At 70.3% G+C, this 57,671-nt stretch carries 47 protein-coding genes (2 of these 47 running past the window's edge); 39 read left to right on the forward strand and 8 right to left on the reverse strand.

The features are described from left to right. The 15 genes from AB0L91_RS16265 to AB0L91_RS16335 form a co-directional block, all read left to right on the forward strand. Window positions 1–11,044, forward strand: the 3' portion of a protein-coding gene (locus AB0L91_RS16265) for a hypothetical protein (RefSeq protein ID WP_365010647.1). It extends 8,834 nt beyond the left edge of the window; the window shows 11,044 of its 19,878 coding nt (coding positions 8,835–19,878); its start codon lies off the left edge, out of view; it ends in the stop codon at window positions 11,042–11,044. A 22-nt stretch (window positions 11,045–11,066) separates the two neighbouring features. Further along, window positions 11,067–11,816: a hypothetical protein gene (locus AB0L91_RS16270; RefSeq protein ID WP_365010649.1), complete on the forward strand. Its 750-nt coding sequence runs from the start codon at window positions 11,067–11,069 to the stop codon at window positions 11,814–11,816. A gap of 12 nt (window positions 11,817–11,828) precedes the next feature. Next, complete coding sequence (locus tag AB0L91_RS16275) at window positions 11,829–13,028, forward strand: hypothetical protein (protein WP_365010651.1); 1,200 nt, start codon at window positions 11,829–11,831, stop codon at window positions 13,026–13,028. Between the two features lie 97 nt (window positions 13,029–13,125). After that, complete coding sequence (locus AB0L91_RS16280) at window positions 13,126–13,602, forward strand: YbaB/EbfC family nucleoid-associated protein (RefSeq protein WP_365010654.1); 477 nt, start codon at window positions 13,126–13,128, stop codon at window positions 13,600–13,602. Between the two features lie 175 nt (window positions 13,603–13,777). Further along, on the forward strand, window positions 13,778–15,529 hold the full coding sequence (locus AB0L91_RS16285; RefSeq protein ID WP_365010657.1) for a hypothetical protein: 1,752 nt from the start codon (window positions 13,778–13,780) through the stop codon (window positions 15,527–15,529). Then, window positions 15,526–16,308: an ESX secretion-associated protein EspG gene (locus AB0L91_RS16290; RefSeq protein WP_365010659.1), complete on the forward strand. Its 783-nt coding sequence runs from the start codon at window positions 15,526–15,528 to the stop codon at window positions 16,306–16,308. The genes AB0L91_RS16285 and AB0L91_RS16290 overlap by 4 nt, the downstream gene beginning before the upstream one ends. 20 nt (window positions 16,309–16,328) lie before the next feature. Next, on the forward strand, window positions 16,329–16,661 hold the full coding sequence (locus AB0L91_RS16295; protein ID WP_355271335.1) for a hypothetical protein: 333 nt from the start codon (window positions 16,329–16,331) through the stop codon (window positions 16,659–16,661). Between the two features lie 25 nt (window positions 16,662–16,686). Next, window positions 16,687–16,983 (forward strand): YbaB/EbfC family nucleoid-associated protein, encoded by a 297-nt coding sequence (locus tag AB0L91_RS16300; RefSeq protein ID WP_365010662.1) that lies wholly within the window; start codon window positions 16,687–16,689, stop codon window positions 16,981–16,983. A gap of 100 nt (window positions 16,984–17,083) precedes the next feature. Then, window positions 17,084–17,395: a type VII secretion target gene (locus AB0L91_RS16305; RefSeq protein ID WP_355271339.1), complete on the forward strand. Its 312-nt coding sequence runs from the start codon at window positions 17,084–17,086 to the stop codon at window positions 17,393–17,395. 35 nt (window positions 17,396–17,430) lie between these two features. Further along, window positions 17,431–18,765 carry a hypothetical protein gene (locus AB0L91_RS16310; protein WP_365010666.1) on the forward strand — a complete coding sequence of 445 codons (1,335 nt, stop codon included), beginning with the start codon at window positions 17,431–17,433 and terminating at the stop codon, window positions 18,763–18,765. A 28-nt stretch (window positions 18,766–18,793) separates the two neighbouring features. Next, window positions 18,794–19,105 (forward strand): PE family protein, encoded by a 312-nt coding sequence (locus tag AB0L91_RS16315; RefSeq protein WP_357346490.1) that lies wholly within the window; start codon window positions 18,794–18,796, stop codon window positions 19,103–19,105. A 15-nt stretch (window positions 19,106–19,120) separates the two neighbouring features. Further along, window positions 19,121–20,107: a PPE domain-containing protein gene (locus AB0L91_RS16320; RefSeq protein WP_365010670.1), complete on the forward strand. Its 987-nt coding sequence runs from the start codon at window positions 19,121–19,123 to the stop codon at window positions 20,105–20,107. Further along, window positions 20,104–20,895 (forward strand): ESX secretion-associated protein EspG, encoded by a 792-nt coding sequence (locus tag AB0L91_RS16325; RefSeq protein WP_365010672.1) that lies wholly within the window; start codon window positions 20,104–20,106, stop codon window positions 20,893–20,895. Before AB0L91_RS16320 ends, AB0L91_RS16325 begins: the two co-directional genes overlap by 4 nt. A gap of 42 nt (window positions 20,896–20,937) precedes the next feature. Continuing rightward, window positions 20,938–21,267: a WXG100 family type VII secretion target gene (locus AB0L91_RS16330; protein WP_218717557.1), complete on the forward strand. Its 330-nt coding sequence runs from the start codon at window positions 20,938–20,940 to the stop codon at window positions 21,265–21,267. Between the two features lie 32 nt (window positions 21,268–21,299). After that, window positions 21,300–21,593 (forward strand): hypothetical protein, encoded by a 294-nt coding sequence (locus AB0L91_RS16335; protein WP_022567327.1) that lies wholly within the window; start codon window positions 21,300–21,302, stop codon window positions 21,591–21,593. A gap of 215 nt (window positions 21,594–21,808) precedes the next feature. Here AB0L91_RS16335 and eccE (AB0L91_RS16340) read toward each other — a convergent pair whose 3' ends face one another. Then, entirely contained in the window at window positions 21,809–23,548 is a 1,740-nt protein-coding gene (eccE, locus tag AB0L91_RS16340; RefSeq protein WP_355271348.1) for a type VII secretion protein EccE, read from the reverse strand. A 117-nt stretch (window positions 23,549–23,665) separates the two neighbouring features. Between eccE (AB0L91_RS16340) and eccB the strand changes: the two genes are divergently transcribed. Continuing rightward, window positions 23,666–25,174 (forward strand): type VII secretion protein EccB, encoded by a 1,509-nt coding sequence (gene eccB, locus AB0L91_RS16345; RefSeq protein WP_365010677.1) that lies wholly within the window; start codon window positions 23,666–23,668, stop codon window positions 25,172–25,174. Between the two features lie 36 nt (window positions 25,175–25,210). Here eccB and eccA read toward each other — a convergent pair whose 3' ends face one another. Further along, window positions 25,211–27,052, reverse strand: coding sequence for a type VII secretion AAA-ATPase EccA (gene eccA / locus AB0L91_RS16350; protein ID WP_365010679.1), 1,842 nt, complete (start codon window positions 27,050–27,052; stop codon window positions 25,211–25,213). Window positions 27,053–27,209: 157 nt separating this feature from the next. Here eccA and eccD point away from each other — a divergent pair, with 157 nt between their 5' ends. The 3 genes from eccD to eccCa are packed head-to-tail and all read left to right on the forward strand — an operon-like array spanning window position 27,210 to window position 34,152. Next, window positions 27,210–28,670: a type VII secretion integral membrane protein EccD gene (gene eccD / locus AB0L91_RS16355; protein ID WP_365010682.1), complete on the forward strand. Its 1,461-nt coding sequence runs from the start codon at window positions 27,210–27,212 to the stop codon at window positions 28,668–28,670. After that, entirely contained in the window at window positions 28,667–30,073 is a 1,407-nt protein-coding gene (mycP, locus tag AB0L91_RS16360) for a type VII secretion-associated serine protease mycosin (protein WP_365010685.1), read from the forward strand. Before eccD ends, mycP begins: the two co-directional genes overlap by 4 nt. Window positions 30,074–30,081: 8 nt before the next feature. Further along, window positions 30,082–34,152 carry a type VII secretion protein EccCa gene (gene eccCa, locus AB0L91_RS16365; protein ID WP_365010687.1) on the forward strand — a complete coding sequence of 1,357 codons (4,071 nt, stop codon included), beginning with the start codon at window positions 30,082–30,084 and terminating at the stop codon, window positions 34,150–34,152. A 3-nt stretch (window positions 34,153–34,155) separates the two neighbouring features. Here the strand turns inward: eccCa and AB0L91_RS16370 are convergent, their stop codons facing one another. Next, window positions 34,156–34,755, reverse strand: coding sequence for a GNAT family N-acetyltransferase (locus AB0L91_RS16370; protein ID WP_357346497.1), 600 nt, complete (start codon window positions 34,753–34,755; stop codon window positions 34,156–34,158). After that, entirely contained in the window at window positions 34,752–35,561 is an 810-nt protein-coding gene (locus AB0L91_RS16375) for a GntR family transcriptional regulator (protein WP_365010690.1), read from the reverse strand. Before AB0L91_RS16375 ends, AB0L91_RS16370 begins: the two co-directional genes overlap by 4 nt. 281 nt (window positions 35,562–35,842) lie before the next feature. Between AB0L91_RS16375 and AB0L91_RS16380 the strand changes: the two genes are divergently transcribed. After that, window positions 35,843–36,235: a DUF4254 domain-containing protein gene (locus tag AB0L91_RS16380; RefSeq protein WP_355271361.1), complete on the forward strand. Its 393-nt coding sequence runs from the start codon at window positions 35,843–35,845 to the stop codon at window positions 36,233–36,235. 21 nt (window positions 36,236–36,256) lie between these two features. Here the strand turns inward: AB0L91_RS16380 and AB0L91_RS16385 are convergent, their stop codons facing one another. After that, window positions 36,257–40,111 (reverse strand): AAA family ATPase, encoded by a 3,855-nt coding sequence (locus AB0L91_RS16385; RefSeq protein WP_365010693.1) that lies wholly within the window; start codon window positions 40,109–40,111, stop codon window positions 36,257–36,259. A gap of 271 nt (window positions 40,112–40,382) precedes the next feature. Here AB0L91_RS16385 and infA point away from each other — a divergent pair, with 271 nt between their 5' ends. The 17 genes from infA to AB0L91_RS16470 all read left to right on the forward strand — a co-directional run bounded on the left by infA (window position 40,383) and on the right by AB0L91_RS16470 (window position 54,329). Next, window positions 40,383–40,604, forward strand: coding sequence for a translation initiation factor IF-1 (gene infA / locus AB0L91_RS16390; RefSeq protein ID WP_003418601.1), 222 nt, complete (start codon window positions 40,383–40,385; stop codon window positions 40,602–40,604). Between the two features lie 148 nt (window positions 40,605–40,752). Continuing rightward, window positions 40,753–40,866, forward strand: coding sequence for a 50S ribosomal protein L36 (gene rpmJ, locus AB0L91_RS16395; RefSeq protein WP_011207363.1), 114 nt, complete (start codon window positions 40,753–40,755; stop codon window positions 40,864–40,866). A 179-nt stretch (window positions 40,867–41,045) separates the two neighbouring features. Then, a complete protein-coding gene (gene rpsM / locus AB0L91_RS16400) occupies window positions 41,046–41,417 on the forward strand; it encodes a 30S ribosomal protein S13 (protein ID WP_355271363.1) in 372 nt (123 codons plus the stop codon). Window positions 41,418–41,426: 9 nt separating this feature from the next. Beyond that, window positions 41,427–41,840 (forward strand): 30S ribosomal protein S11, encoded by a 414-nt coding sequence (gene rpsK, locus AB0L91_RS16405; protein ID WP_019045110.1) that lies wholly within the window; start codon window positions 41,427–41,429, stop codon window positions 41,838–41,840. 24 nt (window positions 41,841–41,864) lie between these two features. Beyond that, entirely contained in the window at window positions 41,865–42,470 is a 606-nt protein-coding gene (rpsD, locus tag AB0L91_RS16410) for a 30S ribosomal protein S4 (protein ID WP_218717566.1), read from the forward strand. Between the two features lie 91 nt (window positions 42,471–42,561). Beyond that, the gene (locus AB0L91_RS16415; RefSeq protein ID WP_022567324.1) at window positions 42,562–43,620 is read left to right on the forward strand and encodes a DNA-directed RNA polymerase subunit alpha; all 1,059 of its coding nucleotides are present in this window, start codon (window positions 42,562–42,564) and stop codon (window positions 43,618–43,620) included. Between the two features lie 46 nt (window positions 43,621–43,666). Next, the gene (gene rplQ / locus AB0L91_RS16420) at window positions 43,667–44,179 is read left to right on the forward strand and encodes a 50S ribosomal protein L17 (RefSeq protein WP_019045113.1); all 513 of its coding nucleotides are present in this window, start codon (window positions 43,667–43,669) and stop codon (window positions 44,177–44,179) included. 84 nt (window positions 44,180–44,263) lie between these two features. Then, window positions 44,264–45,103: a tRNA pseudouridine(38-40) synthase TruA gene (gene truA, locus AB0L91_RS16425; protein ID WP_365010699.1), complete on the forward strand. Its 840-nt coding sequence runs from the start codon at window positions 44,264–44,266 to the stop codon at window positions 45,101–45,103. Between the two features lie 77 nt (window positions 45,104–45,180). Next, window positions 45,181–46,398 carry a hypothetical protein gene (locus tag AB0L91_RS16430; RefSeq protein ID WP_365010704.1) on the forward strand — a complete coding sequence of 406 codons (1,218 nt, stop codon included), beginning with the start codon at window positions 45,181–45,183 and terminating at the stop codon, window positions 46,396–46,398. A 92-nt stretch (window positions 46,399–46,490) separates the two neighbouring features. Further along, the gene (locus AB0L91_RS16435) at window positions 46,491–46,724 is read left to right on the forward strand and encodes a helix-turn-helix domain-containing protein (protein ID WP_365011319.1); all 234 of its coding nucleotides are present in this window, start codon (window positions 46,491–46,493) and stop codon (window positions 46,722–46,724) included. Between the two features lie 62 nt (window positions 46,725–46,786). After that, complete coding sequence (locus tag AB0L91_RS16440; protein WP_365010706.1) at window positions 46,787–47,764, forward strand: helix-turn-helix domain-containing protein; 978 nt, start codon at window positions 46,787–46,789, stop codon at window positions 47,762–47,764. Window positions 47,765–48,014: 250 nt separating this feature from the next. Then, window positions 48,015–49,019, forward strand: a complete 1,005-nt coding sequence (locus tag AB0L91_RS16445; protein ID WP_365010708.1) for a helix-turn-helix domain-containing protein — start codon at window positions 48,015–48,017, stop codon at window positions 49,017–49,019. Window positions 49,020–49,185: 166 nt separating this feature from the next. Then, window positions 49,186–50,070 (forward strand): AraC family transcriptional regulator, encoded by an 885-nt coding sequence (locus AB0L91_RS16450; protein ID WP_365010710.1) that lies wholly within the window; start codon window positions 49,186–49,188, stop codon window positions 50,068–50,070. 135 nt (window positions 50,071–50,205) lie between these two features. Continuing rightward, window positions 50,206–51,213 carry an AraC family transcriptional regulator gene (locus AB0L91_RS16455; protein ID WP_365010713.1) on the forward strand — a complete coding sequence of 336 codons (1,008 nt, stop codon included), beginning with the start codon at window positions 50,206–50,208 and terminating at the stop codon, window positions 51,211–51,213. Window positions 51,214–51,312: 99 nt separating this feature from the next. Next, window positions 51,313–52,227: a nitrilase-related carbon-nitrogen hydrolase gene (locus AB0L91_RS16460; RefSeq protein WP_365010715.1), complete on the forward strand. Its 915-nt coding sequence runs from the start codon at window positions 51,313–51,315 to the stop codon at window positions 52,225–52,227. A gap of 154 nt (window positions 52,228–52,381) precedes the next feature. Then, a complete protein-coding gene (locus tag AB0L91_RS16465; RefSeq protein ID WP_365010718.1) occupies window positions 52,382–53,347 on the forward strand; it encodes a helix-turn-helix domain-containing protein in 966 nt (321 codons plus the stop codon). A 106-nt stretch (window positions 53,348–53,453) separates the two neighbouring features. Beyond that, entirely contained in the window at window positions 53,454–54,329 is an 876-nt protein-coding gene (locus AB0L91_RS16470; RefSeq protein ID WP_365010721.1) for a nitrilase-related carbon-nitrogen hydrolase, read from the forward strand. Window positions 54,330–54,335: 6 nt separating this feature from the next. Here the strand turns inward: AB0L91_RS16470 and AB0L91_RS16475 are convergent, their stop codons facing one another. Next, a complete protein-coding gene (locus AB0L91_RS16475; RefSeq protein ID WP_357346508.1) occupies window positions 54,336–54,671 on the reverse strand; it encodes a metal-sensitive transcriptional regulator in 336 nt (111 codons plus the stop codon). Window positions 54,672–54,815: 144 nt separating this feature from the next. Here AB0L91_RS16475 and AB0L91_RS16480 point away from each other — a divergent pair, with 144 nt between their 5' ends. Further along, window positions 54,816–55,625: an S-methyl-5'-thioadenosine phosphorylase gene (locus AB0L91_RS16480; protein ID WP_355271387.1), complete on the forward strand. Its 810-nt coding sequence runs from the start codon at window positions 54,816–54,818 to the stop codon at window positions 55,623–55,625. Here the strand turns inward: AB0L91_RS16480 and AB0L91_RS16485 are convergent, their stop codons facing one another. Continuing rightward, entirely contained in the window at window positions 55,626–56,606 is a 981-nt protein-coding gene (locus tag AB0L91_RS16485; protein WP_365010724.1) for a GAF domain-containing protein, read from the reverse strand. Between the two features lie 116 nt (window positions 56,607–56,722). Between AB0L91_RS16485 and AB0L91_RS16490 the strand changes: the two genes are divergently transcribed. Further along, entirely contained in the window at window positions 56,723–57,283 is a 561-nt protein-coding gene (locus tag AB0L91_RS16490; RefSeq protein WP_355271390.1) for an NAD(P)H-dependent oxidoreductase, read from the forward strand. A 4-nt stretch (window positions 57,284–57,287) separates the two neighbouring features. Here the strand turns inward: AB0L91_RS16490 and eccE (AB0L91_RS16495) are convergent, their stop codons facing one another. Continuing rightward, a protein-coding gene (gene eccE / locus AB0L91_RS16495; protein WP_365010725.1) for a type VII secretion protein EccE crosses the window boundary here: on the reverse strand, window positions 57,288–57,671 show its 3' portion. It continues 1,260 nt past the right edge of the window; the window shows 384 of its 1,644 coding nt (coding positions 1,261–1,644); its start codon lies off the right edge, out of view; its stop codon occupies window positions 57,288–57,290.

A 57,671-nucleotide genomic window follows, 5' to 3' on the forward strand; every position in this document is an offset into this window, starting at 1 on the left:
GGAGGCGGCGCAGGTCCGGCCGGCGGACCTCGACGCCGAAGCCCTCGCCGACCAGCAGGCGCTGGAGTCCTATCTGCGGGCACAGCAGGAATTCGACGCCGCCCGTGCGGAAATGGCGGCCAGGTTCGCCGCCGCGGTGGAGCGACAGGGTGCGCCGGAGCCGGTGGGCGACGGGGCGGTCGAGGCAGACAGTTCTCCCGGCGACGACGGAATGCGTCGTGGGACTTCCGACGACGACACCCGCTCTCGAAACGACGACGGTGACGGCGACCCGCCCGCACCGTCGCCCGCGCCCGCCGGTCCGCCGTCCAAGCCGCCGTCGCGTCCGCCGACGGCCCCGAGCCCGGAACCCGAGGAGCCGTCGCGTCCGTCGACGCGGAACTCGGAACTCGCAGAGCAGTCGCGTCCGTCCACGCCGAGTCCGGAACCCGGACAGCCGACACGTCCGTCGACGACGCCGGGTTCGGACCCCGGACAGCCGACGCGTCCGTCGACGACGCCGAATTCGGAACCCGGACAGCAGCCGCGTTCGTCGGTGGCGCCGAGTTCCGAACCAGGACAGCCGACCCGTCCGCCGACGACCTCGGAAACCCCGGAGCCGTCGAGGGGTTCGTCGCGGTTCGACTTCGGCGTCCCGAAGCCACCGGCCGAACTGGCGGTGCCGGGGGAGTCCGCGGCCGTCCTGCCCGACGCCGACTCGCCCACGCCCGGTGACCGGCCGGACCGTGCCCAGCAGCGCAGCGATTTCCTCGACGACGTGCATCAGTTCCTGCAGGAGCTGAGTGACCTGCCGCCGTCGGCGCACGCCGACGCACCGCCGTTGACCCCGGAGCAGGCCGAGCAGGTGCGCAGGCTCGCCGAGGCGCTGGGTCTGGGTGACGCGCTCACGGGTCAGCGTGATCCTCTCGGCGCGCTTGCCGAGATCGCCGACATGGCCAGGGCGCGCGGATTCCTGGACAGTGCTCTGGATCCCGACGCCGAACTCGGGCGTCCCATGCGCTACCCGGACGACTACGAACCGCTCGACGCCGACGAACTGCAGGACGGTCTCGACCAGTGGCGGGTCGAGGGTGATCCCGCCGACCGTGCCGCGATCGCCGACGACCTGCGCCGGGCCGGGCTGGCGGACGACTCCCGGCCGTCGCTGGGCACCGAACCGGAGCCGGACGCGGCCGCGCAGCCGTTGCGCCCGTCCGCGATCCTGCCGCCGGACGACGGCGCGCAACGACCGGGTGGCCCACGCCTCGAGCCCGCGCAGCAGGCGCTGGACCGGCTGGCGGCCCGGTTCGGGGTCGATCCCACCGATTCCGGGTCGCTCGACGCCGCGCGCTACCGGCAGCTGCTGCGCGCCGGCGCGGTCGAGGCATTCGCCTCGGCGGTGCGCCACGCCGAGGCGGCGCCCGATCCACAGCAGCGGGCACAGCGGGAAGCCGTCGCACGACGTTGGGCCGCTCGGCTCGGGCTGCCCGCCGATCCGGGGCTCACCCGCGCCGCCGACGACATCAACCGGCTGCGCGCCGGGGTGACGCGCGACGCCGGCGACCTCGCCCACCTGGATCATCTGCTGCAAACCGAGCTCGGCGACCGGGTCCTCTCGCTCGACATCGACGGCGAGAAGATCCTGGTCCGGCTCGTGGTCGACGGGCCAGACAGCTGGCATCTGGAGCCCATCGCGCATCCCGAGCCGGCGCCGCGCACGCGGACCACCGAGCAGGCGGTCGAGGTGCCGCCGAAGAAGAACTGGCTGCGCAGGCTCTGGGACCGGATCGCCAATCGTGGCTACTACGGCGACAACCCGAAGTACCCCTCCGGTTCCAGCCAGGACAGCGCGGGACAGTCGCTGCTCGGCCACCAGGCCGGGCTGCCGCTGACCACGGTCAAGGACGCGACCCCGAACGCGCCCGGCGGCGAATACGACCAGCTCCAGATCAAGTTCAACCCCGTACGCATCCTCAAAGAGGGCGTGTACATGTGGCAGAACCGCGAGCTGGTGCCGATTCTCAAGCACCTGTCCTCGCGGATCGCCGACCAGGCGGGTGAGTTCCTGCCGCTGCGCAATCTCGACGGCACCGAGTACAAGCCGTGGATCTCCGACGCCGATCCGGAGCTGCGTCGCCAGATCGAACAGGATCTGCGCGATGCCGGACTCGAGCACCTGCTGGAACCGGAAAGCCTGACGCCCGCCGAACTGGCCGCGCGGGAGACGAAGGCGCTGCCGGAGTCCGATGAGCCGGTCCAGATCTCGCGTGACGGCGAGGAAGTGCCCGCGGTCGCCGAACCACTGCCGCCGTGGTTGCGCGAGGTGGTCGACGCCGTCAACGACCGGATCTCCGACGCGACCGTCCTGGAGGCACTGGCGCACGAACTCGGTGTGCGGATCACCGATTTCAGCGAGGAAGGGCTGCGCAAGGCGCTGGCCGAGGCCGAGTACCGGCTGTTGCGTCGTGACGGTGTGATCCAGGCGCTGGAAGCGGCCGCGCGATTCTTCAACCAGGAGAACGCGGATATCCCGTTCCGGCCCGCCAACTTCCACAGCAAGGACCCGCTGGGCGCCTACCTGAAGGAAGTCGTCGCGGCCAGGGGCGAGCAGTTCGATTTCAACATGCTGAACTGGCGCGGCGTGAACAACGGCGGCGAGTGGGTCAACCCGTGGGGCGACCTCAGCGACGACGGCGACGGGCCGACCGTCCACGCCGAGGACGCTCGCAAGATCTTCGACGACGCGCTGCGCCGGGCCGGGCTGCGGGACGAGCGGTCGACGTGGGCGCACCTGGCCGGTGCCGATCTGACAGCACTGGTGCGCAACCTCGACGGCGAGATCGCCCAGCTGCGCGGGCAACTCGACGACAACATCGGACGGCTCGGTGAATTCACCCGGCGGGTGGCCGATTTCACTGCCGCGGATACCGGCGACCGACTGGTCGTCGATACCGAGAACGGCAAGATCGCCATCGTCGACACCGGTGCCGGGCACGAGGCCGCGCTGGCGCGGGCCTTGGCCGAGGCCGACGGGGACTTCATCGATCGGCTCAATCGCGGCGAGGTCGAGATCGAGATCCGGGCGGTCGGGATCGACGAGCAGGGCCGCGTGCACCTGCTCGAGATCGACGCTCCGGAGGTGCGGCACCTGCGCACCGAGGTGGACGGGCACACCGTCGACGCGACCATGGTGCGCGACGGGTCCGGTCCGTGGCGGATGGTCGACGCGGCGCCGCGCGCTGCCGAGGCCGAGGCGAACCTGCCCGTCGTGCCGGAGGAGTCGAACCAGCCGGTCCGCGAACCGCGTTCGCTGGCCGAGGTGCGCGCCGACATCGCCGAGGTCGCCGGGCGGCTCGGGATCGACGACCCGTCGACCCTGCCTGGGGACCGGCTGAACAGCCTGCTCGCCGAGCTGGAGCGGGCCAATCAGGTGCGGGCCAGGCAGGTCGAGGGCCTGGTCGACTACGCGCGCAGCGCCGACGCGATCGACAACTTCAACGCCCTGCACAATGCGCGCAGCGCGCTGGCCCTGCGCTTCGGCGTGCCGCCCGAGGCGCTCACGCCGGAGGTGATCGCCCGCGGGCTCGCCGATCCCGGTACCCGGGTGGAGCTGCACCGGCAGCGGTCGGCGAACCTCACCGACTACGCGAAGCTGCTGCGTGCGTTCGACTCGGCCGCGGTCGACGCCGCGCGCGACGCACTCGCACCGCATCTCGGGCTGCCGCGCGGTGGGCTGCCGCTGGATGCCGCGGCACTGGCCGAGGCGCTGTCGAACCGGGCCGCGCGCGGCGATCTCGACGATCTGACCGGCCCGCTCGCCGATTACGTGCGAGCGCTGGCGAAGATCGATCCGTACGCCGACGACCTGGTCTACAACCCCGAGACCGATCCGCGCGCGATGGGCGACGATCCGCCGGTGCACGACCGCGACGCGCTGGACTTCCTGCGGGAAGTCGGCGCCGACGATCTCACCGACCGGTCGCCACTGCCGCCCGCGCCCGAGGATGCGGTTCCCGGTCCGAGCCGCGATCACGCCCGGCTGCTCGGCGTCGATCTGACCGGTGCCGACGACGAGCGCGTGGCGCAGGTCTACGAGTGGTTCCGCGACGGCCGCATCGACAAGCACGAACGTCTCACCCTCGAACAACTCGCGCAGGTGCACGCGGAGATCCGCGACGAGATCCGGCAGCGCGCGGCCGATATCGCCCGGTTGCGGGAGCTGCTCACCGAACCGTTCGTCACCGATCCCGAGCTGGGTGGCGCGTCCGGGCACGTGCTCGAGCGCCCGGATGGTGTCCCGGGGACACCGCCGCCCGGCCCGACCCCGTCTGTCCCCGGCTCGCCGGCGCGGGCCGGATTGCCCGCCGGTCCGATTGCCGAGGGCGACCCGGCGACTCCCGCCGACGATTCAGCGAATCCGCCGCCCGCGCGAGACACCGAGCGGGAACTCCCCGGCGACGCGAGCGCGCCCGCCGACCACGAGGTGAACGGGACCGACGATGGTCCCGAATCGCGGGGCGACGACGATCCGGGTGATCCGCCCGCGCCGCGACCCGCCCCCGGCGGTCCGCCGTCGAAGCCGCCCGCGCATCCGCCGACCGCGCTGAGCCCGGAACCGGAAGAACCGTCGAAGACTTCGTCGCCGTTCGACCGGGGGATTCCGCAGGCGCCCGCCGAACTCGCCGTGCCCGATGCCGCCGGGCTGGATCGGCCGGGCGCCGACGCGCCCGCCGATCCGCCGAACCGTGCCGAGCAGCGCGACGTCCGGATCGACGAGGTGCGGCAGTTCCTGCGTGATCTCGGTGATCTGCCGCCGTCGACCCACGCCGACGCACCGCCGCTGACGCCGGAGCAGGCCGAGCAGGTGCGCAGGCTCGCCGAGGCGCTGGGCCTGGGTGACGCGCTCACCGGTCAGCGTGATCCCCTCGGCGCGCTGGCCGAGATCGCCGACATGGCCAGGGCACGCGGATTCCTGGACAGCGCACTGGATCCCGACGCCGCACTGGGCGCGCCGATGCGCTACCCGGACGACTACGCGCCGCTGAACCTGGATCAGCTCCAGGACGGTGTCGACCAGTGGCGGGTCGAGGGCGATCCCGAGGTCCGCGCCGAGGTCGCCGACGACCTGCGCCGGGCCGGGCTCGAGGACGGCTCGCGGCCCTCGCTCGGTACCGAGCCGGAACCGAACCCGCAGGCCCAGCCGCTGCACCCCACCGCGATCCTGCCGCCCGCCGACGGCACCCAGCAGCCGGGCGGGCCGCGGATGGAGCCTGCCCAGCAGGCACTGGACCGGCTGGCCGCGCGGTTCGGGGTCGACCTCACCGATTCCGGTTCCCTCGACGGGGCGCGCTACCGGCAGCTGCTGCGCGCGGGCGCGGTCGAGGCGTTCGCCTCGGCGGTGCGCCATGCCGAGGCGGCGACCGATCCGCGGCAGCGGGCGGTGCGCGAGGCCGTCGCGCGTCGCTGGGCGGCCCGGCTCGGGCTGGCGGCCGATCCCGGTCTCGTCCGTGCCGCCGACGACATCACCCGGTTGCGCGCCGGCGTCACCCGCGACGCCGCCGACCTCGCGCATCTGGATCGGCTGGCGCGCACCGCACTCGACGACCGGATGCTGTCCGTCGATGTCGACGGCGACCAGACGCTGGTCCGGCGGGTCGAGGACGGGCCGGACGCCTGGCACCTGGAACCCGTCGCGCGGCCCGAGCCGACGACGCCGACGCCGCCCGCGGAGAAGGCCGTCGAGACGCCGAAGAAGAACTGGCTGCGCAGGCTCTGGGACCGGATCGCCAATCGTGGCTTCCACGGCGAGAACCCGAAGTACCCGTCCGGGTCGACCCAGGACAGCGCCGCGCTGTCGATGCTCGGCCACAGTGCCGGGCTGCCGCTGACCACGATGAAGGACGCGACCCCGGACGCGCCGGGCGGCGAATACGAACAGCTCCAGCTCAAGTTCAATCCGGTGCGCGTTCTCAAGGAGAGCATCGAGATGTGGCGCAAGCGCGAGCTGGTGCCGATTCTCAAGCATCTGTCCTCGCGAATCGCGAACCAGGCCGGGGAATTCCTGCCGCTGCGCAATCTCGACGGCACGGAGTACAAGCCGTGGATCTCCGATGCCGATCCGGAGCTGCGTCGTCGGATCGAGCAGGATCTGCGCGATGCCGGGCTCGAGCATCTGCTGGAACCGGAGAGCCTGACACCGTCGGAGCTGGCCGCGCGGGAAGCGCAGGAGCTCACCGAAACCGCAGAGCCGCAGCAGCTGACGGGCGAACCCGAGCAGTCACCCGCGGTCGCCGAGCCGCTGCCACCGTGGTTGCAGGGCGTGGTCGACGCGGTGAATCAGCGCATCGCCGACGCCACCGTGCTCGACGCGCTCGCCCGCGAACTCGGCGTGCGGATCACCGATTTCAGCGAGGAGGGCCTGCGCAAGGCACTCGCCGAGGCCGAGTACCGGCTGTTGCGTCGCGACGGTGTGATCCAGGCGCTGGAGGCCGCCGCGCGGTTCTTCAACCAGGAGCACGCGGACATTCCGTTCCGGCCCGCCAACTTCTTCAGCAAGGACCCGCTGGGCGCCTACTTGAAGGAAGTCGTCGCGGCCAGGGGCGACGAGTTCAGCTTCGACATGCTGAACTGGCGCGGGGTGAACAACGGCGGCGAATGGGTCGACATCTGGCCCGATCTGAGCGACGACGGTGGTTCGGGGACCGTCCACGCCGAGGACGCGCGCAAGATCTTCGACGACGCGCTGCGCCGCGCGGGGCTGCGGGACGAGCGGTCGACGTGGGCGCATCTGGCGGGCGCCGATCTGGAAGCGCTGGTCCGGAACCTCGATGCCGAGATCGCCAGGCTGCGTGGGCAACTCGACGACAATGTCGGGCTGCTGGGCGAATTCACCCAGCGGGTGGCCGATTTCGATGCCGCAGACACCGGTGATCGCTTGGTGGTCGACGCCGAGAACGGCACGATCGCGATCGTCGACACGGGTGCCGGGCACGAGGCCGCGCTGGCCAGGGCGCTGGCGGACGCCGACGCGGACTTCATCGATCGGCTCAATCGCGGCGAGGTCGAGATCCAGATCAGGATCGTCGGCGTCGACGACCAGGGGCGCGTGCGCGTCCTGGAGGTCGACGCTCCGGAGATCCGGCACCTGCGGGGTGAGCTGGACGGACGCACCGTCGACGCGACCATGGTGCGGGACGGGTCGGGCCCGTGGCGGATGATCGAGTCCCCGCCCCGGCATACCGCGCCGGAGCCGAACCTGCCGGTGGTCGCCGAGGACGCGAATCAGCCGGTGCGGGAACCGCGTTCGCTGACCGAGGTGCGTGCCGAGCTCGCCGAGGTGGCGGGCAGGCTGGGCATCGACGATCCGTCGAACCTGTCGGGCGAGCGCCTGACCGAGCTGCTCGCCGACCTGGAACGGGCCAATCAGGTGCGGGCCAGGCAGCTCGAAGCGGCCGTCGACTACGCGCTCAGCGTCGACGCGGTCGACAACTTCAATGCCCTGCACAATGCGCGCAGCGCGCTGGCGCTGCGGTTCGGCGTCGAGCCGGGCGATCTCGGCCCCGACCTGGTCGCGGAACGGCTCGCCGATCCCGGTACGCGGGTGGAGCTGCACCGCCAGCGCGCCAGGGACCTCACCGACTACGCGAAGCTGCTGCGCGCGTTCGACCCGGCCGCGGTCGATGCGGCACGCGACGCACTCGCACCGCATCTCGGGCTGCCGCGCGGTGGTCTGCCGCTGGACGCCGCCGCACTGGCCGAGGCACTGTCGAACCGGGCCGCGCGTGGCGATCTCGACGATCTGACCGGGCCGCTCGCCGATTACGTGCGGGCGCTGGCGAAGGTCGATCCGTATGCCGACGACCTGGTCTACAACCCGGAGACGGACCCGCGTGCCGTCGGTGACGATCCGCCGGTGCACGACCGCGACGCCCTGGACTTCCTGCGGGAAGTCGGCGCCGACGATCTCGGAAACCGGTCGCCGCTGCCACCCGCGCCCGGCGACGCCGTCCCCGGTCCCAGCCGCGACCACGCCCGGCTGCTCGGCGCCGACCTCACCGACGCCGACGACGAGAAGGTCGCGAAGGTCTACGACTGGTTCCGGGACGGCCGCATCGACAAGCACGAGCGCCTCACCCTGGACGCGCTCGCCGAGATCCACGAGCAGATCCGCGACGAGATCCGCCGGGCGGCAGCCGATATCGCCCGGTTGCGGGAACTTCTCACCGAACCGTTCGTCACCGACCCCGAGCTCGGTGGGCCGGACCGGCCCGCGCTGCGTACGCCGACCGAGGAAGCCCCTGGACCGAACCTCGAGGGATCGCCGACGCCCGGCCCTTCCGTGAACGGTGCGCCGGTTCGTCCCGGTTTGCCCGCAGGCCCGGCTCCGGCGGCGAACACCGACTCGGGACGGTCCGCGGGCACAGAGGGCCGACCTCTGGCGGAGAATGCCGACCCGGGACAGTCCACAGGCACCGAGAACCGACCTTCGGCGGAGCCCGCTCACCCACGCATGCCGGGAGACCCCGACGAGTCGCGTCCATCCGCTGCTACGGATGGTGTTGCGGCCGGGAATGATCCGTCTCAGCGCCCGATAGTGAAGCCGGTGACGGATCCTGGTGATCCGGGTATTTCGACGAATCAGTCGGTGGGTGAGGGTGTTCACCGTCCCGTGGGTGGTGTACCCACCGAGTCCGGCGTGACGACAGATCGGAGTGCCGAGTCGCCGGAATCCGGTGATGGTTCGCGCCGACGTCCGCCCGTCGATCCGGGTGATGCTGTAAGCCAAGGTGATTCATCGCAGCCGTCGGTCCTGAGGCCCGTGGTCGATCCGGGTGATCCGGGTCTTGCCGCGGAGCAGCGTGCGGGTAACGGTGTTCGTCGGCCCGCGGTTGGCGATCCTGACGAGTCCGGGGCGGATGCTGGTCGAGGCGTCGATCCCTCGGGTGATGGTTCGCGTCGTCGGTCTTCAGTCGATCCGGACAATGCTGTGGGCCAAAGTGATTCATCGCAGCCGCCGATGCTGAGGCCCGTGACCGATCCGGGTGATCCGGGTCTTGCGGCGGATCAGCGTGCGGGTGACGGTGTTCGTCGGCCGGTGGTCGGTGGTCCGGATGAGTCCGGGGTGGATGCCGATCGAGGTGCCGAGCCGGCTGACCCGGGTGATGGTTCGCGTCGTCGGCCCTCCGGTGATCCGGATGGTGTTGTGGGCGATGCCGGTTCGTCTCGCCCGCCGGTGTCGAGGCCGGTGGTCGATCCGGGTGATCTGGGTCTTGCGGCGGATCAGCGTGCGGGTGACGGTGTTCGTCGGCCGGTGGTCGGTGGTCCGGATGAGTCCGGGGTTGATGCCGATCGGGGTGCCGATCGGTCGGAGCCGGGTGATGGCTCGCGTCCTCGGCCGCCGGTGGGTGGTGATCCGGATGCCGATGGTGGTGGTCGGGGCAGGTCCGGCGATTCGGATGCCGATCCGGATGGTGCGCAGGAACCGGACAAGGGTTTCGATCTGGGTGGGCAGCCGCCGCGGACTTCGGACGGGGAGCGACCGGGTGTGGGCCGGCAGCTGCCGGGGTCGGCCTACCGGTCGCACATTCCGCATCCGCCGCACGAGTACGAGGTGGAGCTCGAGGTACCGCGGTTCGACGCCGTCGAATGGCCGGTGCCCCCACTGCAATCGACGCCCGAGCCGCCGCATCGGCCTGAGCCGCCGCGTCCACCCGAGCCGCCGCGTCCGCCGCTGCCGCCGAGCCCGCCGGACCGGACAGATCCACCGTGCCCACCCGAGATTCCCGAGCCGCCGCGCTCGCCGGTGCCACCGCAGCAGCCGGTGCCACCGACTCCGCACGAGCCGACGGCCCCCTCGTGGCCGGTTCCGCCGACCCCGCCGGTCGGTGGTCCCAACCTGCCGCCACTGCCGCCGTGGGTGCCCCAACCGCCAGGGCCGGGTCAGCCGTATCCGCCTGGCAATGGTCAGCCGTACCCGCCGGGGAATGGTGGGTCGTATCCGCCTGGGAATGGTGGGTCGTATCCGCCGGGCAATGGTCAGCCGTACCCGCCTGGCAGTGGTGGGCCGTATCCGCCTGGGAATGGTCAGCCGTATCCGCCGGGCAATGGTCAGCCGTACCCGCCTGGGAATGGTCAGCCGTATCCGCCTGGTAGCGATGAGCCGTACCCGCCGGGGAATGGTGGGCCGTATCCGCCGGGGAACGGTCAGCCGTATCCGCCTGGTAGTGATGAGCCGTACCCGCCCGGGAGCGGTCAGCCTTCTCCGCCTGGCAATGGCCAGCCGTACCCGCCTGGTAGTGGTGGGCCATATCCGCCCAGTGGTGGTGAGCCGTACTCACCCGGGAGCGGTCAGCCGTACTCACCCGGCAGTGGTGGGTCGTACCCGCCCGGGAATGGTCAGCCGTACCCGCCGGGCAACGGTCAGCCGTATGCGCCTGGTAGTAGCCAGCCGTACTCGCCCGGCAGCGGTGAGTCGTACTCGCCTGGGAACGGTCAGCCGAACCCGCCCGGGAACGGGCAAGGTAACGGGCAAGGTAACGGGCAATCCGGGGCCCAGCCGGGAACCGGTTATCCGTCGGGTGGCGCACCGATGTATCCGCCGCCCGCGATGCCGCCGGGCGCGGGGCAGGGTGGTCAGCGCAGGCCGTATCGGCCCGAGTATCAGGCGCCGATCGAGCGGGTGGTGCTGGTCGTGCGTCCGTACGGCAGTGGTGTGCTCGCCGAGTTCGATCCGCGGTCCGGGGCCTTGCGGCCCGCGCCGCCGGGGCATATCGGCGCGGACGGTCTGTACGCCGATCTCGGCGGGGTGACGGTGGTCTTCTACCGGCTCGCCGATCGGCTGATGGTGCAGGTGGGTACGCAGGCGATCGATCTCAGCGGCGCCGCGCAGGTGGGCTGGGAGCGCTCGCCGCAGCGGATGACGCGGTTCACCGTCGCGGTGGGCGGCAGGCCGATGGGCGAGCTCATCTACCGGGCGCTCCCACCGGAACTGGACCTCGGCCTGCTGATCCGTAACGTAGTTGCCGATCCGGCCAGCCGGATGACAATGTTCAGCGACAGAGCCTGACCGATCGGAGAGGTGTCCACAGGTGAGTGACGATCCGATCGAATGGGACGATCCGGATGTGCGGATCGATCCGGCGACCGGCAGGTTGTCCTATCGCGACGAGCCGTACACCGGCGCGGTGACCCACACCCGCCCCGACGGCACCTGGCGCGAGTACTGGAGCTACGACGACGGCGACCGGGACGGCGACTGGTCGGGCTGGTACCCCGACGGCACCATGCGCTACAACGGTGAGTTCTACCGCAACCGTCCGGTCGGCACCTGGCAGGAGTGGTACCCCGACGGCGCCCGCCGGCTCGAAGACGTCTACGACATCGACGGCGTCTTGCAGACCCACTCGGTCTGGGACGCGGCGGGGACGCTGATCGAATTCGGCGACGAGCTCACCCGCAAAGGCGTCGCCGCCGACGCGGTCCCGTCCGACGACCCCGAATTGCGCTGGGACGAAACGGAAACCCGCATGTACTACCGTGGCGTGCCGTTCACCGGTCAGGAGTTCCGCCGCCCCGCGCCGAGCGCCCCCGTCACCGATCTGGCCACCTACGCCGACGGCTACCGCGACGGGCCGACGCGCGGCTGGTACCTCGACGGCACCCCGCGCTACACCAGCGAGTACGCCGACCGGCACGAGGTCGGCCACTGGCTCGAATGGTTCCCCACCGGAAACCGCAAGGAAGAAACCGTCTTCGCCGCCGACGGCGCGCTGCTCACCCGGACCCGATGGGACGAGTCGGGCGCCGTGATCGCGCGGTTCGGCGAGCACCGGGACTAGAAGGAGTGCGCAGTGGCTGACGAGCTGGCCGGTGATCCCGATGTCGGATTCACCCTCACCACGGTGGTGGCCGCCGACGACGGGATTCCCGAGCGCGCCGCCGCACTGAGCCATCGCATCGCGAAAACCGTGGCGGCGCTCGGCCCGCCGGGATGGACCGAGGTCGAGGCGTCGTTCGCGATGACGGCGGCGGCCGAGGTGTCGATGATCGTCTTCCACGACGAGCAGGGGCGGTTCGCCCGGGTCTTCCCGAGTCCGGAACTGCTCGACTTGCTGCGCGAGCACCGGCACCTCTCCGCCTCGATGGGTGACGGTCCGTGGTGGCGCTACCTGCTCACGTTGACCAACACCGGCAAGATGGAGGTCGACTACGACTACGGCGACGAGCCGTTCCCGGACGATCAGCTGTTCCCACCGACGGTGTACCGCACCGACATCGAGATCTATCCGCGGGCGCAGCTGCCGATCTGGCTGGCCGCCTACATTCGCCACGACAACCGGCAGGTGCGCGGTCCGGTGGCCGCGGCCGAGCGGGCGCGCGCGGATCTCGCGGCGGGCCGCAGCGCGGCGGGCTCGGCGCCGGACGTGGAGTTCCCCGCGCTGGAGCCGATGGCGCGACGGTGGGCACTGATCGCCGCCGCTTTCGTCGCGGTCGGTTCCAAGTGGGGCCCACGGGTGACGCCGGCGTTCCATGTCTTCGAGGGTGCCAAGTTCAGCGGTTCCACGCTGTGTCTGCTCCCCGGCGACCGCGCCGTGCTCTCCGGCGGGGTGTGGAACGCACCGGAACTCGACGCCGTCTACAACAAAGACCTGCCGATGCCGGACTTCTACCTCGGTGCCCCCGACTGGGTCGCGGCACCGGTGATCAACCGACGGGCCGAGAACGGTCTGCTCACCTTCTGCTACTGGTGGGAGGGCGGCCGCTGGTATCGGGGTGCCTCGGCGGGCGCCGACGCGCTCGCTCCCGCGGTGCCGGGCATGTGGGACACCAGGACCGTCGTCGACGTGCTGACCGGACTGCTCGGCGAGAACGCGTCGCAGGCGCAGAAGGAGTCCGTCCTCGGTCTGGTCGAGGCCGCCGAGCGCGCGGCCGTGGCCAGGGAGGCGTTCACGCGGGTCTTCCCCGCCGACCGATATCACGTCGACGCCGCCTGGTTCGAGCTGAATCTCGGCGGTCTGCTCGGTACGCACACCGTGGGCTTGGCGCAGTGAGCTGACCGGTCGTGCTGTTGCGTGGGCGGGGTGGGTGTGGTGTGCTCGCTCACCGACGGGCTGGTCGGGTCGGCTCGGGAGCCGGAGGGAATCGGGTATGACCAACGAACACGCCAAGGCGCAGATGGCCGACATCCTCGAGACCGTGCAGCAGCAGATGAAGGCGATCGCGCAGGTCCAGCAGGATCGGGCGAAGATCGTCGCCAGTGCCACCGTGCGCAAGCGGGTGACCGTCACGGTCAACGCCGACTACAAGGTCATCGAAACCAAGTTCACCTCGGACATCGACGATCTCACCTACACCGAGATCGCCAAGGCCGTCACCGAAGCGGCGCAGCAGGCGGCGACCGAGGTCGCGCGCAAGACGCAGGAGATGATGGCGCCGCTGCAACGCGAGCGCGCCCGGCTGCCGAAGATCACCGAATTGGTCGACGGGATGGACGGATTCGCCATTCCGCAGCCCGTGGAGGCCTCGCTGGAACCGCCCAACTCGCCTGAGCGGGAACGGCTCTCGACCGATGAGGCGGACGGTTCGCGGGATCCATCGCGGACGGCCACCGACGCGAGCTGGTGAGGTCGGCGTCGGCGGATGGTCGAGCCATCGCCACCAGCGGGATCTCCGCTGTACATGCGGAATTCATCTGTCAGACCGTAGAATCGTTAGCAAGCCGTGCGAATCGGCGGTGTCGTGGTAGCGGTGCCAGGCGGGGCGCGAGGCGGCACCGGTACGGACAGGGAGGGTCGACTTCATGACGGGACCATCGGCGCAGGATCAGTGGGCGGGGCTGCGTTCGGCAGCCTCGGATGGATCGCTGATGCTCGAGCCGTCGGCGCTGCCGAACCTGGTCGAAGCCGCCAACAACGCGCGGTACTGGGTCAATTCCGTCAAATCCGCCGCGGAGGGCGTGGGAAACCTGCCCGATTTCTCCTCGCTGGAGTCGGGTAAACAACTGTCGAAGCAGTTCGAAGGCAAGGCCGGTCAGCTGAAGACCGTGCTCGGCAAGCACGAGACCGTCCTCGACAATGTCGCGAACACCTTTCTCGACGCGGCCCGGCACTACAAGGGCGCCGAGGACGGCAGCAAAGTAGACCTGGAATCGCTGCGCACCAAGATCGAGCAGGGCCGCAGTGCCAGCATGAAGGTGGTGCTGCCGCCGACGGTCGTCCAGTATCCGGCGGTCGCGACCGCGGTCAATCTGCCGAAGATCCTGGCCGACGGCAAGACATTCGATCCGGCCGGCATGAAGGCCGAGACCCCCAACTACAACTACAACGAGCTCCAGGCGATCATGTCGTCGCTGTCGACGGTTCCCGGCAATCTGGCGCACACCGCGTTGTTCTGGGGTGATCTGGCGGATCTGCTCAAAACGGGTTTCGACGATCTGAACGCCAAAGTCGAAGCGAGCAAGAAGAGCTGGACCAGCCCGGGCGGCGCCACGCGCGCCATGTCGGCGATGTCGGCCTATCACGAGGCCAACGGTCTGCTGGTCGAGCAGACCAAACAGGTGGCCGCCGCGCTCGACTACACCGTCGGCTGGATCAACGCCACCTCCAAGGGACTGGCGACGGCGCTCATGCTGCCCCGCTGCTATTCCGACCCCAACGGCACCCAGGCCCAGGCGGACAAGGAGACCTGCGCCAAGAACGGCCGCCAGGTCATGTGGAACACCTATGTCCCCGGGCTCAACAGCACGACGAGCCATATCCCCACGCTGCCCGAGCCGACCGCGCCGACCACGGGCGACGGTACCGGGAACGGAAACGGCAATGGGAACGGCAACGGCAACGGCAGTGGAAACGGCAGCGGTTCGGGGTCGGGTTCGGGCTCCGGCTCGGGTTCCAGCTCGAAATCCGGTGAAGCCCTGGCCGCCATCGATCGCGCGCTCGCCGAACTGCAGGGACAGAAGTCGGGCAGCGATACCGGTGGCAAGGACACCACGGGTGGCCAGAACGGTTCCGGCGGCCAGAACGGTGGCAGCGGCTCGAGCGGTTCCTCGGGCGCCGATCAGCTGACCTCGGCCCTGCAGTCCGGTCTCGAACAGGCGAGCTCGGCCGCGCAGTCCGCGCTGGAACAGGCGTCCTCGGCCGCCGAACAGAGCTCCCTGGCGGGGATTCCGGGCTCCTCGGCACTCAGCTCACTCCAGGATCAGGCCAAGAAGGCGCTCAGCGCCGCGAGCAAGGGCGGCGGCGGTGGCGGCTCGGGCGCAGGCGGCGGTGGCGCGGGTGCGGGCGCCGCACCGCTCTCGCCGAGCCTGGACAGCGCGTCCAAGCTGTTCCCGCGCGCCTCGGCCGTCACGGGGGCCGAGGGCTTCCGCACGGGTGTGGCCTCCTCGGCCGCCGGTTCGCCGATGGGCGGCATGCCCATGTCGCCGATGGGTGGCGCGGGTGGCCAGGGCCAGCAGAAGGAACACAAGCGGGCCGACTACCTCGACTCGACGGACCACTTGGACGAGGCCATCGGTGACGCGCCGATCGTGGCCAGGCCGGTGGTTGAACAGTGACGCCCACCTGGGAATTCACCGGCGACGAGTTCGACGCGCTGTGGACGGGTCTCGACGAGGAGTACATGCCCGACCCGTTCATCCACACCGGCGCGCCGGGCGACGCGGACGAGGCCGAATTCGGGCGCAAGGACGCGTGGGCGCGGATCCGGCAGCGGTGGGGTCACGAGCTCGACGAGATCATCGAGGTGCTCACGCACCCCGATATCCGGATCGCGGTGCGCGGCTACGGCGGCGGGGAGAAGCTGATCGATCCCGCCTACTCGGTGCGCATGCTGGCCGTGCGCAAGGGTGAGCTGGGCTACCTGGTCCGGCAGTTGCCCGGTGAAACCCTCTACCACGCGGCCGGATTCGTCGTCACCCGCCACAGCGCGCTGTCCCTCGGCGACATCATCGCCGATCACCTGCCCGAGGCCGAGGCGGGCCGTGGTCAGGACATCCGCCTCGACGAACCGGGCGACGATCAGTTCGACCGCAGCTACGGCCGCTCGCTGGTGCAGCACTACGACGACGACGCCGCGGTACAGACCCAGACCTTTCAGCAGGCCCGGCTCGACCGCGACGGCTTCATCGACATCGAGCAGGGCTGGTCACGCTTCGGGCCGAGGGGGATCCTCCGATTGCGGCTCGGCTGGCGCGATCTGACCGATGACGGTCGCTACGTGATCGTTCCCGGTACGCCGCCGGTGGCGGTCGGCGCCGATCGCCGGCGGGTGGTCTCGCTGATCAACAGCCAGATCGCCGAAGTTGTCAGAGCCATCAGGGATGATCGGGCCTAGGGCGGATGGGAGGGGAATCGATGGACGAGTTTCCGACCGAGTTCAGCGCGTCGTCGCTGACCGGCGCGATCGCGGTGCGCACCACCGAGCAGGGCTTACCGGTGGGCATCACCGTCGACCCGGATCAATTGCGCCGCGATCCCGCCGACCTGGCGGCCGAGATCCTGCGGCTGTGCCAGAAGTCGGCCAAGCGGGCAGGCCTGGCGCGGCGTAATCAGCTGGCGGCGGCCGGGTTCGATCCGGCGCTGCTGGCCGCGACCGGATTGCCGACCGAGGCCGAGGTCGCGGCGGCGGAGATCGTCGAGGAGCAGGAGTACGACACCGAGCCGGACAGCTGGCTGCGGTCGGTCTAGCGAGCGGAGCGGGGAGGACACGGCGATGGTCGAAACCATGGACGAGCTGATCGCGAAGGTGCAGGGCCAGCTCTATCGGCTGCAGGACCTGGCCGAGGCGACCAGTGGCATCAGGGCGCAGGAGACCTCGCCCGACGGGGCGGTCACGGTGACCGTCGATGGGAGCGGGGCGTTGATCGGGCTGGCGTTCACCACTGCCGTCAGCACGCTGTCACCGGCCGATTTCGAGCGGGTGCTGGTGCGGACCGCGCAGGCCGCCGCGCATCGGGCGTTCGGTGAGCGCGCCGAGCTGGTAACTGCGTATAACCGAACCGGCACGTGAGATTCAACTGGTCTTAACCACCGATTTGTGTGGCGCGAGTTTCCGACGGGTAGATAAAGTAACGAAACACCATGGGCTGTTTCGAGATTGGACGAGAGCCATGAATCACGTTGCGGTAGTTCCCGATGCAGTTCGTGCGTACGCGGGCGCCTCGGCCACCATGGCGGCGGGGGTCGCCCAGGCGGGCGCGGTCGACCAGGCCGCCACGATGGCCGCCGCCGTGCCCGTCTTCGGCCTGATCGGCCAGGAATTCCTGCTGTCGTTCGCCTACGCGCAGGCCAACCACCTGACCTCGGTGGCGCAGCTCGCCGCGGTGCACGCGGGTACCGCGCTGACCGCCGCGCAGGCCGCGTCGACCTACGAGGGCGCCGACGGGGCGGCCAAGCTGGGCATCGCCGCGGTCGATCAGTAGCCATGACATATCCCGGGGGAAGCACGGCCGGTGCGATGGCATCGGTCGATCCGACCGTGCTCGATCTACTGCGCGGCAGTTCCCTGGCGCCGATGCTGGACCAGCCGGTGAGCCAGGTGCTCAGCTCGATGGGTCTGCCGCAGTTGCCGCAGCTGCCGGAGTTCATCCAGCTGCCGGAAATGCCCGCGCTGCCGACGATCGATCTGACCGCGCTGATGCAGCCGCTCACCGAACTGGCCTCCGCCTTCGGTACCGGCGCGCTCGGTGGCACCGGCACCACGTCCGGCACATCGTCGAATCCCACCGACGCGCTGTCGAACATCACCTCGGTGCTCGAGACGGCGATGTCGCTCGGGTCGACCGCGTTGCAGACGGTGATGCAGCTGTGGCAGAGCGCCGCGGCGATGGAGGCGACGAACAAGGCGACCGCGGCGCAGTCCGACGGCGCCAAGCTGGCGACGCAGAGCACGCAGGAGAAGGCGGTGCTCACCCACGCGGCGGGCAACGTCGCCGTGGGTGGCGCCAAGCTGGCCGCGGTGATCGCGCGCTATTCGGCCACCCTGGCCCTGGCCCCGCTCTACGCGGCGACGCCGGGCGGTCAAGCGGTGCTGATCGCGGCCACGATGGAGGCCATGGCCGAGGGCCTGGCCATCACGGCCGAGACCAAGGCCGAGATGGTGGCGCGCAGCGGTGAGATGGCGCAGGCGGGCGAGAAGGTCCAGGTGACCAACGCGCCCACCGGTGTCGACGCGAGCAGCGATTCGCTGAGCCAGCTGATGAGCCTGATCTCGCCGTTGATCAGTACGGCGAGCACCGCGGTGTCGTCGCTGGGTTCGCTGGCCGAGCAGGTGAGTTCGCTGTCGACGAGCACCACCGGCACGACCGACGACGCGGCGAGCACCGGCACCGAGATCGCCGACGCCGACAGCGAAACCGCCGAGGGCCTGGCCGGCGCGGGCGGCGGTGGCGGTGGCGGCGCGATCGGCGGCATCGGCGCGATCGGCGGTGCGGGCGCGGCGTCGTCACCGCTGAGCCCGTGGCAGGGCGGACGCGGCGGCGGGTTGTCCACCGTCGGGGCGACCGGCGCGCTCGGCGGCACCGGCGGCACCACCTCGGGTGGCGCGAGTACGACCACCGCCTCGGCGGGCTCGGCGCCGGGCTACATGCCGATGGGCGCGGGCGCGGGTGCCGGTATGCCGATGGCCCGCGCGGTGGACGGTGGCGGCAGCGAGGCCGTGCACTCACAGCTGGTGACCGGCAATCACGGCGACGAAGTCGTCGGCCAGATCGCGGGGGTGGCGACTCCGGTCGTCGGCGCCGCCGAACCGGTGACCACCGAAGCGCCACCGGACAAAGAACTCTCACTGTGACGCGGCACGACCACGACAGGAGCAGCAGATGAGCAACACCTTCGAATTCGATTCCGCCGCGGCGAGCAAAGCCGCGGCAGCACTGGACGGGATCGCCGACCGGCTCACCACCGAGCTGTCGGCCGTCGCCCCGACCCTCCGGGTGGCCCCGGCCGGCGTCGACGAGGTGTCCGCGCGCGCCGCGACCACCGCCAACGGTGTCGCCGATGACTACCTGACCGGTGCCGAGGCGGGCGCGCACGAGATGAACAAGCTCGCCGCCACGCTGCGGGCACAGGTCTCGGAGTTCGACCAGATGGAAACCGACAACACCACCGGCTTCAACGGGCCTGCGGCGTAAAGGTATTCATCACCGATGATCGAACCACCGCAGCCCGGCTTCACCGGAGTGGTGTGGGAGGCACGCGAGCCGCACAAGCTCGCCACCGACCTCACCACCGGTGCCGGACCGATGCCGATGGCCGACGCGGCCGCCGCCTGGACGCGGCTCGCCGCGGCCTTCGGCGCGGCCGTGCTCGACTACGAGCAGGTGCTGCAGACCCTGCGCGGCTCCTGGAAGTCCGGGAGCAGCGAGCAGGTGTGGGAACGGATCTCGACCCTGCGGGAGTGGCTGATCGACACCGCGGCCGCCGCGACCGCCAATGCCGCACGGCTGCAAGCCCAGGTCCTCGCCTACGAGGTGGCGGCCCTGGCGATGCCGAACAGCGCCGACATCGCGGCCATCACGGCGATGCAGCAGGCGCTGGAACAGGTCGGCACCGCGCTCGGCGCCCCGATCAAGGCCATCGCGGCGCAGACCGACGCCGATGCCGACGTGGCGAAGGCGGTCGCCTCCCGGGTGATGCGCAGCTACGAGGCGGCCACCGAACCACTGGCGACGCCCTGGCTGCACGCGCCGCCACCGCCGATCGCACCGGAGACCGCGCTGGCGGGTGAACAGTCGGCGCAGGCGGGAACCCCCGCGTCGCCGGGTGCCGCCGGGATGTCGGGGCTCGGCGCGATCGGCCTCGGCGCCTTGCCGTCGCTGCCCGCACCGGTGCAGACCGCCTACCGCGCACCGGTTTTCGTGCAGTCCACCGCCGCGGTCACCACCGCGCCGCAGGCCACGCCGGTCGCCACGCCTGCCGGACCGGCCGCCCCGGTCGTCCCCGGTGCGATGGCGCCCGGCGCCGGTGGGCACGACGCGGGGTCCCGGTTCCCGCGCGCGGGTCTGGCCTACGAGGAATCGGACCAGCTGGTCGCCGAAGGCGAGATCCAGGCTGCCCCCGCCGTGCTCGGCGTCGCCGAACGCGCGGCACCCCAGACCGGTGGCACGGCGACGACGGCGGAGGGGCGGCCATGACCACCCTCACCAACGATTCGCTGCTGGCCGTCGCCGATCGGCTCGGCGTCCAGACCCTGCCGCTGGTTCTGGCGGTGGGTCCGCAGCAGGACAGCTTCGACGACTGGCGCGCCGCCAGAGACGCCGCGGTCGCCGAACTCACCGCCGCCGGAATCTTCGACGGCTACGGTGACGTCGAGCCCGACCTGGCGGACGCGCTGCACACCCTCGCCCAGCCCGACGCCGAACTCGTCGCCCGCAGCTACGGTGACGGCGACGCGCGCCGGATCTGCCTGGCGCGCCGCGGCGCAGGCCACGCCAGCGCCGTCCGCGTCGGCGGCGACTTCGAGATCGGCACCAAGGCGATCGACGGTTCCGACCGTGAACTGACCCGCCTGCTGCTCGCCGCGCTGCCGCACTGCGCGCCGGCGGAGGTGGCGGCGGTGAGCGTCGCGGCCGACGATCTGGCGGCGCGCCTGGACGCCGCCGAAACGACTTCCCAGTACGTGGACGCGATGTACGCGCTCGGTATCGACGCGCACGAGGCGACCGTCCTCGGCGCGGCCTTCGGCTCCTGCCATGGCTACACCGAGATCGTCGCCACCGTCCACCATGACGGGCTGACCACCCGAGCCCCTGGCGCGGTCGCGGTGTACGACACCGCGCGCGGCCGGATCGTCGTCGCGCCGATGACGGCGCCCGACGGGCAGGTGTGGTCGACCATAACGCCGGGCACCGATCATCGCCTGACCCAGGCCGTCGGTGCGCTCCTCGAGGGGCTTCCCGGTGGGGGGTGGCGGCCCGACTAAGCCATCTCCCATTTCAACCATCAAGTAGGAAAGGTTCGGCACATGCCCCCTCAGGGACCAGTAGGTGTAGAAGCCGGCGGCGTAGACGGCGTCGTCTCCAAGCTCGAAGGCACGATCAACAACCTGCGGACGTCGGTCGGTCAGATCGACGACGCGGCCCAGGCCGTGCTCCGCGGCTGGAAGGGTGACGCCTCCGACGAGTTCGTGAAGGTCGCCCAGGCCTGGCACGACGAGGCCGATGCTCTGAACAAGAAGTTCGACCGGCTCACCGAAGCGGTCAACACCGGTAAGTCCACCCTCGTGAACATGGACGGCGCAGGCCTGTCCGGCGGTGGTTCCACCAGCGGTGGCGGCAGCTACACCAACCTCTGACCGCGAATCAGAAACGAACAGGAACTGAGCTCATGACCATTCTTTACGATCCCGCGGCGATGAACGAGCTGTTCAGCGACCTGCAGACCTACGGCGGGAAGATGAAGGGCGAGATCGACGAACTCGAGGGCGCCGCTTCGGATTTCCGCAACAACCTGCAGGGTGACAACGCGATCTCGAACTTCGACACCGCGCACAAGAACGTCACCACCGAGCTGACCGACACCCTCGACAAGCTCGACAAGCTCGCCGCTCAGGTCGAGTCCGCGCTGAACCGCGCGCTCGAGGCCGACGGCAAGGTCGGCGACGGTTTCGCCGACTTCTGAGTTCTTGGAGCGCTGGCGCGCTCGAGCGCGGCCCCCTTGGGGCCCAACGAAAACGGGGCGAGACTCGTGCCTGCGGCACTTGGTCTCGCCCCGTTTTCGTCGGGCCGGGCCGCTACGCCCGCTGCGCGGGCGGGGCCTCCTCGAGGTCGGCCCGTGCGGGGTTGGTCGGCGCTGCCGGCGCGGAGTTCGGACTCAGGTCGTCGATCAGTCCGAACTCATCTCGCCGCGAGTGATTCGCCGATGTAGTGCATCTCGTCGGGCGTCGTCACCATCGACACCGTCGCGCTGCCGGTACTCGTCCGCACCGTGATCCGGTTGGGCGCGTACGGGTCCTGGACGAGGGTGACGTCGGGGGCGAGCGCCTCCGGATCGCGTTCGGCGGTGCGGACCTCGACGATGGTCGCGCCACCCAGGTGGCTGGTCGGGGCGATGCCGTCGAAGACCAGCACGGTCGTCGTCGGGTAGGGCGCCGCGGGCACCGGCGGCGGCCCCGGTGGGGTCTGCGGAGTCGCGCCCGCCGCCCTCGGCGCGATCGAGAGCAGCTGTGGGGTCGCGAGGTTCGCGACCATCGACTGCCAGGCCTGCGGCCGCGCGGTGTGCACGACGGCATGGGCGCCCAGCGCGGTGGCGCGCAGGACGACCTGCTGGGCCAGATCCAGGTTGCCGATCACGTCGACGTGGCGGGTGCCCGCGCCGATCAGCGGGACCGCGATGCCCTGACCACGCTCGTCGGCCCCGATCAGCTGACCGCAGCCGGTGGTCGGCACCGAGATGTCGGTGAGCGCGGTGAGCGTGCCCCGGTAGCCGTCCCGGCCGCCCAGGTCGTCGGCCGCGCCGATGGGCAGGGTGTCCAGCAGGATGCGGCGCTGACTGCCCGGCAGCTCGCGCAGTCCGGCGACCGGCGCCTGCTCGTAGGGCGCCACCGAATCGAAGCGGACGACGGCGTTGAGCACGACGGTCCCCGCCTTGTCGTACGCGCGTCCGACCCGACGGGCGCCGGGGTGCAGACGCAGGGTCACCGTGGTCGAGAGCGAGGGCAGCGACCAGATCTCGGCCAGCCCGTTCGTGCCGATCATCGGCGCGGTGAGCTGGTAGTGGGTCAGGTGCCTGCCGAACTCGGACTCGAGGCCGTGCGCCGACTCGGTGAGCCGCAGCGGGTCGAAGCCGTGGGTCAGTTCGCGCACCGCGCTGTTCATCTCGGTGGCGGTGAGGACCGCGGCGTCGATGCCGTGGGTGGCGAGCCGATTGGCGACCCGGCGGGTGGCGATGATCATGGTGCGCAGGGCGCCGGTCGCGCCGCCGCCGCGTTTGTCCACCGCCGCCGCGTTGGCCACCGGGTCCAGCCGCAGCACGAGCCAGCAGGTGCGGTGCGCGATGGCGGGCAGCGGGCCGAGGATCCGGTCGTACAGGTGCGCGGCGGCGCCGGTGCCCGCGGTGCGCGCGCCGGTGGCGATCACGTCGATGCTCACCAGCTCCACGTCGAACTGGTCGAGGCAGCGCGCGATCTCGGTCATCGGCAGCAGCTGGTCGGCGCTGAGGGTGCCGCGGCGCAGCAGCGTGAGCGTGTCCGGCGGCGGATCGATACGGAGCATGGTCAGCAGCAGATCGCCGTCCCAGCGCACGCCACAGCCGCCGCCCTCGGGCAGCGGCACGTCGAAGGCGGGGGCCCGGTCCAGGGTTTCGGTGCGACCGCGCAGGCGGCGCCCCAGCCAGCCGCCGAATCGCACGGCGAGCGTGCGCCGCCGGATCGGGACGAGCCCGATCAACAGCACGGCCACCGCTCCGCCGATCGCCCCGTAGCCCGAATTCGTCGTCGCCAGCACGACCCAGGCCACGATCGCCGCGAGCACCGCGACCGGCACGCACGCGCGCAGCGGATACATCCGGAACAGCCAGAATTCCGGGTCACGCAGCGTGTCGTAGGCATTGTCGCCGGCGGTTTGCCCGCCGTTCATACTGTTGTTCAAAATCGTTGTCCCTGCTTGGCATCCGTCGAATCATGGTGAAGGACAATTCCGGATTTACGGTACCGTGTCCGACGAGATGGTGATCAACGCAGCAATGGAGTCCCTGTGCCGGCACAGCTGACAACCAAGGCCCAGGTCAACGGTTATCGTTTCCTCCTGCGCAGGCTCGACCATGCGCTGGTCCGCCGCGATGTGCGCATGCTGCACGATCCGATGCGGTCGCAGAGCCGGTCGATGATGGTCGGCGCGGTGCTCGGGCTGATCATCGTGGCCGGCGCGGCCATTCTCGGCTTTCTCAAGCCGCAGGGCGCGATCGGCGACGCGCTGATCGTCAGCGGCAAGCAGAGCGGCGCGATGTACGTGGTCGTCGAGGCCAAGGAAGGCCAGAAGACGCTGCACCCGGTGCTCAACCTGGCCTCGGCCCGGCTGATCGCCGGTGACGCGCAGACGCCGAAATCGGTGAAGGACGACAAGCTCGGTTCGATGCCACGCGGCCCGCTGCTCGGCATCCCTGGCGCGCCCGCCGCCATGCCGGGATCCAAGCAGGGCGCGAGCTCGAACTGGACGCTGTGCGAGACCACCCAGCTCTCGGCCTCCGGTAGCGCGTCCGGTGCCACCGGCGGACTCACCACCGCCATCGTCGGCAAGCCGGAAACCGGGGACCGGATCGGCGCCACCGGCGCCGACGACGCGCTGCTGGTGCGCCGCGACGACAAGACCTACCTGGTGTACCAGGGGACCAGGGCCGAACTCGATCCGAACAACTCGGTGGTCGCGCGCACCCTCGGCCTGTCCGGCAAGCAGGTCCGCCCGATCGGCAGCGCGGTGCTGGGCGCCACCACGCAGGCGCCGCCGCTGGCGGTGCCGACGATCGAGCGCGCGGGCGAGCCGGGTCCCGGCAAGCTGTCTAATGTGCCGATCGGCGGCATCATCTCGGTGACCGGGGTGCAGGCCGCCGGCCAGGAGACGATGTACGTGGTGCTGGCCGACGGGGTCCAGCGGGTCTCGGAGTTCACCGCGGACCTGCTGCGCAACGCCGATTCCCGGGGCATGCGCGAGATCGCCGCACTGGCCCCGGACGCGCTGGACCGGATGCCGGTGCTGCACACCCTGCCGATCGATGGTTTCCCCGAGCGCAAGCCGCGCATCCTGGCGGCCGAGGACGCTCCGGTGGCCTGTGTGAACTGGGCCAAGAACCCGGGTGTCGCGGCCGCGCAGGGCAGCTCCGTCGACGGCCCGGCCGAACGGGCCACGGTGACCCTGCTCGCCGGAACGAAGCTGCCGCTGAGTGATTCGGTCAAGCCCGTGACCCTCGCGACCGCCGACGGTTCGGGCGATCGGATGGACGCTGTCTACCTGCCGCCGAGCACCGGCGAATTCGTGCAGGTCACCGGCACCGAGCCGGGCAGCCTGCGCCGGGAGTCGCTGTTCTACGTGGCCGACAACGGGATTCGCTACGGCATTCCCGACGCCGCGACCGCCGCGGTGCTGGGGCTGGGCGACAAGCCGCGACTCGCGCCGTGGTCGATCATCGGCCAGCTGGTCCCCGGCCCGACGCTGTCCGCGAAAGACGCTCTGACCAGCTACGATTCGCTGCCCTCCGCGACCAAGTAGTAGTCGCGGCGGCCCTGGCCGCCGCGACGTTCGGGCTCAGCTCAGATTGGGTACCTGACCCACGTTGAGCGTCGCGACGATGCCGGTCAGCGCGGTGCGCATATCGGTCTCCTCGATCCGCATCAGCACGTCGTCGTCGACCTCGGCCAGGTCGAGCCCGTCGGTGTTGGCCAGCCGGAACTCGCGTTCCTCCTCCGCCGCCTCGATGACGTTGCGGATGAAGCGGCCGTTGCCCGCCAGGTCGACGCCGCGGCGCGGTTGCCCGCTCTGGTCGGTGCTCTCCAGGTCGTAGAGGAACCCGCAGGTCTCGATCAGGGTCTCCAGCGCCGCGGGCGCCAGCTGCGAATCGCGTCCGTTCGCCACGATCTCGCCGATCTGGCCCAGCTCTTCGGCGGTGTACGAAGGGAATTGGAGACGCTTGGCGAAGCGGGAGGCCAGACCGTCGTTGGCGGCCAGCAGCCGGTCGATCTCGCCGTCGTAACCCGCGATGATGACCACGAGCCGGTCGCGGTCGTTCTCCATCCGGGCCAGCAGGGTGTCGACGGCCTCGCGACCGAAGGCGTCACCGCCGGACAGGCCGGTCTGGATCAGCGTGTACGCCTCGTCGATGAACAGCACGCCGTCCATGGCGCTGTCGATCAGCTTCTCGGACTTGATGGCCGTGCCACCGAGGTTCTGGCTCACGAAGTCGACGCGCTTGGCCTCGACCACCTTGTCGGTCTTCAACAGTCCGACACCGCAGTAGATCTTGGCGACCACGCGCGCGATGGTGGTCTTACCGGTGCCGGGTGGACCGGTGAAAGCCAGGTGCTGGCCCCGGGACTGGCTCGACAGGCCCTTGCCCGCGCGGATCTTGGCCAGCTGCGCCGACGACTGCAACTTGGCCACCTGGTTCTTCACCGACGCCAGCCCGACCTGCTTGTCCAGCTGCGCCCGTGCCTCGGCGAGTACGGTTTTCGCGCGATCCTCGGCGGCGGCCTCGTTCATCGCGGCCAGCGAGGGCGCCGAGGTGGGGTCCCACTTGTCGGTGCGGGCGTCGATCACCTCGCGGGTGGTGACCACGATCCGGAAGGTGCGGTCGCGCATGGCGTTGGTGTTGGCGGTGAAGTCGGGCAGCTGGGAATAGACCTGCTCGAACAGCTTCTGGGCCTCGGCCTCGTTGCCGGACTCGCGCAGGCACAGGCCTCGGTTGTACATCGCGGTGAACCTGGCCGACGGGATCGGGCCCGCCTCGGCCTGTTCCATCCGCCGCACGGCCTCACCGAACAGGCCGAGCTGCGCGCAGGCGGTACCGACCATCACGTTCGCGCCGGTGGCCAGGTACGGGTCCTTCCAGTCCGCCGAGCCGGCCAGCACGGTCATCACGTCGGGCCAGCGCTGGGTGTTGTAGTGCATGATGCCGCGGATGTAGGCGCTGATCCGGTCGTCGATCTGCTTGTCCGGATCGTCGGCGCGGGCGGCGCGCAATTCGGCGAGCTTGTCGAGTACCTGCTCGGCCTGGTCGTAGTCCTTGTCGGTGATCAGCTGCGCGGCCCAGGCGAGCCAGATCTCGGTGAGCCCGGCCAGCGGGTAGTCGATGTAGAGGCCGGGCAGGAAGCGGCCCGCCATCGCCCGCGGCGCCAGGCCGAGCCTGCGCTGCTCGCGGCCGAGCGAATCGAGGCTGGTGCGATGCAGATTGAACAGCACCTCTTTGGTCAATTCGCCCGCGGCGGCGCGGCCGAGCCACGCGTCGCACATCGACGAATCCCATTCCGTCGCGCGCTGGAAGGCCAGCTTCGCGTACTCCTCGTCGCGCGCGGACTCCTGACCGTCGATGGACAGACCGAGCGAGAGGACGCCCGCGTCGAAGGCACGCTGCGCCTGGCGAATGTCTGGCATGTGGTGTCGGACCCCGAAATCTTCGTCTGGTGGACAGCTGCTGTTCAATCCGGCGGCGGGACTTCGATCGCGCCGGTTTGCCCTGTCCGTTAGATTAGGTAACGCTGCCGTGTGGTCGCAACGGAAGTAGTCAGCTACGACTGAGAGTTCATCACTGGTGTCGACGTTGTTGGGCAATGAGCCGGAACTATGCCGAGTTTCAGTGATCGGGGGTGATACGCAGCTCGACATCGGACTACCCGCCACGGTACCGATCGCCGGATTCATCGGCGACCTGGTGGCGCTGATCCGTTCCCGGGATCCGCGACTGCCGGACGGGGACGAGGACTCCGCCCCGGTCCGTGCCCAGCACTGGACCCTGGCCCGGCTCGGGCAGGACCCGCTGGCGCCCAGCCGCACCCTCACCGAGGCCGAGGTCTACGACGGCGAGCTGCTGGTACTGAGCCCGGTGACGCGCAAAGAGGCGCCCGCGCTCTTCGACGACGTGATCGATGCCGTATCCCGGCTCACCGCAGGCGAGTTCCGCGGCTGGTCCAGTGCCGCGGCCCGCTGGGCGGGTCTGGTGATCGCGACGATCGCGATCGTCGCCGCGCTCGGTCTGCTCGCGGTCTCGCGTGCCGACAGCGATCCGCTGGTCCCCGCGTTCGCGCTGCTCGGCACCGGTATCGCCGCGTCGGCGGCGGCCGGCATCGCCGCCCGCAAGTTCACGGATTCGCTGACCGCCAACTGGCTTTCGCTCGACGCCCTGCTGCTGCTGTTCGGCGGCGGCGCACTGCTCGTGCCGGGTCAACTCGGCGCGGGGCAGGTGCTGCTCGGCAGCGTCGTGCTGCTGGTCGCGGCGGTCGCCGGCTACCGGATCACCGGAATCGGGGCCGGCCTGTTCGCCGCCGCGATCACGCTGAGTGTGTTCGGCGCGGTGACCGGCACCGTCTACCTGCTGTGGCATCCGGGCTTGGCCAAGCTGTTCGCCGGAGTGCTCGTCGCGGCGGTGATCCTGCTGTCGTCGGTGCCGCGGCTGGCCGCGGTGGCGGCCCGGTTGCCGATTCCGCCGGTGCCGACGGCCGGTGGGGCCATCGACCCCGCCGACCACGAACAGCGCCCGACGATCGAGGGCATCGGCGCGGTCGGCGCGATCGCGCTGCCCTCGGCGGCGGGCCTGGGTGAACGCGCTCGCGTCGCCAATCAGATCCAGACGGGACTGGTCGTCGCCTGCGCGGTGGCCGCGCTGTTCGGCGCCGTCGGCGCGGCCGATCCGCTCGGGCCGTTCCACTCCGGCGGCGTCGCGCTCGCCGCGGTCGCCGCGATCGTGCTCTGCCTGCGCGGACGCTCCTACGCCGACCTGGTGCAGGCCGCGACGTTGATCACCACGGGCGCGCTCATCATGATCGCGCTGCTGACCGGTCTCGGGCTCGGCCACGACGCGCTGGAATTCGTCGCGGTCGCGCTGCTGTTGCTGACCGCGGGCAGTGTCATCGGGTTCGGCGTGATCGGCCCGCATCTCGAGGTGACCCCGGTGACCAGGCGGATGATCGAGATCTTCGAGTACCTGCTGATCATCACGATGGTCCCGCTCGCGCTGTGGGTCATGGACGTGTACTCGACCGCCCGCAACATATGACCCGCGCACCCCTGCGGCGCGCGGTCCTGCGGCTGGCCTGTGCCGCGACCGTGCTCGGCACGGTCGCGGGCTTCCCGGCGCCCGCGGGCGCGATCGCCCCGCCCCGGATCGACCAGGGCGCGCTCGACGCGGCGCTCGCGCTCAGCGGCAGGCCCGCCCCGCTCGAGCCCACCGAACAGCGCGAACTGTGCGCCGAACCCGTGCTGCGCGGCAACGCGCCGAGCGAGCCGCCGATGGCGCAGCGGGTGCTCGACCTGCCCGCGGCCTGGCAGTTCAGCCGCGGTGCGGGTCAGAAGGTCGCGGTGATCGATACCGGCGTCAACCGGCATCCGCGGCTGCCCGCGCTCCAGGCGGGCGGTGACTACGTCAGCGACTCCGACGGCACCGTCGACTGCGACGGGCACGGCACGCTGGTGGCGGGCATCATCGCCGCGCGTCCCGTCCCCGAGGACGCGTTCGTCGGCGTCGCGCCCGAGGCGGAGATCCTCACCATCCGTCAGCTCAGCCTCGCCTACGAGGCCAAGGACCGGGGCGCGGACAAGGGACAGGGCTCGCTGCGCAGCGACGGCTACGGCAGCGTGCTCACCCTCGCCGGCGCCGTCGTGCGCGCGGTCGACATGGGCGCGACGGTGATCAATATTTCCGAAGTGGCCTGCACCCCCGCCGGTTCCAACACCTCCGACGGTGCGCTCGGCGCCGCCGTGAAGTACGCCTACGACCGCAATGTGGTGGTCGTCGCGGCCGCGGGCAATGTGGAACAGGGCGGCCCGTGCCAGAACCAGAACGAGGGTTCGGGCTGGAGTTCGGTGACCACCGTGGCCTCGCCCGCCTGGTTCGCCCCCTACGTGCTCGCGGTCGGCTCGGTCGACGCCGACGGCAAGCCCTCGGCGCTGTCGCTGCGCGGTCCGTGGATCGGGGCCGCCGCGATCGGGCGCAATATCGTGTCGCTGGACAGCAAGCCGGGCGGTGCCGGCCTGGTCGACGGTGTCCAGACGATGGAGGGCGTGCAGCCGGTCGACGGAACCAGTTTCGCCGCACCGTATGTGGCCGGGCTGGCCGCGCTGATCCGGTCGCGCTATCCGGAGCTGTCCGCGCAGCAGGTGATCGAGCGGATCACCCGCACCTCGCACGCGCCCGGCCGCGGCCGTGACGACGCCATCGGAGCCGGGCTGATCGACCCGCTGGCCGCGCTCACCGCGCCGCTGGCCGCCGAGCCGCCGAGCAAGGGCGCCGACGTGGGGCACGCGATCGCCGCGCCCTACGCGGCCCCCGAACCGGACCCGCGACCGCGCCGGGTCGCGATCATCGGCGCGCTGACCCTGTTGGCCGCGTTGGGCATCGGCGCCGCGTTCGCCTTTCCGTTCCGCAGGCGCGGCGCCGACCTCAACCAGGAATTCGAGTAGAGGGATCGATGGCTACCGAAGGTTTCGTCCGTCGCCCCCGGATCGCGCCGCCGCGCGCGCCGGGCGGTGAAGTCGCGCTCACCCCGCCGCCGGAGATCCAGCGCGCCATCCCGTCGCCGCTGATGATGAAGCTGATGCCGGTCATCATGGTGGTCGCGGTCGTCGGCATGATCGCGATGATGGTCTCGATGGGCCGCAATCTGCTGGCCAATCCGATGATGATGATGTTCCCGATGATGATGCTCATGTCGATGGTCGGCATGATGGCGGGCATGCGCGGCGGCGGCCCCAAGCGCGCCGTCGAGCTCAACGAGGAACGCAAGGACTACTTCCGCTACCTCGATCAGGTCCGCAAGGACGTGCGCAACACCGGCGTCAAACAGCTGGAGACGCTGGACTGGAGTCATCCCGAACCGGCCGACCTGCCCGCGCTGATCGGCAGCAGGCGGATGTGGGAACGCCGTCCCAACGACCCGGACTTCGGCCACGTGCGGGTCGGCGTCGGCAGCCATCGCCTCGCCACCAAGCTGGCCCGCCCGGAGACCGGACCGCTGGAAGACCTCGAGCCGGTGTCGACGGTGGCCCTGCGCCGATTCGTGCGCACCCACTCGGTGGTGCACGAGCTGCCGACCGCGGTCTCGCTGCGCGCGTTCCCCGCCATCAATATCGGCGGCGACCTCGACGAGGGCCGCGAACTGGTGCGCGCCATGCTGATGGAGCTGACCACCTTCCACGGCCCGGACAACCTCGTCGTCGCCATCGTCTGCGCCGACCCGGACGGACACTGGGCCTGGGCGAAATGGCTGCCGCACGTGCAGCATCCGTCGGTGCGCGACGGACTCGGCTCGGCCCGGATGATGTACACCTCGCTCGGCGAGCTCGAATCCGCGTTGCAGACCGAGCTGATGGAACGCGGCCGGTTCATGCGCAACCCGCAGCCGACCCAGGGCCGCCTGCACGTGGTCGTCGTCATCGACGACGGTTACATCAGCGGCAACGAACGCATCATCAGCGAATCCGGGCTCGACTCGGTGACCGTGCTCGACCTGACCGCGCCCGAGAACGGCCTCGCGGCCCGGCGCGGTCTGCAGCTGGTCGTCGGTGACGGGGCCGTGTCGGCGCGCAGTGCCGCGGGCGTGGAGCGCTTCGCGACCGCCGACGAGGTCAGCGTCGCCGAGGCCGAGGCGTTCGCCCGCGCGCTGGCCAGGTACCGGCTGGCGACGGCGGCGCAGATCGTCAGCCTGGGGGAGGGCACCACCAGCGACCCCGGCCTGATGGCCCTGCTGCGCATTCCCGACGCGGCCCAGATCGATCCGGCCAGGGTGTGGCGCCCGCGGACCGCGCGCGAGCGGCTCCGGGTGCCGATCGGCATCACGCCGGACGGCACGCCGGTCGAGATCGACATCAAGGAGTCGGCGGAGAACGGCATGGGCCCGCACGGCCTGTGCATCGGCGCGACCGGTTCCGGCAAGTCGGAATTCCTGCGCACCCTGGTGCTTTCGCTGGTCACCACGCACTCGCCGGACGCGCTCAACCTGGTGCTCGTCGACTTCAAGGGTGGCGCGACCTTCCTCGGGCTCGACTCGCTGCCGCACGTCGCGGCCGTGATCACCAACCTGGAAGACGAACTCTCCCTGGTCGACCGCATGAAGGACGCGCTCGCCGGTGAGATGAACCGCCGCCAGGAACTGCTCCGCTCGGCGGGCAACTACGCCAATGTCAACGACTACGAGAAGGCGCGGGCCGCGGGCGTTCCGCTCGATCCGCTGCCCGCGCTGTTCGTCGTCGTCGACGAGTTCTCCGAATTGCTCTCGCAGAAGCCCGACTTCGCCGAGCTGTTCGTCATGATCGGCCGCCTCGGCCGCTCGCTGCACGTCCACCTGCTGCTGGCCTCGCAGCGCCTGGAGGAGAACAAGCTGCGCGGCCTCGAGTCGCATCTGTCCTACCGGATCGGTCTGCGCACCTTCTCGGCCAACGAGTCGCGCGCGGTGCTCGGCATCACCGACGCCTATCACCTGCCCAGCGTGCCCGGCGCGGGCTACCTGAAAAGCGATGCGTCCGAACCGCTCCGGTTCAACGCGAGCTATGTCTCCGGTCCGTACGTGGCGCCGGTCGGTACCGTCGTCGACGACGACGGCGCGCCGATGGGCGGCCAGCGACCGGTGGTGTTCACCGCGGCGCCGGTCGAGGTGACCGAGGCCGCGCCGGAACAGGCGGAGACCGAGGACGACCCGATCCTGCGCGGCAGGCTGGAACTGCCGCCGCCACCGCCGAGCGGCCCGGTCGCCGAGGAGGGCATTCCGGACTCGCTGCTCGACGTCGTCGTCAAGCGGCTGACCGGCCACGGCCGTCCGGCCCACGAGGTCTGGCTGCCGCCGCTGGAGGAATCGCCGACCGCCGACATGCTGCTGCCCGACCCGGATTGGCGCTCGCCGGTGAACCGGCACGGTCAGCTGTGGATGCCGATCGGTGTGATCGACAAGCCCTACGAGCAGCGCCGCGACGTCCTGACCATCAATCTGGCAGGCGCGCAGGGCAATGTCGCCGTGGTCGGCGGTCCGCAGTCGGGCAAGTCAACGACGCTGCGCACCATCATCATGGCCGCGGCCGCCACCCACACCCCCGAACAGGTGCAGTTCTACTGCCTGGACTTCGGTGGCGGCAGCATGGCCGGTCTGGTCGGCGTCCCGCACGTCGGTTCGGTCGCGGGCAGGCTCGACGGTGACCGGGTACGCCGCACCATCGCCGAGCTCACCACCCTGATGCGCCAGCGCGAGGAACGGTTCGCCGAGCTGGGCATCGAGTCGATGACCGAGTTCCGCAGGCGCAAGTTCTCCGCGCTGGAGGCCCGGCAGATCAACGGCACCACCGCGGCGCCCGGTGACCCGATGGCCGCCGACCAGTTCGGCGACGTCTTCCTGGTGATCGACGGCTGGGGTGCCATCCGGGAGGAATTCGATCTGCTGGAACCGCAGATCAACGCCATCGCCACCCAGGGTCTCTCGTTCGGCGTGCACCTGATGATCGGCGCGTCCCGCTGGGCCGAGATCCGCCCGGTGGTCAAGGACCAGATCGGCACCCGGCTCGAGCTGCGCCTCGGTGACCCGGGCGATTCGGAGATGAATCGCCGTACCGCGCACCAGGTTCCCGTCGGCAGGCCGGGTCGCGGTCTCACGGCCGAGCAGCTGCACATGCTGATCGCGCTGCCGCGCTTGGACTCCGACTCCGAGCCGTCGACCATCGCCGACGGTGTCACCAGGGCGCGCGAGGAACTGATCGCGCTCTACCCGGGCAGGCGCGCGCCGGAGGTGCGCATGCTGCCGCTGAGCTTCCCGCGCGAGCAGGTCATCGCCACCGCGCGGGAACAGGGCGTCACCTTCGATCGCACCAAGGTCGTCGTCGGCCTCGGCGAGTCCGAATTGCAGCCGCTGGTACTGGATTTCGGCGTCGAGCCGCACTTCATGGCCTTCGCCGACGTGGAATGCGGCAAGACCACCCTGCTGCGCAACATCGTGATGAGCATCGCCGAGCAGTCCACCGCCGCCGAGGCCAGGGTGATCCTGATCGACTACCGGCGCACCATGCTCGGTGTGCTCGAGGGCGACCAGCTGGCGGGCTATTCGACCTCGTCGCAGACGTGTGGGCCGATGATCCAGGAGGTCGCCGCCTACCTGGCCAAGCGGATCCCCGGCTCCGACATCACCCAGCAGCAGCTGCGCGAACGCAGCTGGTGGTCGGGCCCGGAGATCTATGTCGTCGTCGACGACTACGACATGGTCGTCACGGGTTCCGGCAACCCGTTCGCGCCGCTGCTCGAGTACCTGCCCCAGGCCCGCGACATCGGCCTGCATCTCGTCGTCACCCGCCGTATCGGTGGCGCGTCGCGCGCGCTCTACGACCCGGTGCTCGGCGCGATGAAGAACCTGTCGGTGCAGACGCTGATCATGAGCGGGTCGCGGGACGAAGGAAAGCTGGTCGGTGACGTGCGCCCGAGCAAGATGCCGCCCGGTCGCGGCACCCTGGTCTCGCGCAGTCAGGGCATCGAACTGGTCCACATCGCCGACCTGCCGCCGCTGTAGCGGTCAGCCCGGCAGGCGGCCGATCGGCAGCGCCGGGGAACCGGCGCGATGGTGGGCCTGCCGGGACATCGGCGGGCCACACCAGCTGTCGGTCCGGCGCTCGAACAGGGCGCAGGACGGGCCGTCCGCGCACGGCCCCGCGATGCGGGCCAGGGTGAAGCCGGCCCGGCGGTAGTAGTCGTGCAGTTGCTGGTTGGACGTCCAGGCGTCGAGCCGGACCCAGTCGCGGTCCTTCTGGTCGGCCAGCCGGGCGGCGTGGGCGAGCATCCGATGCCCGACCTGGCGGCCCGCGAACCGCAGGTCGACGATCATGAAGTGCACGATCACCGCCTCGGCCAGCTCCCACGGCGACCACAGACCCGGATCGGCCCGGTGGTTGACGGTGATCGTGCCCGCCGGCTCACCGTCGACCTCGGCGATCCACGTCTCGCCCGCGTCCAGCGCCCGCCCGACCGCGCCGGCGAAGATCTCGATGGGACGGCCGCGACCCGCGACCGTCCACTGGTCGGACCCACGCGCGGTGAGCCAGGCGGTGCGTTGCACCCGCAGGCGGCAGATCAGCGGCAGGTCGCCCAGGGCGGCCGGGCGCATCGCCACGGTCATGGCAAGGCGACGGCAGGTCCGGGTGCGATGCCGAGGGTGCGGGCGATGACGGCGGTGCCCGCCGCGTCGCCGAGTTGGTAGGCCAGCCGGTTGCGGCCGGCGAGACAACGATGCCGGGTCGCCCGGGTGACCCGTTCGTGGTTGGCGCCGATGCGCAGGTGGTCGAGCAGGACGGTGCCGGTGGCGACGCCGAGCACCGCTGCCTCTTCGGCGGTGGCGGGTCGCGCTGTCAAGGTGTCTCGATGGGCGGTCTCGCCGTGGCCACGATCGGCCAGGCGACGGGTCGTGCCCTCGGGAATGTCATGGGGTGAGTCGATGCTCGCGGCTTCGGCGAGATCGCGTGGGTAGAAACTCACCTCCCACGACCACGGTTCGTTGTCGAGGTACTGCACCACGGTGCGGGCCAGCACCCAGGAGTCGACGGCGACCCCGAGCCACTGCGCGACCTGGTCGTCGGCGGGCTCCATCCTGGTGCTGAATTCCTTGGCAGGCTCGCGATTGGCGGCGCGGGCTATCTCCTCGAAGATGTCGTGCGCCGACCGCGGCCGATCGGGGCGGATGTGGTCGGTGACCACGGATTCCAGTACTTCCTGGTTTCGGACGATGGTGCCGCGGGAAGTAGCTGTGTAGACGAGGTTTTCGGCGACGAGCACTTGGATCGCGTTGCGCGAAGTGGTGATCGAGACCTGCATCTGCTCGGCCAGTTCGGAATGGCTGGGCAGCCGATCGCCCGGTTTCCACGTGCCCGCGCGGATCTCCTCACGGAGGAGGTCTGCGATCCGGAGGTAGGTCGGACCGTCCGCCATCATGCTCCTCGGTAGGTCGTGCAGGTAACGAAGTGTACTCGTCTGGGTTACCTACGGCCGAGTAATGCTTGACAGGATGCTTGCGAGGTTTATTGTAATGAACGTCCTGATCCGGTGCTGTGCGGCGACGACGGCGAGGCAACGTGGCTGGTTCGGAGAGTTCTACGGTCGTAATGGCTTTCCCCGACACATTGCGGTGTGTCGATACCGCCGGGCCGCCGGCGACTACCGGTCTACTGCCGCTCTCCGATCTTCTCGTCCGGGCGTGTCGCGGACATCGGGTGGTGGGGGGACCGCTGCTGTGGTTCGCGCGCGATCTCGCGGTGCTGCACGAGAAGCGCATCGTCGGGCGGGGCGGTTTCGTCGACACCGATCCGGTGGTGATGCGTGAGATCGATTGCCGCCGAGCCGAACTGGTCCTCGCGATCGACGACTGGGTGCATCGCGCCGTCCCGCAGCACCGCCTCGGCGCGACCCTGCACACCGAGACGATCGGCGCGGTCATCGACCGGCTGGCCGAATCCTCGGTCCGCGCGCACCACGCCCTGATGACCATGCCCGCCAACGACGAGATGCTGCACGGCGCGTGGCACCACCTCGCCGAGCTGGCCGACGCCTACGACGACCTGGTCCGCGACGTGATCGCCGGGCGCCGCAGGCTGCCGGAATGGTGACCGGCCCGCCCGCGGCGTAGCTCAGCCGAAGCGGTGGTGGTCGACGCCGAACTCGTCGGCGACGGTCGCCGCCAGTTCCACGTACGCCCGCTTGGTCGTCTTGTGCAGGCGGTGCAGATCGATCTCGGCACCCTCGGACAGATGCTCGTCGAACGGGATGATGTGCACGGCCCGGCACCGCGAGAGGAAGTACTCGCGCAACTGCTGGACGCCGACATTCGGTGACCCCTCACGCGGCAGATTGATCACCACGACCGCGTTGCGGACCAGGTGGTCGTGCCCGTGCAGCGACAGCCAGTCCAGCGTCGCCGCGGCACTGCGCGCGCCGTCGATCGCCGCCGACGAGATCAGCACCAGCGAGTGCGCCAGATCGAGCACGCCGCTCATCGCCGAGTGCATCAGGCCGGTGCCGCAGTCGGTGAGAATGATGTTGTAGAACCGCTGCAGGATCCGGGCCACCGCCCGGTACTCCTCGTCGTTGAACGATTCCGACGCGGCCGGATCACGTTCGCTGGCAAGCACTTCCAGCCTGCTCGAACTCTGCGAAGTATGCCTGCGGACATCGGAGTAGCGTTCGATCGACGGATCGAGCAGCAGGTCGCGCACGGTCGAGCGGGTCTGCAGCGCCACCCGCTGCGACAGGGTGCCGAAGTCGGGGTTGGCGTCGACCGCGATCACCCGGTCACCACGGATCGAGGCGAAGATCGAGCCGAGGCCGGTGGTGGTCGTCGTCTTGCCGACACCACCCTTGAGCGAGAGCACCGCGATCCGGTAGTCACCGCGCACCGGCTGGCGGATGCGGGCGACCAGCTCTTGCAGGCGCCGCTCCTCCGCGGACATCCCCGGGTTGATCGCGCCACCCGAAACATGGTGCACCGCTTTACGCCAGCCACTGCCCGGCGCCTTCTTGACCCGCTTGACCGGGACGTTGTCGAGCGACGGTGGCTGGTAACCCTGCTGTGGGTTGGCACCCCAACCGGGCTGCTGGTACTGGCCGGGCTGCTGGAACTGGCCAGGGCCCTGCTGGTAGGGCGCCACGGTCGGGCCGCCCTGGAACTGCTGGGGCGCAACGTCACCCGGCTGCTGGTACGGCTGGACGCCGTCGGGCCGCTGGAAGTTCGGCGCGGGCGTGCCGTCGGGCAGGTACTGCTGCGGCGGGACACCGTCGGGCCGCTGATGGTTCTGCGCCGGGCTGCCGTCGGGCAGGAACTGCTGGCTGCCGTCGGGCCGCAGGTGGGTCGGCGCGGGAGATCCGTCGGGCAGGTACTGCTGCGCGGGGGAGCCGTCGGGCTGCGATTGCCGCGGTGCCAAGGGGTCCTGCTGCTGGTAGTGCCGCGTCGCCTCGGCCTGTGGCGCCTGTGCGCCGTGCTGAGCCGGAGTGCCGTCGGGCTGCGGGAGGCCGCCGTCCGGGCGGTGATACGACTCGGGCAGCTGCTGGGCGGGGTCGCCCGGCTGGTACTGACCCGGGGTCTGCTGGTACGGGTTGGCCGGCTGCGCGAATTCGCCGGAGCGGTAACCGGTTTGCGGAGCGTGTGCCTGCTGGTCGGTGCCGCTCTGCCAGGACGGCGGCGCGTACTCGCCACCGGGAGCCTGGTTCCGGGCCGCCTGCACCCGCGGGTCGTCACCGCGGAACATCTCCGTCTGCGCGTCCGGAGCGGACTGGGTGCCCGCACCGGGCGAGGGATCGCCGGGTATCGCGTTGTACTGCGAGGAATGGTAGGTCGGCGTCTGCGAGACGTAGTGCGACGGCTGGTCGGGGCCGGGCGCCTGCGGCGGAGCGACGAACTCGCCGGGCCGGTACGGGGATCCCGCACCGGTGGACGGCGTGAATTCGCCTGCGCTGTACGCCGACCGGGAGTCGGGGGCGCTCGCGGTGGCGGGACCCGTACCGCCGGTGAGATCCGTCGGCAGGCTCATCCGGGTGGTGCGGTCGGCAGGTGCGCTGTCTTCCGCGCTGTCGCCGCCGACTGCCGAGCCGTGCGTCGACGGGGTGGCGCCATCGCGAGGCGCGGAGCCATGCGTCGATCGCGCGGCGTCATCGCGGGGCGCCGAGCCGTGCGTCGACGGGGTGGCGCCATCGCGGGGTGTCGAGCCGCGCGTGGAGGGCGCATTGCCCGCCGAGACGTGGCCGCTGAGAGCGTCGTCCGTAGGGCTGGCCGCCGCGGGCCGGGGCGATGCGATGGCATCGCCCGTGGTGGGCGAGGTGAGCGCCGACGGCGTGCCGGTCGAGCCGTGTGCGAACACGTCGGGCGAGGTCTGAGACGTCGCGGCGCGGTCGGCAGACGACATGCCGTCGTGGACGGGCGCCTCCGGGGCGAGGTCGTTCCGCCGCACCGCATCGTCAGGTGACAGGACATCCCGGGCGTCCACGCTCGTCTCAGCCGGAACGCCCAGGCGCGCAGGCGGTTCCGGCAGCGACGGGGGAGCTGTCGTTGCGTCGGGTGACGGCGCGAAGCCCGACTGCGAGCCGCCCGTCGCGGCCGGATCGCCCAGGCGTGCGGGCGGTTCCGGCAGGCGCGGAGGCGTCGCGGTGGCCGGGGACGCGGCGTCGCCGATCGCAGCCGCGGACTCCGGCTGGTCGAGGCTGTGCCGTCCACGGCCGGTCCGTGCCTGTTCACCGGACGCCGGCGGAACGACGTCCGCGGGATCCGGCCGTCGAGCGGCGTCGGGCGACAGGGCCTGGTCGGGAGTGCGTGCGTCGGGGGACGGCGAGCGCAGTTCGGCGACCGCCTCCTCGGACATCGTCCACCCGCCTGCCGACGCGCCACCGGTCGAAGCAGTGGTGGCGGCATTGGTCGCCGGAGGGACCAGCGGGTCCGCCACACCCGGCGCGGGTGTACCGGCGGTGGTCGGCGCACGGCCGAGCAGCGGGTCCACGCTGGGTGCGGAGGTACCGGAGGTGGACGTCGGCGCAGGCCCGAGGAGCGGGTCCACGCTTGGTGCGGAAGGGCCGGTGGTGGTCGGCGCCGGGCCGAGGAGTGGGTCGGCGGTGGTCGACGACACCGGTGATTCGGTGGCGGGGGTCGGAATCGGTCCGAGGAGCGGGTCCGCGGGGGCGCCGATCGACGGTTCGCCCGGTGCCGTCAGGCGCGGTGGCGCCTCGGTGTGGCGGGGGCGGGCGGGCGGATCCGGCAGGGGCGGGGGCGGCGGCAGGTCGGGGAGCTGACGCTGCTGCTGGCCCGGGCCGAGCGGGGTGAACCCGGTCGACGGCGGCGCGGGCGTCCGGGTCGGCAGGGAGAGAGCGGAATGGTCACCGGCCTGCGCGGTCGGGTCTGCGTAGGCCGTCGCGGGATTCTCGTGCGCACCGGTCGGGCCGGCCGTCGGCGCGGTACTCGGGCCGGCGTGCGACGGCGGGGTGTTGGTGAAGGGGCCGGTGGGGATCGACGGATCGCCGACCGGCGCGGGGGCGGAAGGCCCGGGAGCGGGCGGCACGGCCGCGCTGCTCCCGTTGTGCGGTGACGGCCACGGCGGCGGCGTGCCGGGGCCTGCCGGGCCGCCCTGCCAGCCGTTGGCCTGGTCGCCGGGGATGAGCGGGTTCGCGGCCTCGCCCGGCCACGACTGCCGCGCGGGCGGCTGCTCGACCGGCGGACGCTGCTCGGCGGGCCGGCGCTGCTCCACGGGCGGACGCTGGTCGGCAGGCTCGGCGACGGGCTGATGCTGCTCGGGCTGGTCCTCACCCCTACGGCGACGCCCGCGCTTGTCCTTCTTGGCATCGTCGTTCCCGCCACGGCCCATGAAGCGGCGGCGTTTGGGTGCCTCGTCGATCAGATCGTCCTGGGGGAGGTTCTCCACCGGAGCCTCGTAGCCGACCTGTGTGACTTCGCTCTCCGACAGCCACGGCGGCAACATGGGGAGGCTGTCGTTGTTACGACTCACCGGCGCGTTCCGCTCACCAGGGTCCCCCGATCTGCTCGACCCACATCTCCGACGCCGGTGAGTTTACGCGACAACCCCGGCACGGTGGTGGGCGCCTCCGGTCGGCCGACCGCGCCGGACCGGTGGCCGGTTCGGGGCGTTTTTGCCTCTGGAGTGCACTACCGGTAAGCTTGAGCGGCGGTGCACCTATGCGCCGACTGTTCGCATGCCAGCGGGCAGCTACGAGGCAATCCAAACTCAGGTTAGAAGCATAACCGGGATCGCGGAGGATATGGCGAAGAAAGACGGGGCCATCGAGGTCGAGGGTCGAGTTGTCGAGCCGCTGCCCAATGCGATGTTCCGGATCGAGCTCGAGAACGGTCACAAGGTTCTCGCGCACATCAGCGGAAAGATGCGGCAGCACTACATTCGCATCCTTCCGGAAGACCGCGTGGTCGTCGAGCTGTCGCCGTACGACCTGTCCCGCGGCCGGATTGTCTACCGCTACAAGTGAGACCTGCTCGACGCCGCGAGCCTGACGGCACGCGGCGTCGCCTGGTGTTCCGGCCCCGGCCGGAGCGCGCTACAAGACTTCCCCAGTCGTCGGCTGGGGAAAAACTGTGTTCACAGACCCTTGTGGACCAAGAAAAGATTGGACGGACGTGAAGGTTCAGCCGAGCGTCAAGAAGATCTGCGAGAAGTGCAAGGTGATCCGCCGTCACGGCCGGGTCATGGTGATCTGCGACAACCTGCGCCACAAGCAGCGCCAGGGCTGATCCAGCAGCACCACCGGGCACCGATCGTCTGATCGGACTGACCGAAAAAGAAGAACTCCCAGCTCCAGCACGCACGTACTTGTGCGCGCCAACCACCGGTACGGAGGCCGGTGCCCCCACCTGAAAGACGGGGGGACGGACGGGGAGCAGACCTCCGCAACCATTAAGGAACCTGCCACATGGCACGTCTGATGGGCGTCGATCTCCCGCGCGAAAAGCGCATGGAGATCGCGTTGACCTACATTTTCGGAATCGGGCGCACCCGCGCCACCGAGATCCTGGCTCAGACCGGCGTCAGCCCGGACCTGCGCTCGAAGGATCTCAGCGACGACGACCTGACCAAGCTTCGTGACTACATCGAAGCCTCTGACATGAAGGTCGAAGGTGACCTGCGCCGCGAGGTCCAGGCCGATATTCGCCGCAAGATCGAGATCGGCTGCTACCAGGGCATCCGCCACCGCCGTGGCCTGCCCGTTCGTGGTCAGCGCACCAAGACCAACGCGCGTACGCGTAAGGGTCCGAAGAAGACCGTCGCCGGCAAGAAGAAGTAGGGATAGCGTATGCCTCCGAAGAGCCGGGCCGCTGGCCCGAAGAAGACTCAGAAGTCGCGTCGCCGGGATAAGAAGAACATCCCGCACGGCCACGCGCACATCAAGAGCACGTTCAACAACACCATCGTCTCGATCACCGACCCCGAGGGCAATGTCATCTCGTGGGCGTCGTCGGGCCACGTCGGCTTCAAGGGTTCGCGTAAGAGCACCCCGTTCGCCGCGCAGCTCGCCGCCGAGAACGCTGCCCGCAAGGCGCAGGAGAACGGTGTCAAGAAGGTCGACGTGTTCGTGAAGGGCCCGGGTTCGGGCCGCGAGACCGCGATCCGTTCGCTGCAGGCCGCTGGCCTGGAGGTCGGCTCGATCTCCGATGTCACCCCCCAGCCGCACAACGGCTGCCGTCCGCCCAAGCGGCGTCGCGTCTAACAGCGGGAAAGGAAAAAGCTTAAAATGGCACGTTATACCGGCCCCATCACCCGCAAGTCGCGTCGTCTGCGCGTCGACCTCGTCGGAGGCGACCAGGCGTTCGAGCGTCGTCCTTACCCGCCCGGCCAGCACGGCCGCGCGCGGATCAAGGAATCCGAGTACCTGATGCAGCTGCAGGAGAAGCAGAAGGCTCGCTTCTCCTACGGCGTCATGGAGAAGCAGTTCCGTCGCTACTACGAAGAGGCCAACCGCCTCAAGGGCAAGACCGGCGACAACCTGCTCCGTCTGCTCGAGTCGCGTCTGGACAACGTCGTGTACCGCGCCGGTCTGGCGCGCACCCGTCGTCAGGCTCGTCAGCTCGTCAGCCACGGCCACTTCGTGGTCAACGGCGTCAAGGTGAACGTCCCGAGCTACCAGGTCTCCCAGTACGACATCATCGATGTCAAGGAGAAGTCGCTGCCGACCCTGCCGTTCCAGGTCGCGCGTGAGACCGTCGGCGAGCGTCCGGTTCCCGGTTGGCTGCAGGTCGTCCCCGGCCGCCTGCGCATCCTGGTGCACCAGCTGCCCGAGCGCGCGCAGATCGATGTGCCGCTGCAGGAACAGCTCATCGTCGAGTACTACTCGAAGTAAGCGCTTTTGGTGGGGGTCGCGCATACGGCGACCCCCGCACTCACTGACGAGGCATCAAATAGCGGATGCCCTGAACAGGAAGTAGATCCTCATGCTGATTTCCCAGCGTCCGACACTGACCGAAGAGGTTGTGGCGGAGAACCGCTCGAAGTTCACCATCGAACCCCTCGAGCCGGGCTTCGGTTACACCCTCGGCAACTCGCTGCGTCGTACCCTGCTGTCCTCCATCCCGGGGGCCGCGGTCACGAGCATCCGCATCGACGGTGTCCTGCACGAGTTCACCACCGTTCCCGGTGTGAAGGAAGACGTCACCGACATCATCCTGAACCTCAAGGGTCTGGTCGTGTCCTCCGAAGAGGACGAGCCGGTCACCATGTACGTGCGTAAGCAGGGCCCCGGCACCGTCACCGCTGGTGACATCGTGCCTCCGGCCGGCGTCGTCGTGCACAACCCGGACATGCACATCGCCACCCTGAACGACAAGGGCAAGCTCGAGATCGAGCTCGTCGTCGAGCGGGGCCGCGGTTACGTGCCCGCCGTGCAGAACAAGGCGACCGGTGCGGAAATCGGCCGGATCCCGGTGGATTCGATCTACTCCCCGGTGCTCAAGGTGACCTACAAGGTCGAGGCCACCCGTGTCGAGCAGCGCACCGACTTCGACCGTCTCATCCTCGACGTGGAGACCAAGAACTCCATCACGGCGCGGGACGCGCTCGCCTCGGCGGGCAAGACCCTGGTCGAGCTCTTCGGCCTGGCCCGTGAGCTCAACGTCGAAGCCGAGGGCATCGAGATCGGCCCCAGCCCGGCCGAGGCGGATCACATCGCCTCCTTCGGTCTGCCGATCGAGGACCTGGACCTCACCGTCCGGTCCTACAACTGCCTCAAGCGCGAGGGTGTGCACACCGTGGGCGAGCTCGTCGCCCGCACCGAGTCGGATCTGCTCGACATCCGCAACTTCGGCCAGAAGTCCATCGACGAGGTGAAGGTCAAGCTCCACGCGCTGGGCCTCTCGCTCAAGGACAGCCCGGCGTCGTTCGACCCGTCCTCCGTGGTGGGTTACGACGCGAGCACCGGAACGTGGAGCGACAGCGGCACGTTCAGTGACACCGACGGCGGCGAGCAGGACTACGCCGAGACCGAACAGCTCTAGGTCGCCAGGGGGGCACCCCCGGTGAACCTTTCCCAAGGAGAATCCAATGCCTAAGCCCAAGAAGGGTGCTCGCTTCGGCGGGTCGGCGTCGCACCAGAAGGCGATCTTCGCCAACCTGGCCACGGCGCTTTTCGAGCACGGTCGTATCACGACCACCGAGTCGAAGGCCAAGGCGGTTCGCCCCTACGCCGAGAAGCTCATCACCAAGGCGAAGGGCGGCACCCTTGCCGACCGTCGCGAGGTCATGAAGGTCATCCGCAACAAGGACATCGTGCACGCGCTGTTCGCGGAGATCGGCCCCTCGTTCGAGGGTCGCGAGGGTGGCTACACCCGCATCACCAAGGCGCTGCCGCGCAAGGGTGACAACGCGCCGATGGCCGTCATCGAGCTCGTCCGCGAGAAGACCGTGACCAACGAGGCCGACCGGGCCCGTCGCGTCGCCGCTTCGCAGAAGGCCGAGGCCGCCCCGGCCGCCGAGGCCGAGGAGACCGTCGTCGAGGAGACCGTGGCCGACGCCCCGGCCGCCGACGAGGCCACCGAGGACAAGAAGGACGCCTGATTCTCAGGAGTTCGGCCGAGCCCGTCACCCTTCGTGGGTGACGGGCTCGTTCTTTTGCCAGTGACAGCAGGCGCGGAGGAAGCGATGGACGACACCGAGCGGGAAGCGATCCGGGTGCGGCTCGGGATCAGCTACGACGGCACCGATTTCACCGGCTGGGCGCGTCAGCCGGGGTTGCGCACGGTGCAGGGCACGCTCGAGGAGTCGCTGTCGAAGGTGTTCCGCGAGCCGATCCAGCTCACCGTCGCCGGGCGCACCGATGCCGGGGTGCACGCGGAGGGCCAGGTCGCGCATTTCGACACGACCGGTGACCTCGACGCCGACAAACTGCTGTACCGGATGGCGCGTTTCCTGCCCAAGGACGTGCGCATCACCGAGGTAGCCCCCGCGCCGCCGGAGTTCGACGCCCGCTTCTCCGCGACCCGCCGCCACTACGTCTACCGGCTCACCACCGCCCGCTACGGCGCCGAACCGCTGCAGGCGCGCAGTGTGGTGGCCGCCAAGCCCGGTCTCGACCTCGACGCCATGCGCGCGGCCTCCCGGCAGCTGCTCGGCCTGCACGATTTCGCCGCCTTCTGCCGCCGCCGTGAGGGCGCGACCACCGTGCGCGAGCTGCAGCGGTTCGACTGGGAGCGCGACGGCGAGCTGCTGAACGCGCACGTCAGCGCGGACGCGTTCTGCTGGTCGATGGTGCGCAGCCTGGTCGGCGCGGTGCTGGCCGTCGGCGAGGGCCGCCGCACACCCGAGTGGGTGGCGAGCCTGCTGACCGAGACCGAGCGATCGAGCTCGGTGACGGTCGCGCCCGCGCACGGCCTGAGCCTGGTCCGCGTCGACTACCCGGCCGACGCCGACCTCGCCGCCCGTAATGCCCAGACCAGGGAGACCAGGACCCTGCCCGCCGCCGGTGGGTGCTGCGGCGAGTAGCCGCTGCGTAGTTGCTGTCCTCGCCGGTCGGTCGGCGATACGATGGGTTCCTCGACGTCAGCGAGGAAGCCGGGCAGATGGCAGACGGTTCTGGTGGAGTTGCTCGCACGACCAGGCGGATAGCCGTGGCCTTGCTGGTCTGCGTGACCGGCCTGCTCACCCTCACGACCGTGGTGGCGGGCTTCGTGCGCGCCGAACTCCTCGATACCGATCACTACGTCGAGACCATGGTGCCCCTGGCCGAAGATCCGGTGGTCCAGGACGCCCTCGCGGCCAGGCTGACCGAGGCGGTCATGACGCGCGTCGACGTGCAGGGCGCCGCGACCGAACTGGTCGACTCCTTCGCCGAGCGCCGTGACCGCAACCCGCGCGTCGAGGCGGCGCTGCGCAGTGTGCCCGCCCTGCTGACCGCGCAGTCCGAGAAGCTGGTGCGGGACGCGGCGGACGCGCTGGTCCGCAGCGACCGCTTCGCGCGGCTGTGGGAGACGGCGAACCGGCAGGCCCACCGTGCCATGGTCGCGGCGCTCACCGGCCGGGAAGACGGTGTGCTGCAGGTGAATACGGAGGGTGTCGTCTCGATCTCGCTGGAACCGATGCTGCGGCAGCTGGAGGCCGAGCTGGAGGAGCGCGGCTTCGCCCTGGCTCGTCTCGACCTCGAATCGCGCGGCGAATTCGTCCTGGTCGAATCCGAGGATCTGGCGAAGGCCCAGCGGGCCGTGCGGCTGCTCGACCGGGGCGCGATCGCGTTCGGTATCGCCACGCTGGCCTGTGCGATCGGCGCGGTGCTGGTGGCGGGGCGTGGTTCCCGCCGCCGCGCGCTGCTCGCGGTCGGCCTGAGCGTGCTGGTGTCGATGGTGGTGCTCGCCGCCGCGCTGCTGATCGCGCGCGCGGTCTATCTCGATCATCTGTCGGCGCGGTCGGTCTCGGTCGAAGTGGCCAGGACGGTCTACGACACGCTCGTCCATCCGCTGCGGGTGAGCACCCGCGTGGTCGCGCTGATCGGTGCGCTCACGGCGGTCGGCGCCTACCTCGCCGGGCCGTCGACACTCGCCACCAAGTCGCGCGACACCCTCGACGGCGCGATCGCGCGGATGCGCCGCGGGGAGGGCGGCCGGGTGTCCGGCGTCGTCGCCGCGAACCTCGGGGTGCTGCGGACCGTGGTGCTGATCGTCGCCGCGGCGGTGTTCCTGCTCTGGGACTACCCGACGGTGTGGGTGGTTGTGCTCATCGCGACGTTCGCGGTGGTGGCCCTGCTGGCGCTGCAGATCCTCGCCCATCCGCGCCGGGCGGCATGACGAAAGACACATTCGGGCGTGGGATTGATGGCTCTGCCAGCGGTGATTCCGGATAGAGTGCACCACCTCGGGCGACAACGGTCCGGGCGGCGCTGTATCGCGTCTTCGGTAGCGCCGATGGCGGTGTGCGCGCACGGTTGTCCAGCATGCGGGTCGAGCGTGCCAAGGCGTTGCTGCGGGCGGATCCGGCGCGGCCGTTCGGCGCGGTGGCGGCCGCGGCGGGCTTCGCCTCGGAACGTCACTTCTACCGGGTGTTCCGGGTGGCGACCGGCATGACCCCGGGTGAGTTCCGGGAGAAGCTACAGGCCACACCCATCGTTAGCTAGGCGAACGGTGATGTTCGCCAAATTTCCTGACACGGGGTCGGCGCTGGTGCAACGATCGGGCGATGCAGGGGTTCGAGGGTTTTCCCGAAGTCTGCTCGACCGAGCGGACGGCGACGCCGGACGCGTTCGAATTCTGGGCGGACCTGGTCGGAAGTGCGCTCACCGAGGTGTCGATCGCGCCGACGGTCGACGGCGACTTCGGCGGCCGGATCCGCTCGGCCGACTTCGGCGACGTAGCCGTGGGAACGGTGCGCGTACAGGGGCACGAGCTGCGCCGCACCCGGCGGCACATCGCCAGGGCCGACGAGTTCCATGTCATCGGCAGCGTCGTGCTCGCGGGCCGCGCCGAGGTGGAGCACGCCGGGCATCGCGTCGTGCTGACGCCGGGGTCGATGATCTTCTACGACACCTCCCGCCCGATCCTGTGGCGTTCGACCGGGGCCATCGAGGACCTCACGATCCGGGTGCCCCGCCAGCGGGTCGTCGACTTCCTCGGCATCAGGGCCGAGGCGCTGCCCGCCGGGTTGATGCTCGGCGCGGGCGGTGTCGGCACCACGCTCGCCCGGTTCTTCCAGCGGGTGGCCGAACTGCGCCACTCCGATCCGGACGCCGCGGCGATCCTGGCGGGCAGCGGGATCGATCTCGTCGGCGCGGCCGCGGTGATCGCCGCGGGCGGTCGTCCCGGCCACGCGCACGCGGAGGCGATGAGCAGTCAGCGGGTGCTGGACTATGTGCGCGCCAACTACACCGATCCGGGCCTGACGGTCGACCGGATCGCCGACGCCTGCCGGGTGTCGCGGCGGACGCTGTACCGCATCGTGGCGGAGTTCGACGGCGGACTCGGTGCCGTGCTGCGCGGGCTGCGGGTGGAGCGCGCCCGAAAGTTGCTGGCGGCCGGGGAGATCGGCTCGATCGCGACGGTCGCCGCGGCTTCCGGTTTCGCCACCGAACGGCAGTTCTATCGGGTGTTCCGGGAGATCACGGGAATGACACCGGGCGAATACCGGATGGTTGCCCGGGCGAGCGTGGCGCTGCGCTGAGCGCGACACGACGAACCGCGCGCTGCGGTGATTAGCATCACAAGGTCGCGGTGGTCACCGGGCGGCACGGGCCGAATCACCTGTAAAGGCCGGGGTCGGTTGAAGATTTGAGCTGCGGCGATATTTCCATTGTGAATCACTCGTTGGCAACGGCCCGGTCGATCTGGCAGGCTCGGACACCGGGTGACGGGTGATTCGTTGTCGCGCCCACGGTTTGCTGGTCGGTTCGCAGGAAAGCGGGGTGGTTGGCGTGGAGTCGTCTGAGCCTCTCGTCGAGCTGAAACTGAACGACAGTCCGGAATTGGCGGCGGGCGAGGCTTTCGCGGAGTGGGAATCCTTGCTGTCGGAAAGCTACGTGCCGCTCGCGGTGGACCCCGAACGCGACGAGGTGTTCCACGGTCGCATCGTGCGCGGCAGTCTGCCCGGGTTCGAATTGTCGACCGTCGGGGCCAGCGGTCAGCGCATTCGGCGTACCAAGAGCGGCATCGCGCGCACCGACGGCGAGTTCCTGTTCGTCAGCATCCTCACCGAGGGCTTCGGCAGGCTGCATCAGGACGGGCGGATCGCCGTGCTGCGTCCGGGCGACATGGTCTTCTACGACACCACCCGGCCCTATCACTGGGACATCGACGGCTCCTGGTCGCAGGTCGTGGCCCGGGTGCCGCTGTCGGTGCTCGGCGAGCACGTCCCGACCGGGCGCGGCGCGTTGCCCACCGCGACGACGGTGCACGCCGAGAGCCCGGCCGGCGTGGTCGCCGGGTTCTTCCGCGATCTGGCCCGCATCCAGCAGAGCGCGCCCGAGCAGGCGGTGGTGCTGGCCGACAACGGGGTCAAGCTGCTGGCCTCGGCGGTCACTCTGGCCGGTGGCACGCTGCCGATCGGGCAGTCGGCGCAGGCGCTGTCGCGGGAGCAGGTGCTGTCGTTCATGCGGGCCCGATGTACCGATCCGGCGCTGACGGTGGACGAGATCGCGCGAGCCTGCCTGGTGTCGCGGCGCAGCCTGTACCGCCTCTTCGACGAGGCCGGTGACGGCCTGAGCACCGTGCTGCGGCGGATGCGGGTCGAGTGCGCGCAGGTGCTGCTCCTGCGCGACACCACCCGGGCGACGGCCTCGATCGCGCTCGCCTCCGGCTTCGCCTCCGAGCGGCACTTCTTCCGGGCGTTCCGGGTCGAGACCGGGATGACTCCGGGCGAATACCGCCTGGTCACCGGCCATGCTCTCCAGGCAGGCGAGCCCCGCCGCCACACCGCGTGACCCCGCGCCTACTGGGCGTTATGTCCGTATTCCCGTGGCATACTGAGCGCACTCGGAGCCGAGTGACGGAGGGGGCTGAGCGGTCATGAGTCAACGGACGACGGTGGCTGTTCGGGCCGGCGGCGAGCTGTCACAGCGTGGGGTGGTGGAGCGGTGGGAATCGCTGATGAGCGAGACCTACATTCCGCTCGCCGTCTCGCCGCATCGCACCGAGGCCTTCCGCGGCCGGATCGCGGCGACGGCCTACGACGACCTCCTGGTCACCTCGGTGCAGGCCGGCGCGCAGACCGTCCGGCGCACCTCCCGGCTGGTCGAGGCAGGCGCCGACCGGCACATCCTGGCCAGCATCTACCTGGGCGGGCGCGGGGTGATGCACCAGGACGGCCGGATCGCGCACGTGGACGCGGGCAGCATGGTCTTCTACGACAGCGCGCGACCCTATCGCTGGGAGATCGACGAGGACTTCGACAAGGTGGTGGTCCAGGTGCCGATCGACGCGCTGGCCGCGGTCGGCGCGCCCCTGGCCACGATCCCGTCGGCGGTCGCGCTCGGGCCCGAGCATCCCGCCGCCGCGGTGGGCGCGTACTTCCGCGGGCTGGCCCGCATGCAGCACGGCGACCCGGAGGTGGCCGCCGAGCTCGCGCGCCACGGCGTGGGGCTGCTGGCCTCGGCGCTGCAACTCGCGGCCGGGTCGGTGCCGCGCGGCCCGTCGGCCGCCGAGCTGACCCGCGCCAGGATCCTCGCTTTCATGCGGCGCCGGTTCGCCGACGCCGACCTCACCGTCGATACCGTCGCGCAGCGCTTCGCGATCTCGCGCCGCACCCTGTACCGGTTGTTCGAGGGCGAGGAAAGTCCGGCCCGCCGATTGCTCCGGATGCGTCTCGAACACGCGTGCGAATTATTGCGCGACGGGCGTATGCGACCGATCGAAGAAGTGGCCGCGGCGGCCGGATTCGCCGCCGAACGTCACTTCTACCGGGCGTTCAACGCGGAATTCGGAATGGCGCCGGGGGAATACCGCGCCGGATATGCGATGTGTTCCGGTCTGTGACCGCCGAGTGGGGCCTGTCACCATCGATCCGTTTCTGAAAAGAATTCTTTTCCGTCGGTGATATCCTCTTCCCAGTCGAGGGGGGTACTCGACGAGTCTTACGTCGTGTGAATACGAATACGACGAGGTGTCCCCATGACAGTCGATGTTCCGGCAGCAGTCGATCGTTCCCGTCTTCCCGGGGTGCTCGCCGTCGGCGCCGACGCAGGCGCCGGGGAACAGTTCCAGCAGTGGGAAGCCATGCTGACGCAGACCTACGTGCCGCTGGCCGCCCGCCCGGCGGGCGCGGAATCGTTCCACGGCCGCATCGCGCACCACGCCTATCCGGATTTCGGCCTGTCCCGGCTGACCTCGACCGCCCAGGAGGTCACCAGGACGCGGTCGCTGATCGCGCGGGCAGCGGAGGAGTATCTGCTGGTCAGCATTCACACCGGGGGATCGGCCGTGCTCAGCCAGCACGGCCGCAGTACCCGGGTCGGGGTGGGGGAAATGGTGTTCTACGAATCGAACGCGCCCTACGAATGGCGGGTCGGCGAGGATATCGAGCAGGTCATCGTGCAGATCCCGATGGACGCCGTGCGCCGCAGGCCGGGCATGTCGACGGTCCGGATCCCGACCGCCCGCACCATTCCCGCCGACGGGCCGGTCGCGATCGTCAGCGGGTTCCTGACCGATCTGGCGCGCCTACAGGATCGCGATACCGTCCAGGCCGCCGCGCTCACCGAAACCGCCATCGACCTGCTCGCCTCGGCGGCCTCGCTGGTGGCGGGCCGGCCGCTGAACCGGCCCGCGGAGAATTCGCTGACGCGCGAAGGAGTGCTGGCCTATTTGCGGGCCAACTACGCCGATCCGGCGCTGACGATCGATTCCCTCGCGGCGGCGTGTTTCGTTTCCCGGCGGTCGGTGTACCGCGTGTTCGAGGAGCACGGTGAATCACCCACCGATCTGCTGCGGCGGCTTCGTGTGCGGCGTGCGTGTGGAATGCTGGTCTCCAGACCGGACCTGACGTTCGCTGCCATCGGCGTGGCGTCGGGCTTCGCCACGGAACGGCAGTTCTACCGGGCCTTTCGTCGGGAAACAGGCCGGACTCCCGGGGAGTATCGCCGGTTTGGCACGGACGGTCAGTCGAGTGGCACGCTATGACAGTTTATGTCCGCGCTATCTGCGAGAGAGTGAATCGAACACCTTTCAAGGATTGAGCGACAAGGGGTCACGATGTTTGGTCGGGTACGCGTTGCTGCGGTGCAAGCCGAGCCGAAGTGGTTGAACCTGTCCGCCGGGGTCGAGCAGGCCATCGGGCTGATCGACGAGGCCGCTGACGGTGGTGCGCGGCTGGTCGCGTTTCCCGAGACATTCCTGCCCGGATTCCCGTGGTGGATGTGGCTCAACTCGGTCGATTGGGGCGAGGAGTTCCTCGCGCGCTATCTCGCCAATTCGCTCACCGCCGACGGCCCGGAGTTGCGCGCCATCGCCTATGCCGCGCGCCGCAAAGGCATTCACGTGTCGATCGGGTTCGCCGAGCGCGCGGGTCGTGAGGTGTTCATGTCGCAGGCGCTCATCGACGTGCAGGGCGAGATCTCGGTCGCCCGCAAGGGGGAACCGACCGGCCTCGAGCGCACCGTCTTCAGCGCCGCCGACGACGAGGTGCTGGTGCGCGACACCGAACACGGCCGGATCGGCGTGCTCGGCGGCGCCGACCACATGCGCCCCGCGCTGCGCGCCCGCATGCAGGAGGAGCGCGAACAGATCCACATCGCGTCCTGGTCCGGCTTCACCGTGTACTACGGCGAGGGCAAGGAATGGGGCCCGGAACTCAATACCGCGGCCAGCGTGCGCTACGCGATGGACGGCGCGGCCTACGTGATCGCCCCCGTCGCCGTGGTGCCGGTCGCCGGCTGGGAAGTGGTCGACGCCCGCCTGCCCGATCGCCGGCTGCTGCGCGGTGGTGGCGGCGTCTCCCGCATCTTCGGCCCCGGCGGCCTGGAACTGGCCACCCCGCTGGCCGAGGGCACCGAAGGCCTCCTCTACGCCGACCTCGACCTCACCCGCGGCCTGCGCCCCGCCCCGCCCACCTGCGGCGAGCGCGACAACTTCCGGGTACCCAGCGGCCGGGTGGCCCGCCGGGAACCGGTGCGGGCCGAGCTGGCGGGCGCCTGAGCGGGCGCACCGCACGCTGGTCGAAAGAGGCTTGCGCAGCGAGGTTTTCGCTGGTCCGGTGGCCTGCGATCGATGGGAGCGGCCGAAACGGACAGGTATCGTTGGTTCGTGCCGAATAGTCGGCCGTGCCGAAATCCGTTCCCGGAGGCTGCCGATGGCCATCGCACCGATGACGGCGGAGTTCGCCTCGGCGACGCCGCACAGCGACGCGTTCGGGCAGTGGGAAGCGCTCATGCAGCGGACCTTCGTGCCCCTCGCCGTCGACCCCTACGCGGATCGCCCCTTCTACGGCCGGGTCGTCACCAGGGCGCTCGCCGGCGCGCCCGACTGTCACCTGACGACGCTCACCGGCCGCAATCACGAATTCCGCCGCGACACCGGCCATATCGCCCGATCCGGCGAGCAGTATCTGCTCGCGGGTATTCAGACCGAGGGCCGCGCCCGGCTCAACCAGGACGGTCGCTCGGCGCTGATCCTGCCCGGTCAGATGACTTTCTTCGACACGTCGCGCCCCTATCACTGGACCGAGGGTGAGCGGTTCGAGCAGGTGAACGTGCAGGTGCCGATCCGGCTGCTGCGCGAGCTGCCCGGGCTCGGTCAGCTGGCCATGCCGACCGCCGTCACGCTGCCGGCGACCGGCGCGGCCGGGGTGGTCGCCGCCTTCTTCCGTGACCTGGCCCGGCTGCAGCAGGACGCGCCCGACCAGGCCGACCTGCTGGCGCGCGGTGCCGTCGACCTCTTCGGCTCCGCCGTCCTGCTGGCCGCGGGCACCGCACCCGTCGACACCCCCGGCGCGGCACTGCACCGCGAACACGTCCTGGCCTTCCTGCGCGAGAACTACACCGATGCCGACCTCACAGCCGATGAGATCGCCGCGGCCTGCCATATCTCCCGCCGGACGCTGTTCCGCCTCTTCGGCGGTCCGGGCGAAAGCCTGCACACCACCCTGCGCCGCCTGCGTGTCCGCCATGCCGAGAAGCTGATCGCCTGCCAGCGATTCCACGCGCCCGCGGCGGTCGCGTTCGCGTCCGGGTTCGCCTCGGAACGGCATTTCTACCGGGTTTTCCAGCAGGAGACGGGGATGACTCCGCGCGAGTACCGGCGGACCCACCTCGCCTAGCCGTCGGCTGGCACCGGTTGTCAGTGGGATGGCGCTGCCGGTCTGTGGATCGGCACAGTCGCTGCACGACACTGGATCTCACAGGCGAGTACAGGGGAGCGGGGACATGGCGATTCGGGTTCGCGCCGCGGCCGTGCAGGCGGAGCCGACGTGGTTACACCTGCCCGACGGGGTCGCGCAGACGATCGGCCTCATCGAGGACGCGGCGGTGGGCGGCGCGCAGTTGATCGCTTTTCCCGAGGCCTTCCTGCCCGGCTATCCGTGGTGGCTGTGGCTGAACTCGGTCGACTGGGGAACGGAATTCCGGTCGCGGTATCTGGCGAACGCGATGACCAGGGACGGCGCCGAGATGCGCGCCATCGCCGACGCGGCACGGTGGGCCGGGGTGCACGTGGTGCTCGGTTTCGCCGAGCGCGCTGGTGCGGAGATCTATCTGGCGCAGGCGATGATCGGACCCGACGGCCGGATCCTGGTGTCGCACCGGCAATCACCCACCTCGCTGGAGCGGGAGGTGTTCGCCGACGGCATCGCGCCACCGGCGGTGCACCACACGGAGCTGGGCCGCATCGGTGTCCTCGGCGGCACCGATCATCTGTGCCCGGAAAGGCGCGTGGACCTGTGGCGGGAGCAGGTCCACGTCGCCGCGTTCTCCGGTTTCACCGTGTATCACGACGTCGACGACGACAGCACGATCGCGGTGAACAGTACGGTCGGCGAACAGTACGCGCGCGACAGCCGGACCGTGGTGATCGCGCCGACCGCACTGGTCCCGATGACCGGCTGGTCGGTCGTCGACGCGCGCTCGCCGGAGCACCTGATGCTCAGTGGCGGCGGTGAGGTCGCCCGGATCATCGGTCCGGACGGGCGCGACCTGGTTCGGCCGCTGCCACCCGGTCGACCCGGGCTGCTGTTCGCCGATTTCGTCGTCGACGAGTCGGCCAACCCGTGGACGGACGGTCAGGGCTACATGCGGGCCTGCTGAGGGCGGTCAGGAGCGGACCAGGCGCGCGATCGCGTCGGTCGCCTCCTTGATCTTGGCCTCGGCCTCGGGGCCGCCCGCTACGGCCGCGTCGACGACGCAGTGCGAGATGTGGTCCTCGAGCAGACCCATCGCGACGGCCTGTAGCGCCTTGGTCATCGCCGAGACCTGGGTGAGGATGTCGATGCAGTACTTCTCCTCCTCGACCATCCGTTGCAGGCCGCGCGACTGGCCCTCGATGCGGCGCAGGCGCTTGAGGTAGTCCTCTTTGGCGGTGATGTAGCCGTGGCCCGAGTGGCCCGTGTGCTCGCCGCCGGTCGTGGTGTCGGGGGTGGGTTCGGTCACCGGAGGTCTCCTCGCCTGACGGGGTGCTCGGAGTACCGAGCTGATACCCCCCTAGGGTACAGTTTCCGGCCGGAATTGTCAGATGCGGCCGGTGTCGCGGTCCCGGTGATGCGCGCGACCTGCCCGGACGGGAGAATCACCGGTATGAGTTCGCTTCCCCGGCCCGCACTCGCCGTCATCGGCGGCAGCGGTTTCTATGACTTCTTCGACAACGACGCGGTGCACGTCGAGGTCGACACACCGTACGGCGCGCCGAGCGCCCCGGTCGCCATCGGCGAGGTCGACGGTCGCGCCGTCGCGTTCCTGCCGCGGCACGGCAAGCAGCACGAGTTCGCCCCGCACACCCTGCCCTACCAGGCCAACATGTGGGCGCTGCGCTCGCTCGGCGTGCGCCGGGTATTCGCGCCGTGCGCCGTCGGCAGCTTGCGCGCCGACTGGGGGCCGGGCACCGTCGCCGTGCCCGATCAGCTCGTCGACCGGACCTCGGGCCGCCCGCAGACCTACTTCGACGGCGGCGGCGTGCACGTCTCCTTCGCCGACCCCTACTGCGACGACCTGCGCACCGCCGCGGTGAAGTCCGCCGGTGACGATCTGCGCGTCGAGGATTCCGGCACGATGGTCGTCGTGCAGGGCCCGCGCTTCTCCACCAGGGCCGAGAGCCGCTGGTTCGCCGGGCAGGGCTGGGACCTGGTCAACATGACCGGCCACCCCGAAGCCGTGCTCGCCCGCGAACTCGAGATGTGCTACGCCGCGGTCGCTCTCATCACCGACCTGGACGCGGGCCTCGAGGAAGGCGACGGCGTGCACGCGGTCGATGTCTTCGCCGAGTTCAAGAAGAACCTCGGCCCGTTCAAGGAACTGCTGCGGCGCGCGGTCGCGGCGGTCGACGGCGAGGACACCTGCGAGCGCTGCCGGGTGCACGCCGGGGTGTCGCTGCCCTTCGAACTGCCCTGATCACCGCGCCGGCGCGGTGACCTGCAACTGAGCAAGCACGAACGCGGGCGCCGCGCCGTCGGCGCCCGCGGGCAGCGGTGTCACCTCGACGTCGGCGATCAGCCAGCCGCCCGACTCCGCCGCGAGCCGCACCCCGGTCATGCCCGCGCGGGCCGCGCCCGCCAGGATCTCCGCCCTGGCCGCGACGATCCGGGCGCGGTCCTCGGGGTGCGGGATCAGCCGCTCGTCGATCCCGCGCCAGCGCAGGCCGGGCACCGGCTCGGTGACCCAGCGCACCTGCCGGACCTGCGCGGTGTCGAGGATGCACAGATACAGACCGGGCTGGGTGTCGCGCAGCAGCGCGAGCGTGGCGGCCTCGAAGGACTTGGGTTGCGGGGCGATGCTGTCGGTGACGTCCACCGTGAGGCCACGCCACGAGAACCGCTGCGCCGCGGTCCCGTTGCGGGCCGCGACGAACAGCGACCGCGGCCCCGCCGTCGAGTGCACGGTCGCGATGGCCGACCAGCGGCTGTCCGGTTCCGAACGGGTCAGGGCGGCAACGATATCCAGCGCGCGATCGAATCGCTCGATCCGCTGGAAGGCTTCGGCGCCGGTGAATTCGAGTGGCACGGAACCGAGATGGGCGCCGAGCCCGGCGGGCCGGGTGCGCACCACCCTGGCCTGCGCGTCGACCCGGAACATCCCGACCCCGAGATCCTCGGTGGGCGCCTGCTCACCCACCCAGACCTTCACCGCGTGGGTCCCGGCGCCCGGCCAGACCACCGGCTCGGCCCGTAACCGCAACTCCGACCACGGCTGCCGGGATTTCGGCAGCACCCGGTCGACCGGTGTGCCGGAATCGTGGGCGGTGGCGATCATCGGTTGCAGCGCGGCCGGGATCGCGCGCTGATACGACGCCCACTCGCGCGGCGTCGTCCCCGTGCTCAGCATCGACCACGTCGCGCCGAGCGTCTCGATCAGCTGCCACTGCCCGATGATCACCTGTGCTGCCCCCTTCGGTCACTCCCCACCTGCGGATATCGAACCAAATCGCCTGCGCCCATCGTGCCCGATCCGCCGCGCGCCGCGGGGCGGGGGTCCATCGATAAGCTCGCCGTATGGACACACCGTTGCGGTTGGAGGTCGTCGTCGCCAGTACCCGCCCGGAGCGCTTCGCGCCCGTGGTGGCCGACTGGTTCCTCGGCGTGCTCGCCGAGCGGCCGGAATTCGAGGTCGGGGTCCTTGATCTGCGTGACATCGCCTTGCCCGTCGAGCTCACCGAGACCCCCGAGGTCGACGCGTTCCGGGAGCGGCTCGCCGCCGCCGACGCCTTCGCGGTCGTCACCTCCGAGTACAACCACGGATATCCCGCGTCCCTGAAAACGGCCCTGGACAGCGCCAAACGGGAGTGGCGGGCCAAGCCGATCGGCTTCGTCTCCTACGGTGGACTCTCGGGCGGCCTGCGGGCCGTCGAGCAGTTGCGTCAGGTGGTCGCCGAACTGCACATGGTCTCGGTGCGCGAATCGGTGAGCTTCGCCCAGGCCAAGCGGCGTTTCGGCGCCGACGGCAGCACCGATGACCACGCCGCGATCGACGCGAGTGCGCGGATGCTCGGCCAATTGGCCTGGTGGGGACGGACTTTGCGGGCCGCCCGCGGCGCCGACCCCTACCCGGGCTGACCGGTCAGGCCGGCGCCATCGTGCGCTGTCCGCGCGGCTGCCCGATGTAGGTCGCCTCGCGCGGGATCGACACCAGCGTGAGGTTGACCCTGGTCGTCCCGGTGCGCAGCACCACCCGGTTGCCGATCGCGCCCGGCTGGAAGATCTCCAGGTCGGGACGGGAAGCGGGCCAGCCGTTCGGATCGCCGGTCAGGTAGATGGTGGTGACACCGGCGTGCGGCGCCGGCGCCAGCACACCGTCGACGACGGTGGCGGTGAAGCCCGCGTCGGACTGGTGTGTCTCGACCGCGATGGTCAGGCGCTCCGGGTTGCCGACCGTGCTGACCAGCTGCTCCCAGGCGTGCGCGCGATCGGTGCGCACCAGCACCCGCTCGCCGACGGCCAGCGC

This window comes from Nocardia sp. NPDC051833 (assembly GCF_040681225.1).
Taxonomy (GTDB): Bacteria; Actinomycetota; Actinomycetes; order Mycobacteriales; family Mycobacteriaceae; genus Nocardia.

Bases quoted from the DNA above. Each gene is read 5' to 3' on its own strand.
- AB0L91_RS16310 (WP_365010666.1), top strand. From the start codon at position 17,431: ATGGCATCGGTCGATCCGACCGTGCTCGATCTACTGCGCGGCAGTTCC.
- AB0L91_RS16335 (WP_022567327.1), top strand. From the start codon at position 21,300: ATGACCATTCTTTACGATCCCGCGGCGATGAACGAGCTGTTCAGCGAC.
- AB0L91_RS16465 (WP_365010718.1), top strand. From the start codon at position 52,382: ATGGCCATCGCACCGATGACGGCGGAGTTCGCCTCGGCGACGCCGCAC.
- infA (WP_003418601.1), top strand. From the start codon at position 40,383: ATGGCGAAGAAAGACGGGGCCATCGAGGTCGAGGGTCGAGTTGTCGAG.
- AB0L91_RS16300 (WP_365010662.1), top strand. From the start codon at position 16,687: ATGGTCGAAACCATGGACGAGCTGATCGCGAAGGTGCAGGGCCAGCTC.
- eccCa (WP_365010687.1), top strand. From the start codon at position 30,082: ATGGCTACCGAAGGTTTCGTCCGTCGCCCCCGGATCGCGCCGCCGCGC.
- AB0L91_RS16330 (WP_218717557.1), top strand. From the start codon at position 20,938: ATGCCCCCTCAGGGACCAGTAGGTGTAGAAGCCGGCGGCGTAGACGGC.
- AB0L91_RS16430 (WP_365010704.1), top strand. From the start codon at position 45,181: ATGGCAGACGGTTCTGGTGGAGTTGCTCGCACGACCAGGCGGATAGCC.
- AB0L91_RS16285 (WP_365010657.1), top strand. From the start codon at position 13,778: ATGACGGGACCATCGGCGCAGGATCAGTGGGCGGGGCTGCGTTCGGCA.
- AB0L91_RS16480 (WP_355271387.1), top strand. From the start codon at position 54,816: ATGAGTTCGCTTCCCCGGCCCGCACTCGCCGTCATCGGCGGCAGCGGT.
- AB0L91_RS16455 (WP_365010713.1), top strand. From the start codon at position 50,206: ATGACAGTCGATGTTCCGGCAGCAGTCGATCGTTCCCGTCTTCCCGGG.
- AB0L91_RS16370 (WP_357346497.1), bottom strand. From the start codon at position 34,755: ATGACCGTGGCGATGCGCCCGGCCGCCCTGGGCGACCTGCCGCTGATC.
- mycP (WP_365010685.1), top strand. From the start codon at position 28,667: ATGACCCGCGCACCCCTGCGGCGCGCGGTCCTGCGGCTGGCCTGTGCC.
- AB0L91_RS16415 (WP_022567324.1), top strand. From the start codon at position 42,562: ATGCTGATTTCCCAGCGTCCGACACTGACCGAAGAGGTTGTGGCGGAG.
- AB0L91_RS16305 (WP_355271339.1), top strand. From the start codon at position 17,084: ATGAATCACGTTGCGGTAGTTCCCGATGCAGTTCGTGCGTACGCGGGC.
- truA (WP_365010699.1), top strand. From the start codon at position 44,264: ATGGACGACACCGAGCGGGAAGCGATCCGGGTGCGGCTCGGGATCAGC.
- rpsK (WP_019045110.1), top strand. From the start codon at position 41,427: ATGCCTCCGAAGAGCCGGGCCGCTGGCCCGAAGAAGACTCAGAAGTCG.
- eccE (WP_355271348.1), bottom strand. From the start codon at position 23,548: ATGAACGGCGGGCAAACCGCCGGCGACAATGCCTACGACACGCTGCGT.
- eccA (WP_365010679.1), bottom strand. From the start codon at position 27,052: ATGCCAGACATTCGCCAGGCGCAGCGTGCCTTCGACGCGGGCGTCCTC.
- AB0L91_RS16315 (WP_357346490.1), top strand. From the start codon at position 18,794: ATGAGCAACACCTTCGAATTCGATTCCGCCGCGGCGAGCAAAGCCGCG.
- rplQ (WP_019045113.1), top strand. From the start codon at position 43,667: ATGCCTAAGCCCAAGAAGGGTGCTCGCTTCGGCGGGTCGGCGTCGCAC.
- rpsD (WP_218717566.1), top strand. From the start codon at position 41,865: ATGGCACGTTATACCGGCCCCATCACCCGCAAGTCGCGTCGTCTGCGC.
- AB0L91_RS16375 (WP_365010690.1), bottom strand. From the start codon at position 35,561: ATGGCGGACGGTCCGACCTACCTCCGGATCGCAGACCTCCTCCGTGAG.
- AB0L91_RS16295 (WP_355271335.1), top strand. From the start codon at position 16,329: ATGGACGAGTTTCCGACCGAGTTCAGCGCGTCGTCGCTGACCGGCGCG.
- AB0L91_RS16450 (WP_365010710.1), top strand. From the start codon at position 49,186: ATGAGCGAGACCTACATTCCGCTCGCCGTCTCGCCGCATCGCACCGAG.
- AB0L91_RS16470 (WP_365010721.1), top strand. From the start codon at position 53,454: ATGGCGATTCGGGTTCGCGCCGCGGCCGTGCAGGCGGAGCCGACGTGG.
- AB0L91_RS16440 (WP_365010706.1), top strand. From the start codon at position 46,787: ATGCAGGGGTTCGAGGGTTTTCCCGAAGTCTGCTCGACCGAGCGGACG.
- AB0L91_RS16320 (WP_365010670.1), top strand. From the start codon at position 19,121: ATGATCGAACCACCGCAGCCCGGCTTCACCGGAGTGGTGTGGGAGGCA.
- AB0L91_RS16490 (WP_355271390.1), top strand. From the start codon at position 56,723: ATGGACACACCGTTGCGGTTGGAGGTCGTCGTCGCCAGTACCCGCCCG.
- AB0L91_RS16325 (WP_365010672.1), top strand. From the start codon at position 20,104: ATGACCACCCTCACCAACGATTCGCTGCTGGCCGTCGCCGATCGGCTC.
- rpsM (WP_355271363.1), top strand. From the start codon at position 41,046: ATGGCACGTCTGATGGGCGTCGATCTCCCGCGCGAAAAGCGCATGGAG.
- AB0L91_RS16280 (WP_365010654.1), top strand. From the start codon at position 13,126: ATGACCAACGAACACGCCAAGGCGCAGATGGCCGACATCCTCGAGACC.